Annotated in this window: 60 protein-coding genes and 2 tRNA genes (2 of these 62 cut by a window edge); 29 read left to right on the top strand and 33 right to left on the bottom strand. The window is 68.4% G+C overall.

What is annotated here, in order from left to right; genetic code table 11:
• Positions 1-2, bottom strand: a tRNA-Leu gene (locus SK224_RS09135) (it extends 84 nt beyond the left edge of the window).
• 190 nt (positions 3-192) lie between these two features.
• On the opposite strand from SK224_RS09135, the gene SK224_RS09130 reads away from it, so the two are divergent.
• Complete coding sequence (locus SK224_RS09130) at positions 193-807, top strand: ANTAR domain-containing response regulator (protein ID WP_137416998.1); 615 nt, start codon at positions 193-195, stop codon at positions 805-807.
• 23 nt (positions 808-830) lie between these two features.
• Here SK224_RS09130 and SK224_RS09125 read toward each other — a convergent pair whose 3' ends face one another.
• Positions 831-1262 carry a hotdog fold thioesterase gene (locus tag SK224_RS09125; RefSeq protein ID WP_320434397.1) on the bottom strand — a complete coding sequence of 144 codons (432 nt, stop codon included), beginning with the start codon at positions 1260-1262 and terminating at the stop codon, positions 831-833.
• A gap of 53 nt (positions 1263-1315) precedes the next feature.
• On the opposite strand from SK224_RS09125, the gene polA reads away from it, so the two are divergent.
• From polA to SK224_RS09105, 4 genes are read left to right on the top strand one after another with little or no spacing between them, the layout of a single operon-like run.
• Positions 1316-3961, top strand: a complete 2646-nt coding sequence (gene polA / locus SK224_RS09120) for a DNA polymerase I (RefSeq protein ID WP_320434396.1) — start codon at positions 1316-1318, stop codon at positions 3959-3961.
• 32 nt (positions 3962-3993) lie between these two features.
• Positions 3994-5670: a DUF885 domain-containing protein gene (locus SK224_RS09115; RefSeq protein WP_320434395.1), complete on the top strand. Its 1677-nt coding sequence runs from the start codon at positions 3994-3996 to the stop codon at positions 5668-5670.
• Positions 5671-5725: 55 nt separating this feature from the next.
• The gene (locus SK224_RS09110) at positions 5726-6763 is read left to right on the top strand and encodes an LLM class flavin-dependent oxidoreductase (protein ID WP_320434394.1); all 1038 of its coding nucleotides are present in this window, start codon (positions 5726-5728) and stop codon (positions 6761-6763) included.
• Positions 6764-6807: 44 nt separating this feature from the next.
• A complete protein-coding gene (locus tag SK224_RS09105; protein ID WP_320434393.1) occupies positions 6808-7569 on the top strand; it encodes an SGNH/GDSL hydrolase family protein in 762 nt (253 codons plus the stop codon).
• Here SK224_RS09105 and SK224_RS09100 read toward each other — a convergent pair.
• From SK224_RS09100 to SK224_RS09090, 3 genes are all read right to left on the bottom strand, one after another.
• Complete coding sequence (locus SK224_RS09100) at positions 7547-7744, bottom strand: dihydrofolate reductase family protein (protein ID WP_320434741.1); 198 nt, start codon at positions 7742-7744, stop codon at positions 7547-7549. The genes SK224_RS09105 and SK224_RS09100 overlap by 23 nt on opposite strands.
• Positions 7745-8104: a hypothetical protein gene (locus tag SK224_RS09095; RefSeq protein WP_320434392.1), complete on the bottom strand. Its 360-nt coding sequence runs from the start codon at positions 8102-8104 to the stop codon at positions 7745-7747.
• A gap of 69 nt (positions 8105-8173) precedes the next feature.
• Positions 8174-8488, bottom strand: a complete 315-nt coding sequence (locus SK224_RS09090) for a hypothetical protein (RefSeq protein ID WP_320434391.1) — start codon at positions 8486-8488, stop codon at positions 8174-8176.
• Between the two features lie 44 nt (positions 8489-8532).
• Between SK224_RS09090 and SK224_RS09085 the strand changes: the two genes are divergently transcribed.
• A complete protein-coding gene (locus tag SK224_RS09085; protein ID WP_320434390.1) occupies positions 8533-9045 on the top strand; it encodes a GNAT family N-acetyltransferase in 513 nt (170 codons plus the stop codon).
• 29 nt (positions 9046-9074) lie between these two features.
• Here the strand turns inward: SK224_RS09085 and SK224_RS09080 are convergent, their stop codons facing one another.
• The gene (locus tag SK224_RS09080) at positions 9075-9659 is read right to left on the bottom strand and encodes a hypothetical protein (RefSeq protein ID WP_320434389.1); all 585 of its coding nucleotides are present in this window, start codon (positions 9657-9659) and stop codon (positions 9075-9077) included.
• Between the two features lie 422 nt (positions 9660-10081).
• Between SK224_RS09080 and SK224_RS09075 the strand changes: the two genes are divergently transcribed.
• Together SK224_RS09075 and SK224_RS09070 are read left to right on the top strand one after the other, a co-directional pair.
• Complete coding sequence (locus SK224_RS09075; protein ID WP_320434388.1) at positions 10082-10996, top strand: AEC family transporter; 915 nt, start codon at positions 10082-10084, stop codon at positions 10994-10996.
• A gap of 88 nt (positions 10997-11084) precedes the next feature.
• Positions 11085-11642, top strand: a complete 558-nt coding sequence (locus SK224_RS09070; RefSeq protein ID WP_320434387.1) for an HdeD family acid-resistance protein — start codon at positions 11085-11087, stop codon at positions 11640-11642.
• Between the two features lie 49 nt (positions 11643-11691).
• Here the strand turns inward: SK224_RS09070 and SK224_RS09065 are convergent, their stop codons facing one another.
• On the bottom strand, positions 11692-12465 hold the full coding sequence (locus tag SK224_RS09065) for an SDR family oxidoreductase (RefSeq protein ID WP_320434386.1): 774 nt from the start codon (positions 12463-12465) through the stop codon (positions 11692-11694).
• 114 nt (positions 12466-12579) lie between these two features.
• On the opposite strand from SK224_RS09065, the gene SK224_RS09060 reads away from it, so the two are divergent.
• Both SK224_RS09060 and SK224_RS09055 read left to right on the top strand, forming a co-directional pair.
• The gene (locus tag SK224_RS09060) at positions 12580-13359 is read left to right on the top strand and encodes a glycerophosphodiester phosphodiesterase family protein (protein ID WP_320434385.1); all 780 of its coding nucleotides are present in this window, start codon (positions 12580-12582) and stop codon (positions 13357-13359) included.
• Between the two features lie 100 nt (positions 13360-13459).
• A complete protein-coding gene (locus SK224_RS09055) occupies positions 13460-13837 on the top strand; it encodes an RNA polymerase-binding protein RbpA (RefSeq protein WP_137417009.1) in 378 nt (125 codons plus the stop codon).
• Between the two features lie 53 nt (positions 13838-13890).
• Here SK224_RS09055 and lnt read toward each other — a convergent pair whose 3' ends face one another.
• From lnt to SK224_RS09010, 9 genes are all read right to left on the bottom strand, one after another.
• Complete coding sequence (lnt, locus tag SK224_RS09050) at positions 13891-15423, bottom strand: apolipoprotein N-acyltransferase (RefSeq protein ID WP_320434384.1); 1533 nt, start codon at positions 15421-15423, stop codon at positions 13891-13893.
• Between the two features lie 38 nt (positions 15424-15461).
• On the bottom strand, positions 15462-17933 hold the full coding sequence (locus SK224_RS09045; protein ID WP_320434383.1) for a DEAD/DEAH box helicase: 2472 nt from the start codon (positions 17931-17933) through the stop codon (positions 15462-15464).
• The gene (tatC, locus tag SK224_RS09040; RefSeq protein ID WP_320434382.1) at positions 17930-18682 is read right to left on the bottom strand and encodes a twin-arginine translocase subunit TatC; all 753 of its coding nucleotides are present in this window, start codon (positions 18680-18682) and stop codon (positions 17930-17932) included. The genes SK224_RS09045 and tatC overlap by 4 nt, the downstream gene beginning before the upstream one ends.
• A 63-nt stretch (positions 18683-18745) precedes the next feature.
• A complete protein-coding gene (gene tatA / locus SK224_RS09035; RefSeq protein ID WP_320434381.1) occupies positions 18746-19000 on the bottom strand; it encodes a twin-arginine translocase TatA/TatE family subunit in 255 nt (84 codons plus the stop codon).
• Positions 19001-19063: 63 nt separating this feature from the next.
• Positions 19064-20035, bottom strand: a complete 972-nt coding sequence (locus SK224_RS09030) for a helix-turn-helix transcriptional regulator (RefSeq protein ID WP_320434380.1) — start codon at positions 20033-20035, stop codon at positions 19064-19066.
• Positions 20032-21033 (bottom strand): helix-turn-helix transcriptional regulator, encoded by a 1002-nt coding sequence (locus SK224_RS09025; protein WP_413816773.1) that lies wholly within the window; start codon positions 21031-21033, stop codon positions 20032-20034. The genes SK224_RS09030 and SK224_RS09025 overlap by 4 nt, the downstream gene beginning before the upstream one ends.
• A 43-nt stretch (positions 21034-21076) precedes the next feature.
• Positions 21077-21988: a hypothetical protein gene (locus SK224_RS09020; RefSeq protein ID WP_320434379.1), complete on the bottom strand. Its 912-nt coding sequence runs from the start codon at positions 21986-21988 to the stop codon at positions 21077-21079.
• Between the two features lie 4 nt (positions 21989-21992).
• The gene (locus SK224_RS09015) at positions 21993-23009 is read right to left on the bottom strand and encodes a tRNA (adenine-N1)-methyltransferase (protein ID WP_320434378.1); all 1017 of its coding nucleotides are present in this window, start codon (positions 23007-23009) and stop codon (positions 21993-21995) included.
• Positions 23006-23692, bottom strand: coding sequence for an HAD family phosphatase (locus SK224_RS09010; protein WP_320434377.1), 687 nt, complete (start codon positions 23690-23692; stop codon positions 23006-23008). Before SK224_RS09010 ends, SK224_RS09015 begins: the two co-directional genes overlap by 4 nt.
• A 110-nt stretch (positions 23693-23802) precedes the next feature.
• On the opposite strand from SK224_RS09010, the gene SK224_RS09005 reads away from it, so the two are divergent.
• On the top strand, positions 23803-24666 hold the full coding sequence (locus SK224_RS09005; RefSeq protein ID WP_320434376.1) for a PAC2 family protein: 864 nt from the start codon (positions 23803-23805) through the stop codon (positions 24664-24666).
• Positions 24667-24679: 13 nt separating this feature from the next.
• Here SK224_RS09005 and SK224_RS09000 read toward each other — a convergent pair whose 3' ends face one another.
• Together SK224_RS09000 and SK224_RS08995 are read right to left on the bottom strand one after the other, a co-directional pair.
• Complete coding sequence (locus tag SK224_RS09000; RefSeq protein ID WP_320434375.1) at positions 24680-25516, bottom strand: undecaprenyl-diphosphate phosphatase; 837 nt, start codon at positions 25514-25516, stop codon at positions 24680-24682.
• Between the two features lie 30 nt (positions 25517-25546).
• Entirely contained in the window at positions 25547-26860 is a 1314-nt protein-coding gene (locus SK224_RS08995) for a M20/M25/M40 family metallo-hydrolase (RefSeq protein WP_320434374.1), read from the bottom strand.
• A gap of 126 nt (positions 26861-26986) precedes the next feature.
• Here SK224_RS08995 and SK224_RS08990 point away from each other — a divergent pair.
• Positions 26987-27071, top strand: a tRNA-Leu gene (locus SK224_RS08990).
• A gap of 80 nt (positions 27072-27151) precedes the next feature.
• On the opposite strand, the gene SK224_RS08985 is transcribed toward SK224_RS08990, so the two are convergent.
• Positions 27152-29017, bottom strand: coding sequence for a DEAD/DEAH box helicase (locus SK224_RS08985; protein ID WP_320434373.1), 1866 nt, complete (start codon positions 29015-29017; stop codon positions 27152-27154).
• Positions 29018-29124: 107 nt separating this feature from the next.
• Between SK224_RS08985 and SK224_RS08980 the strand changes: the two genes are divergently transcribed.
• A complete protein-coding gene (locus SK224_RS08980) occupies positions 29125-29973 on the top strand; it encodes an SGNH/GDSL hydrolase family protein (protein WP_320434372.1) in 849 nt (282 codons plus the stop codon).
• Here the strand turns inward: SK224_RS08980 and SK224_RS08975 are convergent.
• The gene (locus tag SK224_RS08975; protein WP_320434371.1) at positions 29952-30767 is read right to left on the bottom strand and encodes an RNA methyltransferase; all 816 of its coding nucleotides are present in this window, start codon (positions 30765-30767) and stop codon (positions 29952-29954) included. The two genes, SK224_RS08980 and SK224_RS08975, sit on opposite strands and share 22 nt — an antisense overlap.
• 100 nt (positions 30768-30867) lie before the next feature.
• On the opposite strand from SK224_RS08975, the gene SK224_RS08970 reads away from it, so the two are divergent.
• Genes SK224_RS08970 through SK224_RS08955 form a run of 4 tightly spaced genes read left to right on the top strand, consistent with a single transcriptional unit; the run spans position 30868 to position 34652 of the window.
• Positions 30868-31710, top strand: a complete 843-nt coding sequence (locus SK224_RS08970) for an NAD-dependent protein deacetylase (protein ID WP_320434370.1) — start codon at positions 30868-30870, stop codon at positions 31708-31710.
• A 26-nt stretch (positions 31711-31736) separates the two neighbouring features.
• Positions 31737-32330 carry a histidine phosphatase family protein gene (locus SK224_RS08965; protein WP_320434369.1) on the top strand — a complete coding sequence of 198 codons (594 nt, stop codon included), beginning with the start codon at positions 31737-31739 and terminating at the stop codon, positions 32328-32330.
• 42 nt (positions 32331-32372) lie between these two features.
• Entirely contained in the window at positions 32373-34121 is a 1749-nt protein-coding gene (locus SK224_RS08960; protein WP_320434368.1) for an alkaline phosphatase family protein, read from the top strand.
• A 57-nt stretch (positions 34122-34178) separates the two neighbouring features.
• Positions 34179-34652 carry an Lrp/AsnC family transcriptional regulator gene (locus SK224_RS08955; protein WP_274288197.1) on the top strand — a complete coding sequence of 158 codons (474 nt, stop codon included), beginning with the start codon at positions 34179-34181 and terminating at the stop codon, positions 34650-34652.
• Here the strand turns inward: SK224_RS08955 and SK224_RS08950 are convergent.
• Complete coding sequence (locus SK224_RS08950) at positions 34624-35619, bottom strand: DMT family transporter (protein WP_320434367.1); 996 nt, start codon at positions 35617-35619, stop codon at positions 34624-34626. The genes SK224_RS08955 and SK224_RS08950 overlap by 29 nt on opposite strands.
• A 73-nt stretch (positions 35620-35692) precedes the next feature.
• Here SK224_RS08950 and SK224_RS08945 point away from each other — a divergent pair, with 73 nt between their 5' ends.
• A complete protein-coding gene (locus SK224_RS08945; RefSeq protein WP_320434366.1) occupies positions 35693-36253 on the top strand; it encodes a CGNR zinc finger domain-containing protein in 561 nt (186 codons plus the stop codon).
• On the opposite strand, the gene SK224_RS08940 is transcribed toward SK224_RS08945, so the two are convergent.
• Positions 36213-37112 (bottom strand): alpha/beta hydrolase, encoded by a 900-nt coding sequence (locus SK224_RS08940; RefSeq protein WP_320434365.1) that lies wholly within the window; start codon positions 37110-37112, stop codon positions 36213-36215. The two genes, SK224_RS08945 and SK224_RS08940, sit on opposite strands and share 41 nt — an antisense overlap.
• 68 nt (positions 37113-37180) lie before the next feature.
• On the opposite strand from SK224_RS08940, the gene SK224_RS08935 reads away from it, so the two are divergent.
• Entirely contained in the window at positions 37181-37942 is a 762-nt protein-coding gene (locus SK224_RS08935) for an exonuclease domain-containing protein (RefSeq protein ID WP_320434364.1), read from the top strand.
• A gap of 54 nt (positions 37943-37996) precedes the next feature.
• Here the strand turns inward: SK224_RS08935 and SK224_RS08930 are convergent, their stop codons facing one another.
• From SK224_RS08930 to glgA, 3 genes are all read right to left on the bottom strand, one after another.
• Positions 37997-38248, bottom strand: coding sequence for a type B 50S ribosomal protein L31 (locus tag SK224_RS08930; protein WP_137417031.1), 252 nt, complete (start codon positions 38246-38248; stop codon positions 37997-37999).
• A gap of 100 nt (positions 38249-38348) precedes the next feature.
• The gene (locus SK224_RS08925) at positions 38349-39134 is read right to left on the bottom strand and encodes an ABC transporter ATP-binding protein (protein ID WP_320434363.1); all 786 of its coding nucleotides are present in this window, start codon (positions 39132-39134) and stop codon (positions 38349-38351) included.
• A 41-nt stretch (positions 39135-39175) separates the two neighbouring features.
• Positions 39176-40366 carry a glycogen synthase gene (gene glgA, locus SK224_RS08920; RefSeq protein ID WP_320434362.1) on the bottom strand — a complete coding sequence of 397 codons (1191 nt, stop codon included), beginning with the start codon at positions 40364-40366 and terminating at the stop codon, positions 39176-39178.
• 46 nt (positions 40367-40412) lie between these two features.
• On the opposite strand from glgA, the gene glgC reads away from it, so the two are divergent.
• The 3 genes from glgC to SK224_RS08905 are packed head-to-tail and all read left to right on the top strand — an operon-like array spanning position 40413 to position 43056.
• Positions 40413-41654: a glucose-1-phosphate adenylyltransferase gene (glgC, locus tag SK224_RS08915; protein ID WP_320434361.1), complete on the top strand. Its 1242-nt coding sequence runs from the start codon at positions 40413-40415 to the stop codon at positions 41652-41654.
• Positions 41655-41705: 51 nt separating this feature from the next.
• Positions 41706-42350 carry a phosphoserine phosphatase SerB gene (gene serB, locus SK224_RS08910; RefSeq protein WP_320434360.1) on the top strand — a complete coding sequence of 215 codons (645 nt, stop codon included), beginning with the start codon at positions 41706-41708 and terminating at the stop codon, positions 42348-42350.
• Positions 42351-42381: 31 nt separating this feature from the next.
• On the top strand, positions 42382-43056 hold the full coding sequence (locus tag SK224_RS08905; protein ID WP_320434359.1) for an alpha/beta hydrolase: 675 nt from the start codon (positions 42382-42384) through the stop codon (positions 43054-43056).
• Between the two features lie 3 nt (positions 43057-43059).
• Here the strand turns inward: SK224_RS08905 and fabG are convergent, their stop codons facing one another.
• Complete coding sequence (gene fabG / locus SK224_RS08900; RefSeq protein ID WP_320434358.1) at positions 43060-43770, bottom strand: 3-oxoacyl-ACP reductase FabG; 711 nt, start codon at positions 43768-43770, stop codon at positions 43060-43062.
• Positions 43771-43876: 106 nt separating this feature from the next.
• On the opposite strand from fabG, the gene SK224_RS08895 reads away from it, so the two are divergent.
• The 3 genes from SK224_RS08895 to SK224_RS08880 all read left to right on the top strand — a co-directional run bounded on the left by SK224_RS08895 (position 43877) and on the right by SK224_RS08880 (position 45920).
• A complete protein-coding gene (locus SK224_RS08895; protein ID WP_320434357.1) occupies positions 43877-44491 on the top strand; it encodes a DUF4190 domain-containing protein in 615 nt (204 codons plus the stop codon).
• A gap of 15 nt (positions 44492-44506) precedes the next feature.
• Positions 44507-44887: a DUF3099 domain-containing protein gene (locus SK224_RS08890; protein WP_320434356.1), complete on the top strand. Its 381-nt coding sequence runs from the start codon at positions 44507-44509 to the stop codon at positions 44885-44887.
• A 199-nt stretch (positions 44888-45086) separates the two neighbouring features.
• A complete protein-coding gene (locus SK224_RS08880) occupies positions 45087-45920 on the top strand; it encodes an SURF1 family protein (RefSeq protein WP_320434354.1) in 834 nt (277 codons plus the stop codon).
• A gap of 4 nt (positions 45921-45924) precedes the next feature.
• Here SK224_RS08880 and SK224_RS08875 read toward each other — a convergent pair whose 3' ends face one another.
• Positions 45925-47523, bottom strand: coding sequence for an ABC-F family ATP-binding cassette domain-containing protein (locus SK224_RS08875; protein WP_320434353.1), 1599 nt, complete (start codon positions 47521-47523; stop codon positions 45925-45927).
• A gap of 174 nt (positions 47524-47697) precedes the next feature.
• Here SK224_RS08875 and SK224_RS08870 point away from each other — a divergent pair, with 174 nt between their 5' ends.
• Genes SK224_RS08870 through SK224_RS08855 form a run of 4 tightly spaced genes read left to right on the top strand, consistent with a single transcriptional unit; the run spans position 47698 to position 51677 of the window.
• The gene (locus SK224_RS08870; protein ID WP_320434352.1) at positions 47698-48732 is read left to right on the top strand and encodes an iron-siderophore ABC transporter substrate-binding protein; all 1035 of its coding nucleotides are present in this window, start codon (positions 47698-47700) and stop codon (positions 48730-48732) included.
• 31 nt (positions 48733-48763) lie between these two features.
• Positions 48764-49813: an iron ABC transporter permease gene (locus SK224_RS08865; protein ID WP_320434351.1), complete on the top strand. Its 1050-nt coding sequence runs from the start codon at positions 48764-48766 to the stop codon at positions 49811-49813.
• Positions 49810-50859 carry a FecCD family ABC transporter permease gene (locus SK224_RS08860; RefSeq protein WP_320434350.1) on the top strand — a complete coding sequence of 350 codons (1050 nt, stop codon included), beginning with the start codon at positions 49810-49812 and terminating at the stop codon, positions 50857-50859. Before SK224_RS08865 ends, SK224_RS08860 begins: the two co-directional genes overlap by 4 nt.
• Complete coding sequence (locus SK224_RS08855; RefSeq protein ID WP_320434349.1) at positions 50856-51677, top strand: ABC transporter ATP-binding protein; 822 nt, start codon at positions 50856-50858, stop codon at positions 51675-51677. Before SK224_RS08860 ends, SK224_RS08855 begins: the two co-directional genes overlap by 4 nt.
• 10 nt (positions 51678-51687) lie before the next feature.
• Here the strand turns inward: SK224_RS08855 and SK224_RS08850 are convergent, their stop codons facing one another.
• The 6 genes in view from SK224_RS08850 to sufD are tightly spaced (at most 41 nt apart) and all read right to left on the bottom strand, a layout consistent with a single transcriptional unit that may run on beyond the window.
• Positions 51688-52617, bottom strand: a complete 930-nt coding sequence (locus SK224_RS08850) for a siderophore-interacting protein (RefSeq protein ID WP_320434348.1) — start codon at positions 52615-52617, stop codon at positions 51688-51690.
• 41 nt (positions 52618-52658) lie between these two features.
• Entirely contained in the window at positions 52659-53813 is a 1155-nt protein-coding gene (locus SK224_RS08845; protein ID WP_320434347.1) for a MalY/PatB family protein, read from the bottom strand.
• A gap of 22 nt (positions 53814-53835) precedes the next feature.
• The gene (locus SK224_RS08840; RefSeq protein WP_137417044.1) at positions 53836-54165 is read right to left on the bottom strand and encodes a metal-sulfur cluster assembly factor; all 330 of its coding nucleotides are present in this window, start codon (positions 54163-54165) and stop codon (positions 53836-53838) included.
• Between the two features lie 9 nt (positions 54166-54174).
• Positions 54175-54945 (bottom strand): Fe-S cluster assembly ATPase SufC, encoded by a 771-nt coding sequence (sufC, locus tag SK224_RS08835; protein ID WP_309731488.1) that lies wholly within the window; start codon positions 54943-54945, stop codon positions 54175-54177.
• A 13-nt stretch (positions 54946-54958) separates the two neighbouring features.
• Complete coding sequence (locus tag SK224_RS08830) at positions 54959-55288, bottom strand: non-heme iron oxygenase ferredoxin subunit (protein WP_137417046.1); 330 nt, start codon at positions 55286-55288, stop codon at positions 54959-54961.
• On the bottom strand, positions 55285-56159 hold the 3' portion of the coding sequence (gene sufD, locus SK224_RS08825) for a Fe-S cluster assembly protein SufD (RefSeq protein WP_320434346.1). The gene runs 304 nt beyond the window's last position; 875 of the gene's 1179 nt are visible here — the last part of the coding sequence; its start codon lies beyond the right edge, outside the window; its stop codon occupies positions 55285-55287. Before sufD ends, SK224_RS08830 begins: the two co-directional genes overlap by 4 nt.

The following is a 56159-nucleotide window of genomic DNA, read 5'->3' as shown; positions in this document are numbered from 1 at the left end:
GCATCGGCCACGCATGTGGCCGGGTTCGACTTTATCGCACCGGTCGACCGCTTCCCGCCGCGGGAGGTCCTGCCCGGTTGAGCGATTTCCTCGGGTGCGGAAGATCGTCTCGACACCCCGGAGCGGCCGCATCCTGTGCGCGGGCAGTGTCGCATCCGGATGCGGAGTGGCCGCGTGCCGTAGGATTCAAAGGTGACTGAGCAGGAAACCGCCGCGACCAACCCGACCGCACCCCGCCGCGTGGTGGTGGCAGAGGACGAGTCGTTGATCCGCCTCGACATCGTCGAGATCCTCCGCGACAACGGCTTCGACGTCGTCGGTGAGGCCGGAGACGGCGAGACCGCCGTGCAGCTCGCCACCGATCTGCGTCCCGACCTCGTGATCATGGACGTCAAAATGCCCCAGCTCGACGGCATCAGCGCCGCGGAGAAGCTGAACAAGAACCACATCGCGCCCGTCGTCCTCCTCACGGCCTTCAGCCAGAAGGAGCTCGTGGAGCGCGCGAGCGAGGCCGGAGCGCTCGCCTACGTGGTGAAGCCGTTCACGCCCAACGACCTGCTGCCCGCGATCGAGATCGCGTTGGCCCGCTACGAGCAGATCATCACGCTCGAGGCCGAGGTCGCCGACATGGTCGAGCGCTTCGAGACCCGCAAGCTCGTCGACCGGGCCAAGGGCCTGCTGAACGAGAAGATGGGCCTGAGCGAGCCCGAGGCGTTCCGCTGGATCCAGAAGGCGTCGATGGACCGTCGTCTGACGATGCAGGACGTCGCGAAGGCGATCATTGAGCAGCTCGCCCCCAAGAAGTGAGGCGCGCCGTCTGATCCGATGGATCAGACGATGCCGACGGCGTCCTTCACGAGGTTGGTGATGCGCACGGTCGAACAGCGGCGCCCCGCGTCGTCCGAGAGGACGATCTCGTGCACCATCAGCGTGCGTCCGACGTGCAGGGGAGTGCAGACTCCCGTGACGAATCCGGATGTGGCCGAGCGGGTGTGCGTCGCATTGATGTCGACCCCGACCGCGAGTCGCCCCGGGCCCGCGAGATAGTTCGCGTGCATCGACCCCAGCGATTCGCCGAGCACGACGTACGCCCCGCCGTGGAAGAGACCCACGGGCTGGGTGTTGCCTTCGACGGGCATGCGGGCGATCGCGCGATCCGCGGTGAACTCGAGCCACTCGAGACCCATCTTGTCGGCCAGGGCACCCGTGCCGCGGCGCGTCACCCATTCCAGCGGATCGATCGTGTACTCGGGCGCGGTCATGCTGCTCCTGGGCTCCGGGGTGTCGTGTCCGCCGGCCTTACTAGGCTGTCAGGGTGACGGACTCCGAAAAGCCTACTCTGCTGGTCGTCGACGGCCATTCGCTCGCCTTCCGGGCCTTCTACGCCCTTCCCGTCGACAACTTCACGACGAAGGACGGGCAGCACACGAACGGGGTCTACGGCTTCCTCTCTATGTTCGTGAACCTGTTGAAGGCCGAGAAGCCGACGCACCTCGCGGTCGCCTTCGACACCTCGCGGATCTCGTTCCGCACGCGGGAGTACCCGGAGTACAAGGCGACGCGCAGCGAGACCCCGCCGGAGTTCTCCGGGCAGATCCCGCTGCTGCAGGAGTGCCTGCGAGCGATGAACGTCACGGTGTTGACGAAAGAAGACATCGAGGCCGATGACATCCTCGCGACCCTTGCGACCGAAGGCGTCGCTGCGGGCTACGACGTGCTCGTCTGCTCCGGCGACCGTGACACCATCCAGCTCGTGACCGAGGAGGTGACGCTGCTCTACCCGAGCGTGCAGGGCGTCTCCCAGCTCAAGCGCTACACGCCCGAGACGGTACGCGAGCGCTATGGGGTGGCCCCCGCGCAGTACCCCGAGATCGCGGCGCTGGTGGGGGAGACGAGCGACAATCTGCCGGGCGTGCCCAAGGTCGGCGAGAAGACGGCCGTGAAGTGGCTCACGCAGTGGGGGTCGCTCGACGAGCTGCTGGCAAACGCCGACAAGATCACCGGCGTCGTGGGCAACAACCTGCGGGGGCACATCGACGATGTCCGTCGCAACCGTGCCCTCAACCGGCTGCTCACAGACGTCGAGCTGCCCGTGACGCCGGAGGACCTCGCCGTGCGTCCGATCGACGCGCAGGGTGTGCGTGACATCTTCGCGCGGCTCGAGTTCCGCACGCTGCTGCCGCGCGTATTCGAGGCCACCGGAGCGGATGCGGCCAGTGCCGTCGCCGATGAGGCGCCGGTCGTCGCCGCCCCCGCTCCCATGGAGGCGACCGACCCCGCCATGCTGACCGCCTGGCTCGACGAGGCCGGAGACGCGGAGGTCGGAGTGACCGTCGTGCTCGGTGCCTCGGTGCCCGTGCGCATCGGGCTCGCCCGAGACTCCGGGGTGATCGAGGCGGGCTGGAGCGACGCCGTCGCCGAGGCTCTGGCTCCCTGGCTCGCCTCCGACCGCCCGAAGACGTTCACCGACGCCAAGGGCCAGGTGAAAGCTCTGCGGCGCGCCGGACTCACAGTCGCCGGCGTCGCGTTCGACACGCTCCTGGCCGGCTGGCTGATCCGTCCGAGTCTTCCCGACAAGTCGCTCGGCGACCTCGTCGATCGCTACCTGGGCGAGAAGCTTCCCGAGGCCGATCCGTCGCAGCTCGTACCCGAGACCGAGGGGGCGACCCCCGGTCAGCTCGCCTGGTACACGATCCGCGTGGCCGAGCCGTTGCGCGCCGCCCTGGGCGAAGGCCCGATGTCGGTGCTCACCGACATCGAGCTGCCGACGCTGCTCGCCCTGGCCGACATGGAGCTCGCGGGCGTGGCGGTGTCGCACGACGTTCTGTCGGGCTTCTCGGCCGAACTCGCCGAACGTGCAGACGGTCTGGCGCAGCGCGCCTACGCGGCGATCGACCGCGAGGTGAACCTCGGCTCTCCGAAGCAGCTGCAGGAGGTCCTGTTCGAGCAGCTCCAGCTGCCCAAGACCCGCAAGACGAAGACGGGCTACTCGACGGATGCGGCCGTCCTCGCCGACCTGCAGGAGTCGCACCCGCATCCGTTCCTCGACCTGCTGCTGCAGCACCGCGAGGCGACGAAGCTGCGGCAGATCATCGAGACGCTGGATGCGGCGATCGCGTCCGACGGCCGCATCCACACGACCTATCTGCAGACGGGTTCGCAGACGGGTCGTCTCTCGAGCACCGACCCGAATCTGCAGAACATCCCGATCCGCACCGAGGAGAGCCGCCGCATCCGCTCCGCCTTCCAGGTGGGTGAAGGCTACGAGACCCTCCTCACCGCCGACTACTCGCAGATCGAGATGCGCATCATGGCGCACCTGTCGGAAGACCCGGGCCTGATCGAGGCGTTCAACACCGGCGAAGATCTGCACCGGTTCGTCGGCGCGCGCGTGTTCGGTGTGACTCCTGAGGAGGTCACATCGCAGATGCGCACGAAGGTCAAGGCGATGTCGTACGGGCTCGTCTACGGACTGTCTGCTTTCGGGCTGTCGAAGCAGCTGCGCATCGAGCAGTCCGAGGCGAAGCAGCTGATGGGCGAGTACTTCGCGCGTTTCGGCGCGGTGCGCGACTACCTGCGCGCATCCGTCGAGAAGGCCCGCGAAGACGGCTACACCGAGACGATCTTCCAGCGGCGTCGTCCGTTCCCCGACCTCGCCAGCCCCAACCGAGTGCTGCGCGAGAACGCGGAGCGTGCAGCACTCAACGCCCCCATCCAGGGGAGCGCGGCCGACATCATGAAGATCGCGCTGTTCCGCATCCACGCGGAGTTCCAGGAGCGCCGGTTGGCCTCGCGGGTGCTGCTGCAGATCCACGACGAACTCGTCGTCGAGGTCGCAGCGGGGGAGTGGGAGCAGGCTGAGCAGATCGTGCGTGCGCGCATGGGGGATGCGGCGCAGCTCACCGTCCCGCTCGATGTGCAGATCGGACGCGGCGGGGATTGGAACGCGGCCGGGCACTGAACAGTGACGGCCGTCGGCGTAGGCTCGAATCCATGAGTGAAACGTCCCGCCCCTCCACTCCCATCGACGCCATCGCCGACGCGTGGGTCGACACCGTGGCCGAGTTGTCGCCCACGACCGCCACCTACATCGGTCGGTTCGAGTACAACGACCGGTTCGGGGACTACTCACCCGAAGGGGCGGAGCGCTTCGCCGACGCGGCTCGCCGCACGCTCGGCGAGCTGGAGGCGACCGCGCCCGTCGACGACATCGACGGCGTGACGAAGGCCGATCTGTCGCGCGAGCTGCGCCTCGACCTCGAACTGCACGACGCGCAGGCGAGCCTGCGGGACCTCAACGTCATCGCGTCGCCCGCCCAGGACGTCCGCTCGGTCTTCGATCTCATGCCCACCGACACGGTCGAGGACTGGGAGGTCGTCGCGCGTCGTCTCCAGGCTCTCCCCAAGGCGATCGACGGTTACATCGCCACCCTCCGGGCGGGCATCGCGGCGGGCACGGTCCCCGCGCGTCGTCAGGTGCTGGAGGTCGTGACCCAGATCGAGCGGTACACCGCGGAGACCGGATTCTTCGCGACGTATGCCGGCGATGCCGCCCCCGCAGAGGGGCAGCTGCCCGCTTCCCTCGCTCGTGAGCTGGCCGATCAATCGGGCGCCGCTCGCGTCGCGTACGACGATCTCGCACGTTTCCTGTCAGCAGAGCTCGCCCCTGTCGCCGGCGAGCAGGATGCGGTGGGGCGCGAGCTGTACGCCCTGCATTCGCGTCGTTTCCTGGGCGCCGAGATCGACCTCGACGAGACGTACGAGTGGGGCATCGAGGAGCTGTCCCGAATGGTCGCCGAGCAGGAGGCCATCGCGAACGAGATTCTCCCCGGTGCGAGCGTCGCGGAAGCCGTCGCCCATCTCGAGGCGGACCCGTCGCGCAAGCTGCACGGCACCCAGGCGCTGCAGGAGTGGATGCAGGCGACGAGCGACCGCGCCGTCGCCGAGCTCGGCCGTACCCACTTCGACATCGCGGAGCCGATCCGCCGGCTGGAGTGCATGATCGCCCCGACGCAGGAGGGCGGCATCTACTACACCGGCCCGACCGACGACTTCTCCCGACCCGGCCGCATGTGGTGGTCAGTGCCCGAGGGCGTGACCGAGTTCGACACGTGGCGCGAGCTCACCACCGTCTACCACGAGGGCGTTCCTGGACACCATCTGCAGATCGCGCAGGCCGTCTACAACCGCGCTCAGCTCAACTCGTGGCGGCGTCTGCTGGCGGGAACCTCCGGACACGCCGAGGGCTGGGCCCTGTACGCCGAGCGTCTCATGGAGCAGCTGGGGTACCTCGACGATCCGGCTGATCGGCTCGGCATGCTCGACGGTCAGCGGATGCGGGCGGCCCGCGTGGTCCTCGACATCGGGGTGCACCTGGGCAAGCAGCGCCCCGACGGCGCCGGCGTCTGGGACCACGATTTCGCGCTCGCCTTCATGCGACAGAACGTCAACATGCCCGACGCGTTCATTCAGTTCGAGGTCAATCGCTACCTCGGATGGCCGGGCCAGGCGCCCTCGTACAAGGTCGGACAGAGGATCTGGGAGCAGATCCGAGACGATGCGCGTCAGGCGCAGGGCGAAGCCTTCTCGATCAAGCAGTTCCACAAGCGGGCGCTCGACATCGGTGGTGTCGGTCTCGACACGCTGCGCGACGCGTTGCGCGCTCACTGAGGGAATGGCGGCAGCCGTCCGTGAGTTGTATCCGTCTGAATGAAAGGTGGTCGCGATGACCGTGGAGTTCGGACTGGACACTTTCGGTGACGTCACCGCGGACGCGGAGGGCGTGCCGCTGACGGACGCTCAGACGATCCGCAACGTGGTCGAGCAGGCGGTGCGTGCCGACGAGGTCGGACTGGCGTTCTTCGGCGTGGGGGAGCACCACCGCAAGGAGTTCGCGGTTTCGAGCCCGGAGATCGTTCTGGCTGCGGCTGCGGCCCGCACACGCGACATCCGCCTCGGCACCGCCGTGACGGTTCTCTCCTCAGACGACCCCGTGCGCGTGTACGAGCGCTTCGCCACGCTGGATGCGGTCTCGAACGGGCGCGCGGAGGTGATCCTCGGGCGCGGGTCGTTCATCGAGTCCTTCCCGCTCTTCGGTTTCGACCTCGCCGACTACGAGGTGCTGTTCGACGAGCGCCTCGATCTGTTCAGCAGGCTGCGCGATGAGAGACCGGTGACATGGCAGGGCAGTACCCGCGCCGCGCTGAAGGACGCCGATGTCTTCCCCAAGACGGAGAACGGCTTCCGCGCGTGGGTCGGCGTGGGCGGCTCGCCGGAGTCCGTGGTGCGTGCCGCGCACCACGGATACGCGCTGATGCTCGCGATCATCGGGGGAGCGGCGGCACGATTCCGCCCCTACGTCGACCTCTTCCACCGCACGCGTGACGCGATGGGTGCGGAGCGTCTGCCCGTCGGCGTGCACTCGCCGGGTCATGTCGCCGACACGGACGAGCAGGCGTGGGACGAGATGTATCCCGCGATGGAGGCGAACCGCAACGCGATCGGACGTGAGCGTGGCTGGCCGCCGTACAGCCGGGCGCAGTTCCAGAACGACGTCGGCCCCGATGGCGCCGTGTACGCCGGCTCGCCGGAGACCGTGGCGCGCAAGCTCGCGACCACCGTACGTACACTCGGCATCGACCGGTTCGATCTGAAGTTCTCGAACGGCACGCTCGCACACGAGAAGATGCTGCACTCGATCGAGCTCTACGGCTCGAAGGTCGCCCCTCGGGTGCGTGAGCTGCTGGCCGAGGCCGGCGAGTAGGCTCGACAGGTCCGGCGTAGGAGGCCGGCGGAACAGGGGGACGCGTGCCCGACATCCGGTACGTCGCGATCGGCGATTCGTTCACCGAGGGGGTGGGGGACGAGCTCGAGGACGGTCGTGTGCGCGGGTGGGCGGACCTCACGGCGCAGGGCTGGGCGAACTCGCTCGGTCAGGAGATCTCCTACGCGAACCTCGCGATCCGCGGCAAGCTGATCTGGCCGATCGTCGCGGAGCAGCTGGAACCGGCGCTCGCGCTCCGGCCCACGCACCTCTCCTTCAACGGTGGCGGCAACGACATGCTGCGACCGCGCACCGCCATCTCGCACCTGGCGGATGCCTTCGATCAGGTGCTGCGCCGGTGCGATGAGGAGGGTGTGACCCTCATCGTGCTGAGCGGTGCGAATCCCGCTCCGCATCTGCCGATGGGGCGCCTGATCCAGCGTCGTGGTGACGAGCTCTCGGCCGCGGTCGTCTCGCGCATCGAGAACCGCCCGGACGTCGTTCAGGCCCTGAACTGGCCCGACACGGAGCTGTCTTCGCGGGGATATTGGTCGGACGACCGCCTGCACATGAGCGCGCGGGGTCATCATCGCGTGGCAGCGCGCGTGCTGGCGTCTCTCGGCGAGACGCCGGATCCTTCGTGGTGGTCGCTTCCCAGCGAGTCCGCCGCACGCGCCAGCTCTGGCCTCGCGTACTATCGCACGCACGTGGGGCCGTGGGTTCAACGCCGTCTCACCGGCCGTTCGTCCGGCGACGGGCGCGTGCCGAAGTTCGGTGACTGGGTCACGGTGACACCGACAGCGTGACCTGCGCGAAAGGTCCGTCCATGGCGGCTTCCTCGACGCGCAATCGCGCGGAGTCCAGCCTTCGTGGCAGCAGGGGGCGTCCCGATCCTAGGTTCGCCGGAGCGTACGTCACGATGATGCGGTCCAGGCGTCCGGCGTCAGCGAACTGACCGGCGAGGTCGCCGCCGCCGACGATTCAGACGTCCCCTCCCGCGGCCGCCGCGTCGATCTCGGCGAGGTGCGATGAGACGGCTCCGTGGAGGTGACGGATGTCGGCCCCCGCCACAGGTGCAACCTCGCGTGAGCTGAAGACGAAGGCGGGGCGGTCCGCGTAGGCGTCATGCCAACGCTCGGGATGTTCGTCGAGGCGCTCGTGCCGATACACCCAGTCGAACGTCGTGGATCCCATCACGAGCGTGCCCACGCCGTCGAGGAAGCTTGCGAAGGCGCCCGCCTGTTCTGCGCCGGGCACGTTGAGCAGCCAGTCCCGGCTGTCCGCGTCGTCGGCGAGGTAGCCGTCGAGCGTGGATGCGGTGCAGTAGACGTAGCGGACCATGGCGTCACCGTATGCGCAGCATCCGACATCCGATCGGCGCTCTCGAGAGGCCGGCGGCCCGAGGCGTCGTCAGGGGAGGGGGGCGGCGGTCGAGGAAAGCCGGCCGCGACCGAACGGGAAGAGGGGCGCGCGGTAGACCAGCGGCGCCTGCGCGTCGGGTTGGAGATCGATGACGGCCGAGCCGAACCGCCAGACGCGGTTGAAGAGGAAGACGCCGATGCGTTCGGGCTGTGTCGCCGACACCTGCCAGGTGCCGCGGCCCCACTGCGCGGGCTGCCCGCGGCCGCCGATCACGACGGTCGGTCGCACGGCGTACAGGGCGAAGCGCGGCTTGCGCAGATCGAACTCGACCCGTCGGGTGGCGGGCGTGGGATAGGAGGGCATGTGCTCGAGAGTAGTCGGCGGCGTCACCGTCATACGATGAGGGGATGTCCGTGCAGATCCGCCTCGCCGTCGCGGCCGACCTCCCGCATCTCGAGCGGATCGAGAATGAGGCCGACGCGCTGCTGGTGGACCTTCTCCAGCCTGACCGGTGGCACCCCGCGCCGACGAGTACCGAGCGGCTCGCCGACGGGGGCATCATCCTCGTCGCCGAAGGGGAGGAGGACACCGTCGTCGGTTTCGTTCACGTCATCGAGTTCGACGGCGGAGCGCATCTCGAACAGGTATCCGTCCTCCCGGCGTTCGGCGGTCGCGGCATCGGCCGTACGCTCGTCGAAGCAGCGAAGCATGCAGCACGCGAGTCCGGACACGACCGACTGACGCTGCGGACGTTCGCCGACGTCCCGTGGAACGCGCCGTTCTACGCATCCGCGGGATTCGCGATCGAGGAGCCGTCGGACGACTTCCACCGCACGATCATCGAGACGGAGGCGAGCCTCGGGCTCCACCGTCTCGGGCGGCGCGTGCAGATGGGTGTGGACCTCCGCGGACTCCGCTGAGGCAGCGGCTCTGCTCACGCAGCGACGATCTACCGCCCGCGGGCACCTTCGCGCAGCCTCTGCAGCGCCCCTGGTAGTGCGTACACAGAATTGAGAAATGGAAGTTCGATATCGAGTTCGGGTTGAACTGCGTGAGTCTGCAAACCCCAGACCGCAGTTCCTCGGCGCCGGATCCACGATGCGACGCGCTTGACCCACTTATCGTAGTCAGCCGAGATTGCGCGCGGTGAGGTCGCCTGCGTTCCGATTGATCCGACGCGAAGCTGCGTTGTGGAGACGGAACCGGGGGACCACAACAGGACGGGAGAGGCGTCGAAGTCGACTATCGTGTCGGAGCCCGCCCGCTGGGCGGCGTCCATGTTGAGTCGATTGAAGACCCCAGATGCCGTGGACGCCTTGAGTGCCGGGTCATTCGCGCCGATGAAGACCGGGGCGCCGAGCGCGCTCTCGACGATGAGGACTCGGCGAACGGAGGCCGCGTCCTGTCGGGAGAGAGGTTGGGCGTTGTCAGTGAGCGGCCACGGACGAAGGAGAGCGCCGCCACCGACGTGCAAGTAGTCGAGCAGTTCGTGAGTGTCCTCCGCGTCGGCGTAGAAATATGAAGCACCCGTCATGATCGAAGAGTACTGGCCCGGATTTCATCAGGCGTGATGGGATGCTGGTCGAACCACGTCGCGTGGTTCATGGCTGTCTCTGCGCTGAGGTTCCGCGCTCGGCGAGGTAGTCGGTGATGGGCACCGGCGTTCTGACGACGCTGCTTGGCGACGTGGTGGGAGTAGCCGAGAGAGTCCGCGACGAATCGCGAAGCCAGGTCATCAGCTTGCATGGCCTGCGCGCCGACCCACCGATCGCTGCGGCCACTGAGGCGCAGTGACAAGGGGGCCGGACACACTGGCGTATTCGCACCAGGCAGAAGATGCCGTCAATATAATGACATAATGTGCATTATCGGTAATCGTACGGAGCGGGAGACGGGGACGCAGTCGGCACGCGGGCACACACCGCACCGCGCACAGGCGCACCATAGGCTGAAGGCGTGCTGGAGACGCTGACCGGGTTCGCCGTCGTCGGAACCGCCATCATCGTCGGCTACATCATCGGGCGCATCGATCTCCTCGGCCCGCACGCGCGGCATGTGCTCAGTCGGCTCACGTTCTACGTGCTCTCACCGTTCCTCCTGTTCACCGTGCTCAGCCAGGCGGACATCACGACGCTGTTCTCCGCGCTGCTTCCCGTGTCGACGATCGCCGCCGTGGTGATCATAGGGCTGCAGTGGCTGCTCGCGCGCTTCGTGTGGCGCCGGAGCGTCGGCGATGCGACGATCTCCGCCCTCTCGGCCGGTCAGGTCAACTCCAACAACATCGGAATCCCTCTGTCGTTGTACCTGCTCGGCAGCGCCGCCTACCCGGCGCCCGTCATTCTGATGCAGCTGCTCCTGTTGACACCCGTCGCGCTCGCGATCCTGGATGCCGCCACCACCGGCACACGTTCGTTCTGGCGCGTGCTGGGCCGGACCGCACGCAATCCCATCGTGATCGGATCGGCGCTCGGAACACTCGTGTCGGTCTCGGGCATCGCGCTTCCGACGATCGTCCTGGAGCCCGCGCTGCTGATTGCGAACGCGTGCGTTCCCATCCTCCTGATCAGCTACGGCATCTCGCTCCACGGCCAGCGCGTCCTGGCGGATGCCGGCCGCCGCGGTGAGGTGCTGATCGCGAGCGCGCTCAAGCTGTTGGCGATGCCCGCAGCAGCGTGGGCGTTGGCGACGCTCTTCGGACTCTCGGCGCACGAGGTGCTCATCGTCACGGTGCTGGCCGCTCTGCCGACGGCGCAGAACGTCTTCAACTACGCCCAGCGCTATGCCGTGGGCGAGTCCGTCGCGCGCGACACGATCTTCCTCACGACCGTCGGCAGCGTGCCCGTGCTGCTGGGGATCGTGCTCCTGCTGTGACGCATCGAGTCGGACACCACTCCCCTGCGCCGCCCCATCGCGCTACGGTGGATCCATACACTCAGCTTCTTCTCAGAAAGAGCAGGACATGTCCGAGACCGTTACCCCCAGCGCCGACAAGACCTTCGTCAACGGCATCCGCACCGCTTTCGGCATCGGCGGCGCGATCGCCCTGATCGTCGGCATCCTCATCCTCGTGTGGCCGCTGAAGACGGCCGCCGTGGGAACCGCCATCATCGCCGTCTACGCGATCGCCTCCGGGCTGGTCTATGCGGGGCTCGGGATCTTCTCGAAGACCCTCGGCGGATGGTCCCGCGTGGGTCACATCGTTCTCGGTCTGCTGTTCGTTGCAGCGGGAATCATCGCGCTCGCGAACCTCGGCGATACCACCGTGTTCCTGGCGATCTTCGTCGGAGTCTTCATCGGCATCACCTGGATCGTGGAGGGCGTCGTCGCCCTCACGACGCTGGGCAACAGCACGTCGCGGGGCTGGACAATCTTCTTCGCGGTGATGAGCCTCATCGCGGGCGTCATCCTCGTGTTCTCGCCGCTCTACGTGGCGCTGCTTTGGCTGTTCGTCGGAGCCTCGCTCGTCATCCTGGGCATCATCCAGATCGTGCGCGCCTTCTCCTTCGGCCGCGCCTGACAACGCGAGAACGCCCCCGGATCCTCGGATCCGGGGGCGTTCTGCGCACTCACTCGGCGACGAACGAGCTGGTCTCCCCCACGAGGCGCGTGTTGTCGGCGGGCACCGGCTCGACCGCCGCGAGAGCGACCTCAGCCGCGAACTCCGACACGTTGTAGAGCTTGCCGGCATCCTCACGGCGCAAAGCGATGGCGCCGGGGTTCGCGCGCTCCAGGAGCGTCGCGGTGATGGTGCCTTCGATCATGTCTCCGGAGACGACGACGAACTCGACGCCGCGCTTGGACAGGGCGGGGATCCGCTCGCGAAGCGCATCTTCACCGGCGCGCTTGGAGAGAGCCACTGGCTCGTACTCGGGCATGGTGGGCGTCGTGTGGATGAAGTGCGCCTGGTGGCTCGTGACGAAGACGACGCGCGCACCCGAACCCAGCAGAGGCAGTGCCGTCTCGAGCACGCGCACCTGGGCGTCCCGGTTCAGTTGCAGCGCGTAGTCGGCGGCCATGCCGCCTTCCATCCCGCCCGACGCGTTGAGCACAAGGATGTCGAGCGATCCGAACGTCTGCTCCACTTCCGAGAACATCGCCTGCACCGATGCCTCGTCCGTGAGATCGGCTCCGACGACAAGCACCTGCACGCCGAGTTCGCGCAGCTGCGCGGCGAGCTTCTCGGCACGCGGTGCCTTGTTGCGGAAGTTGATGACGACGTTCGCGCCGGCTTGCGCGAAGTAGCGCACGGTGTCGGCTCCGATGCCGCGCGACGACCCGGTCACGAGGGCGGTCTTGCCGGCGAGCGAACCGGCGGCGAGGGGGGTGAGCGAATCGGTCACGGGCACTCCTGAATCTGGCGCGAAAAGGCATCGCCGCGCGCCGAATCGGCGCATCGGGGCGACACCCGACCCTACCAATCCCCGCTCGGCGTCGCGCGCGATAACGTGGGCGCCGTGACGCATCCGTACCTGAGTGGCACACCTCACCCTCGGGTCCTCGCCCATCGAGGACTCGTGCCCGCGGGAAGCCCCGAGATGGTCGAGAACTCCTTCGCAGCGATCGCGGCCGCTCATGCTGCGGGCGCCGTCTACGTCGAGTCGGACTGTCATCTGACACGGGACGGCACGGTCGTCCTCTTCCACGATGACGACCTCTCGCGGGTAGCGGGTGATCCCCGTCTGGTTCGAGATGTGACGCTGCGCGAGCTCGAGGATCTCATGGCCGACCGTGGCGGGCTCGCGAGTTTCGAACAGGCGCTGCAGAGCTTCCCCGACGTGCGCTTCAACATCGACGTGAAGGCGGATGCGGCTGCCGAGCCCGCCGGACGCCTCGCCGCGAGCGCGGCCGAGCGGGTCCTGCTGACGAGCTTCTCGGAGCGCCGACGCCGAACGGCCCTCGCCGCGGCGGCACGCGCCCGCTCCACACTGTTGCCGGCCACGTCCGCCGGCGCGACGCTGGTCGCGCGTGTCGCCGCGGCAGCCGTCACCGGCTCTCATCGGCTCGCGCGTCGCACGCTGGCGGGCATCGACGCCCTCCAGGTTCCGGAGTATCAGAACCGCATCCGTGTCGTCACGCCGCGCTTCCTGGATGCGGTGCACGATGCGGGCGTGGAAGTGCACGTGTGGACGGTCAACGACGAGTCGGACATGAGACGCCTGCTCGGGATGGGGGTCGACGGCATCGTGACCGACCGCGCCGAACTCGCGCTGCGGATTCTCGGCCCTGGTCGCTGAAGATAGACTGTGAGTTGTGCTCCGTCATAGCCGCCTCGGATGATCCTCCCAACTCGACGCGTTATACCGGGTAAGCACCACGCGACGAGAGGACCACACAATGGCAGACCGCAGTCTTCGCGGCATCCGACTCGGCGCCCAGAGCCTACAGAGCGAAGAGGGCGTCGTTTTTCATGAGCGCGCGCAGCAGACCTACGTCTGCAGCGTGTGTTCGAAAGAGACCACACTGACTTTCGCGGCAGACGCTGAGCCGCCGCAGACCTGGGAATGCCGCGCATGCGGCGGAGAAGCGCTGCTGCGCGTGGGCGAGCAGACCGTCTCCGTCGACCACAGCGACGACAAGGCCGCCCGTACCCACTGGGACATGCTGCTCGAGCGCCGCACGATCCCGGAGCTCGAAGAGCTGCTGGAAGAGCGTCTCGCCTTCGTTCGCGCCCGTCGCGGCGCCGGTGACGACGTCACCAAGAAGACGGCCTGAGCGCATTCTTTTCGAACGGCGCCGCATCCTTTGGGATGCGGCGCCGTTCTTCGTTACGCGCGGTTCCGCCGCGGTGCGCGCAGCCGCGCCGCGAGCCCCGCTACCAGGAGCGCGACCAGACTTCCCCAAGCGAACACTGCGTGCAGAGCGGGGCCGAGCACCATCGCGGCGGTCGTTCCGGTTCGCAGCGGGACCTCGGTGACCATCGCGCCGGCGGTGTCGGCGGCGATGCCGTCGATGACCTCGCCGGTGGGAGCGATCACCTGGCTCGTTCCCACGGTAGAGATGTTCACGACGGCGCGTCCCGTCTCTATCGCCCGGGCGCGCGCGAACGCCAGCTGCTGGAGATTCTCGTCGGTCCCACGGAAGTCCGCGTTGTTCGTCTGGTAGACGTACACCTGCGCGCCGCCGTCGGAGGCCGCCCAGACCACGTCGTCATAGATCACGTCGAAGCAGATGGCGAGGCCGATCGGGGTGTCCCCGAGTTCGACGACGGGTTCGGCCGTGCCGGGGGTGTATTCCCGCTGGATGAGGTTGATGAGATCCGGCGCCAATGCGGCGAAGAAGGGCCGATCGGGAACGTACTCTCCGAACGGCACCGGGTGGATCTTGTCGTAGGAGGCGACGACGCCCTTGCCCGACTCCCACAACATCGACGTGTTGAAGTAGCGATCACCGCGAGCCGTGGCGGCGTTCACGAGCAGGGGTGCGTCGATGCGATTCGACAGCGTGTCCAGCGTCGCGGCCGTCGTGCGGTTGGCCGTCGGATCGGAATCGATGCCGCCTTCGGGCCAGACCAGCAGATCCATACGATCATCGGCGATCGCCTCGGTGGCCTTCAACTGGGCGTCGAGGAGCGCGCCTCTGGTGCGCTGGTCGAAGTATCCCGCCGGGCCGTTGCCCTGCACCGACCCGATGCGCAACGTGCCGTTGGCGGTGGTGTCGAACGCGGGCGTGGCGAAGGCGATGACCGCGACGAGCACGATCGGGACCGCCGTGCGGACGTCCGTGAATCTGCGCATCCGCACATACTCGATGGCCGCGGCGCACAGGAGGACGACGACGAAGCCGACACCCGACATCCCGATCCACGACAGGAGGGAGGCGAAGGGGCCGTTGACCTGCGTCACGCCCACCCTTCCCCACGGGAAGCCGCCGTACGGGAAGGTGCCGACCCATTGTTCGCGCAGCACCCAGAGGCCCGCGACAACGAGCGGGAGCACGATGAGTCGGGGCCAGATCCCCCGTAGCGCCTGCGGAACCCACCGGTACGCCCAGGTGATCAGGATGGCCGCCGCGCCGGTCAGGACGGCTTCGAGCACGGACAGCGCGAGCCACGGTACCGGTCCGAGATAGCGAGCGGTGAAGGAGACGTTGACGAGGAAGAACCCCGCGCCGTACGCCGTTCCGGCGAGGAACGCGCCAGCCGCGCTGCGGCCGATGAGCGAGACGAGTGCGAGCGGGATCGCGACGAACACCATCGGCCACCAGCTCAGCGCGGGGAAGGCCGTGGTCAGGGTGAGTCCGCCCAGCACGGATGCCAGGACGGCGGCCCAGAGTGGAAGGAGGGCACGCGGTCTCGGCACGAAGTCCAGCCTATGCGGCTCCGGCTATGGGCCCGCCGTCAGACGCCGGCGTACGCGACGATGCCGCGGCGGACGGAATCCAGCGCGGTGCGCGCGGTCGTTGCCAGTGGCGCATCGGCCACGAGCGAAAGCTGATCGAGCAGGTCGATCGTCTGCTTCGCCCACCGCACGAAGTCGCCGGCGGCCATGTCGGCCTCGGTGAGCACGCGATCCAGGATCGACCCGCGCGCCCACGAGTACATCGCCTGCGACAGTCCTGCCGCCGGCGGTGTGGATCCGGGAAGATGATGATCGCGCTCGAGGTCGTCGAGCCGCTGCCACAGATCCTCCGTCGCGGTGAGGGCGGTGCGGAAGGCGCCGCGGGGCAGGCCCCGCTCCCCCACTCCCGCCTCGTCGCGCCGGGGCTCGTAGACGAGCGCGCACACGAGCGCCGCCAGCGACGGAGCGTCGAGGCGATCCCAGATCCCGGTGCGCAGAGATTCGGCGACGAGAAGGTCGCGCTCTCCGTAGATGCGCCGCATCCGTCGACCAGATGCGGTGAGGACGGTGCGCCCGGCGTCGTCGTGAGAGACGTAGTCGAGCTCGCTCAGGACGTCCACAACGCGATCGAAGACCCGAGCGACCGTGCCGGTGCGCGAGGAGATCTGGCTCCGCATCCGATCGACGCGCTTGTTGAGCTTGAGGTAGCGCTCGGCCCACCGCGCGTGCGACTCGCGCTCCGGGCAGGAGTGGCACGGATGATGCTGGAGCCGGCGACGGAGCGACTGGATGCGGCGGGTGCGCTCGTCGCGCGTCGCGCGGGAGGCGTTCGCGTCCTTGCGGCCGAGCTTCTCCAGCTCCGAGACCTCCTGCCGTAGTTGCGCATACTCCGCGTAGTCGCCGCGATCGCACGTCATCGCTTCGCGGTAGCCGGCCAGCGACTCCTCTGCCGCCCGTACTTCCCGGGCGAGGCCGACGACGGAGCGGTCCGCCTGGAACTGCGCGAACGAGGACTCGAGGATCTCCCTGGCGCGAGTGCGGCCGAACTGGTCGATCAGATTGACCGCCATGTTGTAGGTGGGTCGGAAGCTCGAGTTCAGCGGGTAGGTGCGGCGGGACGCGAGCGCCGCGACCGCCTGGGGGTCCATCGACTCGCTCCACTGCACGACCGCGTGCCCCTCGACGTCGATGCCACGACGCCCGGCGCGGCCGGTCAGCTGTGTGTACTCCCCCGAGGTGATGGCGACGCGCGCCTCGCCGTTGAACTTCTCGAGCTTCTCCAGCACAACCGTGCGGGCGGGCATGTTGATCCCCAGTGCCAACGTCTCGGTGGCGAAGACCACTTTCACGAGCTTCCGGCGAAAGAGCTCCTCGACGATCTCCTTGAACGCGGGCAGAAGGCCGGCGTGGTGGGCGGCGACTCCCCGCTCGAGGCTCTCGCGCCATTCCCAGAAGCCGAGAACTGCGAGATCCTCATCCGGCAGGTTGCGGGTTCGCTCCTCGACGATTTCTCTGATCGCACGTCGTTCGTCGGCGTCGGTGAGGCGAAGTCCGGAACGTCGCACCTGCTGCACGGCTCCATCGCACCCCGCGCGAGAGAAGATGAAGAAGATCGCGGGGAGCAGATTTGCCCGCCCCAGCAGATCGACGACCTCGGGCCGGTCGATGCGCTCGAGTCGCCGGGCGTTTCCGGAGCGCAGTTGCTTGGTTCCGTGCCGATGCGGACGGCGGTGCGCGTCCGCATCCCGTCGTGCCTGCTGCCCGTAGCGCTTGCGATCGTGTCCCGGTCCCCCGCCGGAGCGGATGCGGAGCAGCTCCTGGTTGACCTGGGCGGCGGCGACGCCGGCACGATCGTCGAACAGCGGGAGCAGATCTCCGCGCACGAGCACATGCTGTTCGAGAGGCACCGGACGGGTCTCCGAGACGATGATGTCTGTCTCGCCGCGCACCGTGTCCAGCCAGTCGCCGAACTCCTCGGCGTTCGACACGGTCGCCGAGAGCGAGACCAATCGGACGCTCTCGGGGAGGTGGATGATGACCTCCTCCCAGACCGCGCCGCGGAAGCGATCCGCCAGGTAGTGGACTTCGTCCATCACCACGAAGCGGAGATCGCGCAGTGCGGACGAGCCCGCGTAGAGCATGTTGCGCAGCACCTCGGTGGTCATCACGACGATGCGCGCGTTGCCGTTGATGTTGGTGTCGCCCGTCAGGAGGCCGACGTTCTCCGGCCCGTAGACCTCGGTGAGCTCGCGGAACTTCTGGTTCGACAGGGCTTTCATCGGCGTCGTGTAGAAGGCCTTGTCGCGTGAGGTGAGCATGGCGAGATGAATCGCGAACTCACCGACGATCGTCTTCCCGGCGCCCGTGGGCGCGGCCACCAGTACGCTCCGGCCCTCCTCAAGGGATGCACATCCCTCGAGCTGGAACGGATCCAGCTCGAACCGTTGCGACGCGGCGAACGCTGCCGTCAAGGGATGCGACGCACGAGCCTGGGCCGCAGAGAACTTCTCGGCGGCGGAGAGCTCCGTCACAGCGTGGTGTCCAAGAGAGCGGCCTCGCGCTTCCGACGGCGTCGGTCGAAGATCATGGACAGACCAGCCGCGGCGAAGAACAGCACGATCAAGATGGCGCCGAGCAGGAGCATGCTGACGACGTCAGCGGCGGGGGTTGCCACCGCCGCGAACACCGTCGCCAGGAGAACCGCGACGCGCCAGCCCTTCAGGATGGCCATGCCCGACATGATGCCCGCGAGGTTGAGCGCGACGAGGAAGACGGGTAGGACGAAAGAGATGCCGATCACGATCATCAGCTTGAAGATGAAGTCGTAGTACTCGGATGCGGAGTAGAAGTTCACGGCGCCCTCGGGCGTGAAGCTCCACATGACTTCGATGACGTGCGGCATGACGAGAACGGCGACGTAGCAGCCTGCGAAGAAGAGCGGGATGGCCGCCGCGATGAAACCGATCGTGTACCGGATCTCCTTGCGGGTGAGTCCGGGCATGACGAACGCCCAGATCTGCCACAGCCAGACCGGCGCGGACAGGAAGATGCCGATCGTCACGGCGATCCGCATCCGCATCTCGAAGGCGGACGTCACCGTGGGGAAGTTCAACGCGGCGAAATTGTCGCCGCGCTGTTCGGCAACGATGCGAATCGGACCCGTCAGCCAATCCAGGATCGGGTCCGTCACGAAGAAGGCCACGATCATCGCCGCGACCAGCGCAATCGCCGCGATCATCAGGCGTCGCCGCAGCTCGATGAGGTGCTGCCCCAACGACATGCGCTTCTCGCGGCGTGGTTCGTCAGCTCCCGTGATGGGCGAGGCCGGGGCCGTCACGACGGGTCAGGCGCGAGTATCGGGCGAAGTCCCCGTGTCGGGAGCCTTCGGCGCGGACTCTGCCGGCGTCGGAGCCGGCGCGACGGTCGTCGTGGTGGACGGCGCCGCGGCGTCGTCTTCCTTCATGGCCTTCATCTCGCCGCGGAACACCCGGGCGGACTGTCCCACGCTCTTTGCCAGAGCCGGCAGCTTGGCAGCGCCGAAAAGGAGCAGAATCACCGCGAGGATGACCAGCAGGTGCGGCCAACCGAAAGCGCCCATGGAGATCTCCAAAAGTTCGAGGTATCCCCAGTGTAACCCGCGCATCCGCGACCGGGTCGGGGCTCAGGCGGAGTGTTCGTACTGCGCCAGGCCTGCGTGGGCCCAGGATCCGGCGGCGCGTCGGGCCGCCTCCGGCGCCAGGATCTCGACATCGCCCGCGCGACGGGCCGCGAGCCGGCGCAGCACGCCCTCGTCCGCCAAGCGCACGGTGGCGGTCGCCATACCGCCGGAGATCTCGATCTCGGCGTGCGTCAGGAACTCCCCCAGCAGCGGTGCGACGGCCTCGGGAAACCGCAGGCGTGCGACGATCTCGCCCTGCAGCGTGTCGAACAGCGCCGGCAACGGATCGGCACCGTGGGTCACCGGGATGTCCGTCACCTCGACGTCCGCAACGCGGTCGAGGTGGAACGTGCGCGTCGCCTGGCGCAGATGGCACCAGCCCTGCAGGTACCACTGTCCGTCGGCGATGTGGACCTTCACCGGGTCGACCGTGCGGGTCGTCGCGGCGGCATCCGGGGTCTTGTAGGAGAACGAGACGGCACGCCCGCGACGGAGTGCCTCGTCGACGCGCTCGCGTACCTGGTCGACGGGGGCGGGGGCGACGATGACGTCGGCCGGAGCAGTTGCCGCCCCGCGCGCGAGCTTCGCGAGAAGGCCTTCGAGAAGGGCGGGCTCGCTCACCCCGGGCAGCGAGCCCGTGAGCTGGAGTCCGGCGAGCAGCGCCGCCGCCTCACGGGCCGTCAGACGAGGTGTGCGCTCGAGGCCGACGGTGTGCGTCAGTGCGATGCGGTCCTGCGTGTCGAGCAGATCCCAATCGATGTCGAAGAGGTCGCCGGGCAGCGACCAGAAACCACCCTCTCCAGGACGGCCGATGACCGTCAGCTTCTCGACCATTCCCCGCATCTGAGCGGGGCTCACCTCGAAGTCGCGTGCGGCGTCGTCCAGCGAGACGTCGCCGCGTTCGAGCAGATACGGCACGAGTTGCATGATCAAAGCGGCGCGTTCGGTGGCCACCAGCGGACGCGAGGCGTTCACGAGCGTCCTCCGTGCAGCGCGATGACCGCGCGCAGGCGCTCGATCACGAGATCGCGCAGGTGGGGCGGGTCCACCACGCGTGCTTCCGGGCCGTAAGAGGCGAGCTCGTCGGCGAGGATGTGCGCGTCGACGTACGGCACCAGAATGCCTTGAGCGGCCGAGCGGCCACGGCGGGAGAGGCGAAGCGCGGCCTCCGTCCCAGGGTGCACCTCGATGAGGGCCTCCTGTCGCGCCGCGAGTTCCTGGAGCTCGCGGAGGGCGCGTTCCCCCGCGCCCGCACGCAACGAGGGGTCGAAGCCCTCCTTGGTGATCTGAACCGCGTCGGTGATACGAGACAGGAGGAATGTGCGCTCGGCGCCCAGCGTCACATCCGTGCCGTACACGTGCCAACGAGCCTCGTACTCGACGAGAGCGAGCGGGCGCACCCGGCGCCGGCGCGCTGTCGACTCCCCCGGTCGCACATAGGTGAACGAGACGACGCGTGCCTGCTCGATGGCACGCTGCAGGGGTGCGAACGCCGTGTCGCGAACGCTGATGCGTGGTGCGTAGCCGACGATCTCGGCGTCGACTTCGTTGCCCAGTGCACGGATCTTCCGCAGGCCGCTCCGCGCCGGCAGCGACATGCTGTTCTCGCTCCAGACCGAGCCCGCGAGATTCAGCAGGGCGATCTCAGCCGGCGTGAACGTGATGTCTTCGGGAAGCGCGTACTCCGCGGTCGGCACACGATAGCGGGCCTCGCGAAGGTCATCGGGGTCGGCGTGGTCGCCGATCGTCTCGATGGGAACGCCGAGCGCGCGCAGGTTCTCCTTGTCGCGCTCGAACATCTTCTCCAGAGCGGTCTTCGATGCTCCCGACTCCGCCTGTTCCCGGTAGCCCGACACCGACCGGAGGATGGTGTCCTTGGTGAGCCCTTGCTCCGTGGCCATGAGGGCGACGGCGAGATTCACCAGGCGCTCCTCGGGCGCGACGGAACTCGAATCGTTCATGGGCACCCCCATATCCTAGGCGCGCCGCTGTCTCCCAGCGCGGTGCGGGCGCGGGTCAGCCCAGCGCGCCGAGGATGTCGATCACGTAGATCGAGGCGCTGCTCGAGGCGTCGGCGGCGGGCTCGACGACCAGCACCTGCGACCCGACCGGGAGGCCCGCGATCGTCTGCGAGACGACGGAGTCACCGCCGAGCGCGACCGCATCGGGCTTGTCGTCCCACGTGGTCTTCGTGACGCGCTTGCTCTTCCAGTCGACCTGCAGCACGTTGACGACCACGGTGGCCCCGTCGGCAGGCACGTCATGGTCGCCCTTCTTCAGGACCTCCACCGTGCGCTCGCTCGGAGCGGAACCGTCAGGGACCACGAGTCCGGGGTGGCCGTCGTCGGTGAGCACGACGGAAGGCATGCCGTGCGCGTCGTTGTACTGCGGCGCGCCGTCGGCCGCCGACAGCATGACGGACCGGAGATCCAGAACCGCCACGAGCGGGGTGTCCTCGGCGATCCGCAGCTGCTCGAGGAAACCGGGTTCGATCTGGTCGCCGGCGAGACCCACGACGATTCGCGAACCACCGGTCGCACACTCCAACGCGCTCTTGATCCCCGGCATCGCCTGCGTGAGACCCGTCAGCGGCAGATACAGCGGCTGGCCGTAGCCCTCGGCGGCCAGGACCTCGCCGCTCGTCGCATCGGCGAGGGTGAAGCCCACGTCCACAACCTGATTCTCGGAGACGATGGCGCTGCCGTCGCCCGTGACGAGATCGTCGTACTGCACGCCGTCGATCTTGATCGGCGAGGACACCTTCACCGTGGGCGCGACGCTGCTGTCGTCCCCGGTCACGGTGACGAGCGAGCCGATCGCGCCGAGCGAGCCGGGGCGGTCACAGCCCGAAGCTGTCGATGACGAGCATCCGACGAGGGCCAGGGTCATCAGGCCGACTGCAGCGGCCGCGGCGGGAAGTCTGCGCACCGGATCAGTCTACGTGCTCGTCGGTGTCGTCTCCCGCCGCCGCTTGGCGTGCGCCGGCGGCCGCGCGCTGCGCCTCGCGCACACGCTTGCGGAGGTTCTTGTCGGTGATCTGCCGCTCCCCCACCGCACCCGGCGTCCACAACTCCACATCCTTGTCGCTGTAGCTCGACTTGGATGCGCGCCGCTTCTGCTCGGGAAGCACGGCGCCCGGAGCGAGTCGTCGCGCGGTCAGCAGGAAGCCGGTGTGCGCGACCATGCGGTGATCCGGGCGCACCGCGAGCCCCTCGACGTGCCAACCGCGCACGAGCGTCTCGCTCGCCTCAGGGTCGGTGAAGAGTTCGGTGTGACGGATGTACTCGGCGACCCGGCTGAGCTGCGTGGCGGTGGCGACGTAGCAGATCACCACACCACCGGGCGCGAGGGCGTCGGCGACGACATCGATGCACTCCCACGGCGCCAGCATGTCGAGCACGACGCGGTCGACGGATGCCGGCTCGACCGCCTCCGGCAGGCGCTCGACGAGATCCCCGACCTCGAGGGTCCAGTTCTCGGGCACGGACCCGAGGAAGGTCTCGACATTGGCACGCGCGACCTCGGCGAAGTCCTCCCGCCGCTCGAACGACGTGAGCCGCCCCGTCGCGCCCACTCCGCGCAGGAGCCAGAGAGCGAGCGCACCCGAGCCGACACCCGCTTCGACGACGACCGCCCCGGGGAAGACATCGGCCTGTGCGACGATCTGCGCGGCATCCTTCGGGTAGACGATCGCCGCGCCGCGCGGCATGGACATGACGAAGTCGCGCAGCAGCGGGCGCAGGGCCAGGTACTCGTGACCGCCGCTGTTGGCGACGACGGAGCCGTCCGGCAGCCCCTCGAGATCCCGATGACGCAGCACGCCGTGATGCGTGTGCAGCTCACCGCCGTCCTTCAGCGTGATCGTGTGGAGCCGACCCTTCGGTCCCGTCAGCTGGATGCGGTCGCCGAAGCGGAAAGGGCCGCGGGGTGCGGAGGCAGGAGTGGTCATCGTGCGACGTCCTCGGGTTCGTGATGTGCGGTGAACAGACGAGCGATGTCGTCGGCGTCGATGTCGGCGAGTGAGGGCCACAGGGCGGCGGCACCGACGCCCTCGAGCGAGACCATATGGGGAACACCCAGGGCGACGGTTCCGGCTGCGATCGCGGAGCGCAGTCCGTTGGGCGAGTCCTCGATCGCCACGGTCCGAGCCGGATGCACGCCGAGCGACGCACAAGCCTGGAGGTACGGATCCGGGAATGGCTTCGGCCGCGTGGCCTCGTCACCGGCGATCACGAAGTCGAAGGCGTCGAAGTCGATGAGTTCGACGACCGCATCCGCCATGCGGCGCAGCGACATCGTCACCAGAGCCGTGCGCACTCCCGCGGCGCGGAGACTGGCGAGCAACTCCCGGGCGCCGGGCCGGAACGGGACGCCGTCCTCGCGCAGGGAACGCATGACGCGGGTGGTGAGAGTGTCGACGATCTCATGTTCGGGAAGACGCACACCGGCGTCCTGCAGGAGCCTCGCCGCGTCATCGAGCCCGAGGCCGACCATGCCCAGTGCCTGCTCGTGGGTCCACACGCCGCCGTGCGCGGCGACGAGAGGGCCTTCGGCCGCCATCCAGTAGGGCTCGGTGTCGACGAGTGTGCCGTCCATGTCCCACAGGACGGCGTCGGGTAGCTGGGGGGTCACCGTCCCATGCTACGAGGCGCCCCGACGCCTCCCGCGCCACGGGGCGCCGCTGCACCTATCCTGGAACGATCCCCGCGGCACCCAGCTGCTGCGGAAGAGAGGGAGTGACGGTGGAGGGACTCGGTCGGCGCGTTCTGGTCGCCGCCTTCGACGGCTGGAACGATGCGGGTGAAGCGGCGTCCGCGGCGCTCGCTCTCCTGCGCGCCGAAGGCGACTACGAGCCCGTGTACTCGGTCGATCCCGAACTGTACTTCGACTACCAGTACACCCGCCCTACGGTGAGCCTGGATGCGGAGGGCAATCGCGCGCTCTCGTGGCCGGAGACGACACTGCTGCGCCCGTCGCAGCAGACTCGGGGAACGCAGCTGTGGCTCCTGACGGGCGTTGAACCGGCACGGGCCTGGAAGGCTTTCGCCTCCGAGCTCGTCGACTTCGCCCTCGCCGAGGACATCACGGGCTTCGTCGCGCTCGGCTCGATGATGGCGGATGTGCCGCACACCCGCCCGATCTCGATCTTTGCCGGCAGCGACAGCGACGCGCTGCGCACGGGTCTCGGCCTCGAGAGAAGCTCCTACGAAGGGCCCGTCGGCATCCTGAGCGTCCTCGCCCATGTCGCGGAACAGGCCGGCATCCCTGCGGCGTCGCTCTGGGCCAGCGTCCCGCATTACGTTGCGGGCCACACGCCGTCCCCGAAGGCCACGCTGGCGCTGTTGGATCGCCTGGAGGACATCACCGGGGCGAAGGTGCCCCGCGGTGAACTGTCGACCCAGGCCGCCGCCTGGGAGGCGTCCATCGACGCGGCCGCGGCCGACGACGAGGAGATGACCGAGTACATCCGCGGACTCGAGCGCACGCGTGACACGTGGGACTCGCCGGACGCGTCCGGCGACGCCATCGCCCGTGAGTTCGAGCAGTATCTGCGTCGCCGCGGCGACGGACCGGGCAAGCCCGGCCGCGACGAGCCGCGACGCTGACGCGGGGACGCGATCAGGCGGCGATGACGCCCGTGGCGAGCATGATCATCACGAACGCACCCAACGCGACGCGGTAGATCACGAACGGCAGGAAGCTGCGCTTCGAGATCCACGCCATGAAGTACTTGATGACCACGAGCGCGACGAAGAACGCGACGACCGTCGCGGCCCCCGTCTCCCACAGATTGAAGACCGGGTCGACCTCGGGCTCACGGACCACCTTGAACAGCTGATAGAAGCCGCTGCCGAACACCGCCGGAATCGCGAGCAGGAACGCGTACCGCGCCGCTGCCGCGCGCTCGTAGCCGAGGAAGAGACCCGCGGTGATGGTGCCACCGGAGCGCGACACCCCCGGCACGAGGGCGAGCGACTGCGCCAGACCGAAGACGATGCCGTGGCCGACGGTGAGGTCCTTGAGCTTGCGGCGGTGTGCGCCCACGGCATCGGCGATGCCGAGGAGCACACCGAAGAAGATGAGCATGCCCGCCACCAGCCAGAGCGAGCGGAACACTCCCTCGATCTGATCCTGGAAGAAGAGCCCCAGCGCGACGATCGGCACCGACCCGATGATGATCAGCCAGCCCATCCGCGCGTCGGGGTCGTTACGCGGTACGCGTCCGGTGAAGGAGCCGAACCAGTGCGAGATGATGCGGACGATGTCCTTCCAGAAGAAGATCACGACCGCCGCCTCGGTTCCGATCTGCGTGATCGCCGTGAACGCCGCGCCCGGATCCTGAGCGGAGGGCAGGAAGGCTCCGAGGATCGCGAGATGTGCGCTCGAGGAGACCGGAAGGAACTCGGTGAGGCCTTGGACGAGGCCCAGAAGGAGCGCTTCGAGGAAATTCTGCATCGACGGCCTTTCGCCTTATCGGATGACGGGTCAGCAGGTGCGGAGGAAGTCGGTCAGCACGCGCTGCCCGAACACGAGCGAATCGATCGGGACGCGCTCATCGACACCGTGGAACATACCGGTGAAATCCATGCCCGGCGGAAGGCGCAACGGCGCGAACCCGTAGCCGGTGATCCCCAGACGAGAGAGAGCCTTGTTGTCGGTGCCCGCGCCGAGCAGGTACGGGATGACGGGTGCCTCGGGATCGTGACGCGCGAGGGCTCCGACCATCCGGTCGACGAGATCCCCCTCGAACGTCGTCTCCAGGCCCACGTCGCGCACGACGGTCTCGATCTCGATCCCCTCGCCGACGATGCGTCGGATGTCCGCCAGCGCCGCATCCTCGGTTCCCGGCAGCACACGGACATCGATCAGCGCCTCGGCGCGGTCGGGGATCACGTTGTGCTTATAGCCCGCGCTGAGTGCTGTCGCGTTCGCCGTCGTGCGCAGACTCGCGCGAAGGAATGCGGATGCGGGCCCGGCCGCGTCCGCCAGCGCATCGGGGTCGGAGGTGTCGGTGCCCGTGAGATGGGACATCTCGGCGAGGAATCGCTCGGTCGTGTCGGTGAGGCGCAGCGGCCACTCGGTGCGCCCGAGGGTCGCGACGGCCTCCGCGAGGCGGACCACCGCGTTGTCGGGGTGGAACCTGCTGCCGTGGCCGGCTGCACCGCGCGCCACCAATCGCAACCAGATAAGCGCCTTCTCCCCCACCTGCAGGAGGTAGGCCCGTCGGGAGCCGACGTCGATGGAGAAACCGCCGACCTCGCTGACCGCCTCCGTCGCGCCGGCGAAGATGTCGGGCCGGTGCTCGACGACCAGCGATGAGCCCTCCACACCGCCGTTCTCCTCATCGGCGAAGAACGCCAACACGAGATCGCGTTCGGGCTGTCGACCTGCTCGCACAAGCTCCGCGACCGAGGTGAGGATCATGGCGTCCATGTTCTTCATGTCCACCGCGCCGCGCCCCCACAGCATCCCGTCCCGGACGACGCCCGCGAACGGGTCGACGCTCCAATCGTCCGCCACGGCGGGCACCACATCGAGGTGACCGTGGACGACCAGGGCCGGCCGGGTGCGGTCTCTCCCGGGCACGCGGGCGAACACGTTCGTCCGACGCGCGACCGGCTCGTAATACTGCGTCTCGAGACCGAGCTGCTCCAGGTAGGCGCCCACGTACTCGGCGGCCTCGCGCTCGCCGACGGCACGACCACCACCGTAGTTCGTCGTGTCGATCCGGATGAGGTCTCGCGCGATCCGCGCGACCTCGGGCAGATCGGGCGCGCCCCCGGCAGTCGCGTCCGTCATGGGGTTCAGGCTACCCGTTCCGTGTGTCCGTCCCGTGACGCGCGACACACGCGGGGCGTCCCGGATTAACGACCGGACACGGGACGTGGTAACGTTGCTCCTCGTTGCGAAAGCGACGAAAACACTGCGCGGGTGGCGGAATAGGTAGACGCGCTAGCTTGAGGTGCTAGTGCCCGTATAGGGCGTGGGGGTTCAAGTCCCCCCTCGCGCACAGTGACAGAAGAGGGTCCCGGAAGGGGCCCTCTTCTTCGTTGTCCGCGGGGTGTCCCGCGCGCGGCTGCAGAGAGCTTCTCAGCTGTGGACGCGCTTGCGCAGCAGCTCGATCCGAGCCTGCAACTGGGCGACGGTCGCGTGCGAGACGGCTGGACCGCCGCACAGTCGACGCAGTTCGGTGTGCACGGCGCCGTGCGCCTCGCCGCTCTGTCGTGCGTAGAGCCCGACGAGACTGTTCAGCAGCTGCCGCTGCTCCTTGAGGGTGCGGTGCAGGGGCGCGGGGATGTCACTCGGCGGCTCCTGCTCCCCCGCCGCCTCGCGCGCTTCCCGCGCGGAGCGATGGCGTCCTTGACGAGCCTGGCGTTGCATCAGGAGTTCGTGCACGTGCTCCGGTTCGAGCAGCCCGGGGATACCCAGGAACTCCTCCTCCTCCGGGGTGCCGGGCACGGCGAGTTGTCCGAACTCCTTGCCGTCGAACAGCACACGGTCGAAATGGGCGTTGGCGCCGAGCGCCTGGTACGCGAACTCCTCGGTCAGCGCGTCGGATGCGGAGTCCTCGCGCTCCGCCTGGTTCATCATGTCCTCTTCGGCATCCCACATGTCCTCCGCGTCGCTCTCGCGGTCGAGCGCGTGGTCGCGCTGGCGCTCCATCTCGTTGGCGAGCGTCAGAAGCTGCGGGACGTTGGGAAGGAACACGCTCGCGGTCTCACCGCGACGCCGAGCACGCACGAAACGCCCGATCGCCTGCGCGAAGAAGAGCGGCGTGGAGGCGGACGTCGCATAGACGCCGACAGCGAGGCGAGGCACGTCGACTCCCTCGGACACCATCCGCACCGCCACCATCCAGCGAGAATCGGAAGCGGAGAACGTCTCGATGCGCGACGATGCCTCGGCCTCGTCGGAGAGGACGACGGTGACGGGCTCTCCGGAGATCTGCTGCAGGATGTCGGCGTACGCGCGTGCCGCCGTCTGGTCGGTCGCGATCACGAGGCCGCCCGCGTCGGGCACCTGTTCCCGCACCTCGGAGAGACGCCGATCGGCCGAGCGCAGCACGGCGGAGATCCACTCCCCCTCGGGGGCGAGCGCCGTGCGCCACGCCTGAGACGTGATGTCCTTCGTGTTGTCCTGGCCGAGCTGGGCCTCCATCTCGTCGCCCGTCTTGGTGCGCCATCGCATGTGCCCGGCGTAGACCATGAAGAGCACGGGCCGCACGACACCGTCTTCGAGCGCACGGCGGTAGCCGTATGCGTAGTCGGTCCGGGAGATGCGGTTGCCCTTGGCATCGGGGTGGTACTCGACGAACGGAATGGGGGCGGTATCGGAGCGGAAGGGTGTGCCGGACAACAGCAGCCGGCGAGTGGCGCGGCCGTACGCTTCGCGCAGTGCATCGCCCCAGCTGAGGGCGTCGCCGCCGTGATGCACCTCGTCGAGGATCACGAGGCTGCGCTTCTCGATGGTCAGGTACTGGTGGACGGATGCCTTGACCGCCACCTGTGCATACGTCACGGCGACGCCGTGGTACTGCCGGGCCGGAACGGTGTGGCGGTTGCTGAAGTGGGGATCGAGGCGGATGCCCACCCGTGACGCCGCGTCGGCCCACTGCGTCTTGAGGTGCTCCGTCGGAGCGACCACGATGATGCGGTCGACGACGCCACGGCGCAGAAGCTCGCTTGCGAGACGCAGCGCGAAAGTCGTCTTGCCGGCGCCGGGCGTGGCCGCGGCCAGGAAGTCGCGCGGTCCCTTGCCGACGCCGTCCGGACCGTCCAGCGAGAAGTACTGGTCGAGAGCCTCAGCCTGCCAGGCGCGCAGACGCTGAGCGGTTCCCCACGGAGCTCGTTGCGGATACGTCGGCGACAGATGCTCGGCGGCGAAACTGCCGATGTGTTCGGCCCCGTGTTCGTCGGTTCGATCGGCGCCGATGGTCGTCTCCCGCTCGTCGTCCATCGCACCTCCGTTCTCGAACGCGAGAATCCACGATAGGCGAGATCGCGGACACCCGGCCCCGACCTTCGTTCAGGACCCGGGGCTACGCTGAGAGGTCAGGAGGAACGATGACGACCGAATCGGCTCTGCCCCATCGCACGCCCTACGTTGCCAACGATCAGAGACATCCGTGGCGGCGTTTCGTCGCCATCGGTGACTCCTTCACCGAAGGACTCGGCGATCCCTCACCCGAGTCCCCGGGCGGCAACCGCGGCTGGGCGGACCGCGTCGCCGAGGTGCTGGGCGCCGGCGTCGACGACTTCGCGTATGCGAACCTTGCGGTGCGCGGCCGCCTGATCGGCCAGATCGTCGCGGAGCAGATCGAGCCCGCCCTCGCCCTCTCCCCCGACCTCATCAGCTTCTGCGCGGGAGGCAACGACGTCATCCGCCCCGGCACCGACCCGGACGACATCTCGCAGCAGTTCGAGGACGCCGTCATCCGGCTCTCATCGACCGGCGCGACCGTCGTCGTGTTCACGGGCATCGACACGAACTTCTCCCCGGTGTTCCGTGGCTTCCGCGGGAAGGTCGCGATCTACAACGAGAACCTGCGCGCGATCGCCGACCGGTACGACTGCATCGTCGCCGACCAGTGGGGTCTGAAGGAGATCCAGGACACACGCTTCTTCGCGGACGACCGCCTTCATCTGAACACCCTCGGGCATCACGAGGTCGCGCGGATGGTGCTGCGGGCTCTCAACGTCCCCAACGACCTGACCCCGATGCAGCCCGCGCCGATCGCGGTGCGGAACTGGCGTGCAGCCCGAGCCGACGACCTGGTCTGGGCGCGGACCTACCTCGTCCCCTGGGTGCTGCGTCGTCTGCGGCACCAGTCGTCGGGAGACCACGTGACGGCGAAGCGTCCGGAAGCGTCGCGCGTGGCGCGCATCGACGATCAGGACCCCGCGGGCGGGTGAGCGAGCGCCCAGAGCGCCACGGCGCCCGCTGACGCGACATTGAGCGAGTCGACGCCGCCCGACATCGGGATCGTCACCACGGTGTCGGCCGCGCGGAGCGCGCCACGGCTCAGGCCGTCGCCCTCTGCGCCCAGCAGCAAGGCCACCCGCTCGGGCCTCGACGCCGCGAACGTCTCGAGCGCGACGGCGTCGTCCGCGAGAGCGAGAGCCGCCAGGTGGAACCCCGCGTCGTCGAACAGGTCGCGCGCCGCCGGCCACGCCGGAAGGCGGGTCCACGGCACTTGGAAGACCGTGCCCATGCTGACACGCACGCTGCGCCGATAGAGCGGATCCGCGCATCGCTCGGTCACGAGCACCGCATCCGCGCCCATGCCCGCAGCCGCGCGGAGTGCCGCGCCGACGTTCGTGTGATCGACGATGTCCTCGAGGACGAGTACCGTGCGGGCGTTCCGCAGGAGGTCGGCCACATCCGGCAACTGCGGCCGGTGCATCGCCGCGAGCGCGCCGCGATGCACGCTGTATCCCGTGACCGACTCGGCGACCTCAGACGGGACCACGTACACCGGCGCGTCCGAGTGCGCCAGGAGCGCCGACGCCTCTTCGACCCACTTCTGCTGCACGAGCACGGATCGGGGTCGGTGACCGGCCGCGATCGCCCGAGCGATCACCTTCGCAGACTCCGCGATGTACAAACCCTGTTCCGGCTCCGACACCCGCCGCAGTGCGACGTCGGTGAGGTTGCGGTAGTCGTGCAGGCGCGGGTCGTCGGGGTCGGTGATCTCTTCCAGGTGCATACGTCCTCCCCAGCCAGCTAACCAGCCTCGGACGCCGGCGACGAAACATGCCCGCAAACCGGCAGGCGTAGGCTCGGCAGCAGGAGGTACTGTGCCACTCGTGACGGAACCCGATCCGACCGCTCTCACGCAGCTGGAGCGCGCGATCGACGCGCTGGCCGGCCGACGGGTCGCCGTCCTCACCGGCGCCGGGGTGTCCACCGACTCCGGCATCCCGGACTACCGCGGACAGGGCGCACCGGTGCGCAAGCCCATGAGTGTCGAGCAGTTCCTCGCTGAGGAGAGCGCCAGACGTCGCTACTGGGTGGGCAGCCACCTCGGCTGGCGGCGCTTCGCCGCGGCCCAGCCCAACGAGGGCCACCGCGCCCTCGCCCAACTCGAGGCGGCGGACATCACGAGCGGCGTCATCACGCAGAACGTCGATGGACTGCACGTGCGGGCCGGGTCTCGCCGCGTGGTCGAGCTGCACGGCACGATGCGCCGCGTGGGCTGCCTCCAGTGCGGGCAGGTGTTCGACCGGCGAGATCTCGCCGAACGGGTGGAGGCGGACAACCCGTGGCTCAGCGAGACGGAAGAGCTGCCGCTCGGTCCCGACGGCGACGTCGCGGGGGCCGAGGTGGACGGTTTCCGCATCCCCGAATGCAGTGTGTGCGGAGGCGTGCTCAAGCCGGACGTCGTCTTCTTCGGCGAGTTCATCCCCGCCGAGCGGTTCCGCGAGGCCGAACAGCTGGTGCGCAGCGCCGACGCTCTTCTGGTGGCAGGATCCTCGCTCGTCGTGAACTCCGGAATCAGATTGGTCGAGCGCGCCCGGCGACGTAGGCTTCCGGTGGTCATCGTCAACCGCGGACAGACCCGGGCCGATGCCCGGGCGACGGTCAAGGTCGACGCCGGGACGAGTGAGGTGCTCACCGCTCTGGCCGAGGCTCTTCCCCGCCGACGCTGACTCCGCTTCGACACCCTGACAGGCCTGTGACCCACCTCATCCTCATCCGCCACGGCGAGACCGACTGGAACCGCGCGCGCCTCATCCAGGGCGCGACTGACATCCCCCTCAACGACACCGGACGCGCCCAGGCGCGCGAGGCCGGCCTCCTCCTGCGCGACCGGCTCGACGCGGATATGCCCGTCGTGCTCGTCTCGAGCGACCTGCAGCGCGCAGCCGAGACAGCGGACATCGTCGGGGCGATCCTGGAGCGGCCCGTGACCGGCCGTTATCCCGAGCTGCGTGAGCGCTCGTACGGCGAAGCCGAAGGCGTGTCCATCGATGAGCTCACCGAACGCTGGGGACGCGGGCCCGACGCCCGGGTGCCGGGCGCCGAGACCCGCGAGCAGCTGCGAGAGCGGGCGCTGCGTGCCGTGGCGCGGGTCATCAGCGATGCCTCGGTGGAGTCCGTGCCCCCCGTCGTCGTGGCCGTCGCGCACGGCGCCCTCATCCGCGAGGTGCTGGCCTTCGCGACGGACGAACAGCTTCCCGCCGACGGCGACCGGCTCGGCAATGGATCGGCGCAGGAATTCTCGTGGGAGAACGGCGTGCTGCGCCTGCTCTCCTACTCGTCCGTCTGAGCCGAGGCATCGACTCGACGATGCCGTAGCCTGGCTCACACCATGAGCCGTCGACCGAGGAACGTTCCGAACCCGGAATCCGGAGCCGCCTCCCGGCGCGACTTCCTCCGAGTTGGTGGGCTGGCCCTCGGCGGACTGGCCCTGGGAGGAGCCGCCGGAGCGGGGGCGGCGACGGTGCAGGCCTCGACGCGTCCGTCACGCGCCGCGAACGAGCCCGGCTTCGCCCACGTCGTGGTTCTCATGGGCGAGAACCGGTCGTTCGACAACCTTCTCGGCCATCTCTACACCCCCGACACGCTCCCCGCCGGTGCCCGTTTCGACGGTCTCGCGTTCGGCGAATACTCGAACCCCGCTCCCGATGGGCGCACCGTGCCTGCGCACGTCTATACAGGTAGCACCGATGACATCATGTGCTCGCCCGACCCCGATCCGGGCGAGACGTATCCCCACGTGAACACCCAGATCTTCGGCACGGTCGACCCTGCATCCAACGAGACCTCCTGGCACCGTCCGCTTCGCGCTCCGTGGAATGCCCCGTCCGCGGGCAGCACCCCGACGATGCGGGGCTTCGTGCGCGACTACGTCGCGAACTATCGACGAACGAGCAAGGGCAGAGAACCGTCTCCCGCCGACACCGACGTCATCATGGGCGGATTCTCGCCCGCGATGCTGCCGGTACTCTCCACGCTCGCTCAGGGGTTCGCGGTCTACGACCACTGGCACTGCGCCGTGCCCAGCCAGACGTACTGCAACCGTTCCTTCTTCCATGCCTCGACCTCGCACGGCTTCGTCACGAATCGTGGCGGCGGCGGCTACAGCAAGTGGCTGGATGCGGCTCCGGCCCCGACGATCTTCAACCGCCTGGAGGAGGCGGGTCGCAGCTGGCGCATTTACTTCGACGAACAGCAGCTGGTCTCCCTCACGGGTGTCATGCATGCGCCCGTGCTGGAGAAGTACTGGCGCAGCGACCACTTCGCATACATGGACCGGTTCTTCGCGGATGCCAAAGCCGGCGCCCTGCCCGATTACGCGTTCATCGAGCCGCGGATGGTCTACAACCACAACGACTTCCATCCGCCCTTCGGCGTCGTGCGCGGAAGCGAGGTCGACGGATCCCCCGTGTTCGACTCGGCGGTGTCGGACGTGCGCGCCGGAGAAGCACTGGTGGCGAGCGTCTACGACGCGATCCGCACCTCCGACAGCAGTGAGGGCTCCAACGCGCTGAACACCCTCCTGCTCATCACGTTCGACGAGCACGGCGGCACCTACGACCACGTCGTCCCGCCCAGGGCCACTCCTCCGGACCCCGAGGCGGCAGAGGGCGAGATGGGCTTCCGGTTCGATCGGCTCGGACCGCGAGTGCCCGCGATCGCCGTGTCGGCGTACACGAGAGCAGGAACGGTGATCAACGAGGAGATCCACCACGCGGCCGTCATCGCGACCCTCTGCCGGTTACACGGCCTCGAACCACTGACCGATCGCGACCGCGGCGCCCGGACCCTGTTCAGTGCGACCAACCTGACCGAGCCCCGTCACCCGTCCACCTGGCCCACGGTGAACCCTGCCTATGTGCCGCCTCTGCTCGAGGAGGACGAATTGGAGGAGATCCGCACCTCCGACAAGCCGCTGACGTCGCCCGCGAAGGGCCTGCTCGGACTTCTTCTGGAGCGCTACGGCCCGAGCGGCGCCCCGGAGCCGGAGACCTACGCCGACGCGTACAACATCCTCAAGGCGCACGGACTGGGTCTGTTCACGACGCAGGGTGCGTCGCCGAGCCCCACTGCGTCGTGACCTCCGCCGCGCAACATGCGCAAACGTCGCTCTCTACTGCTGCTAGCGTTGCGCATCATGCCCGCCTTGGACCGTATCGACATCGAGCTGCTCCGCGCCCTCGCTGACGACCATCGCGCAACGGTCGTCGCTCTCGCCGAGCGCCTTCAGCTGTCCCGGAACACCATCCAGGCTCGGCTCGCGCGCCTGGATCGCACGGGAGCGTTCCTCAGCTACCAGCGCGCCCTCTCGACGAGGGCGCTCGGCTTCCCCATCGAGGCATACGTCAGCGTCACCGTGCGACAGCACGAACTCCCGCGGATCCGGGAACAACTGGCGGAGGTTCCAGAGGTCTTGCAGGCGCACGGCCTCGCGGGTTCGGTCGATCTGCTCGTCCGTGTCGCCTGTCGCGACGCACAGCACCTGTTCGACACGGATGCCCGCATCCTCGCTATCAGCGGGGTGGAGCGCACGGAGACCTCCCTCGTCATGGACGAGGTGATCCCCTATCGTGTGACGCCTCTCATGGCGTTGGCGCAACCACAGCGCTAGATCCGACCGCGTGCACGGACGCCGAAGAGGCGTCCATCCGCACCAGCACCACGCCCACGATCAGGACCACCCCGCCCAGGATCTGCACCGGGCCGGGGGCTTCGCCCAGGAGCAGCCAGGCGAACAGCAGCGCGAAGAGCACCTCGGACAGCCCGACGAAGGATGCGAGCCGAGAGCCGAGCATCGGCACGGCGATCACCCCGAGGGCGTAGCCGAGCGTCGTGGCCACGGCGCCGACCCAGCCGATGGCGGCCCACGCCGGGAGCTCGAATCCCGCCAGCGCGACGGACACATCCGGGGCAGAGAACGGCAACAGGCCGGTGGCGCAGAGGACGGTCATGAGAGCGGCGCCCACGATCAATCCGCCCGCCGCGAGGGCCAGGGGCGGCAGCTCTTCGCCGGTCCGTTCGGACAGCAGGAAGTATGCACCGACGCAGACCGCCGCGCCGAGCGCGAAGATCGTGCCGAGAAGGTCGAAGCGCGCTCCCGCGATGTCCACCACCAGTACGAGACCGAGCATCGCAACCGCCGAGCCCGTGAGCACAAGTCGGGACGGCGCACGACGCGTGCGCACCCATGCGAGCAGGACGAGCAGCACGGGGGCGAGGTACTGCACGAGGAGCGCGACGGCCACCGGCATCCGCTGCATTGCGGCGAAGTAGAAGATCTGGCAACCCGCAACGCCTGTCAGACCGAACCCGACGATGATCGGCCACTGCCGCCGCAGAAGTCCCGGCCGGCGCCGCACGGCCCGCACGAGAGCCGGCGACAGGATGAGCGCCGCCAGCGACATCCTGACCAGGAGAGCCGCGCCCAGCGTCCAACCGGCTTCGATGAGCGGTTTCACGACAGGGCCGCTGGACGAGAAGGCGAGCGCCGAAGCGAGTCCGACGGTCAGTCCCGCGACACGCCGGCCGGGCGCCGGAAGGGGCTGGGCCACGGCGAGTGAGGAGGTCTGGGCGACCATCGGCGTCTCCGGATGTCAGGAGTAAAGTGGAGGAACGCTGGTGACGTTATCCCCCTTGCAGTCAGGAGTCAACTTGATCTTCACCCCTGACACCCGCTCGTCCCTGGTCATGACCGCGGACATGGTGAACACCCTGCCGGGCACGGCTTCGCCAGACGTGGACGGCCTGGTCGATCTGGACGATCTCGCCGCGTATCTGCAGGTGCACCCCTACTCGGGAACGATCCGTCTCAACCCCGTGGAACTCGAGGCGATCCGCCGTATCCGGCCGCGCTTGCGAGAGCTCTGGGCCCTCGATCGTGACTCCGCGGTGCCCCTCGTGAACGCCATGCTGCACGAGAGCAATGCGGTACCGCGCCTCGTGCGCCATGACGCATACGACTGGCACATCCATGCCACGCCCGACGACGGTCCCCTTGCCGACCGCATCCTCATCGAGGCGGCGATGGCGTTCGTCGACGTCATCCGCGCCGATGCGTACGAGCGGATCCGCGTCTGCTCGGCCGACGATTGCGGGGCCGTCTACGTCGACTTCTCACGCAACGGGTCCAAGCGCTACTGCGACACGGGCAACTGCGGCAACCGGATGAACGTCAACGCGTACCGTCAGCGGAAGGCGCGAGAAAGCGACTGATCGCGACCGCCGCCGGCTCGGGGGTCTCGTAGTGGATCAGATGGCCGACACCGGGGATCTCGACGAGCTCCGCGTCGCGGAACAGCCGGCGCAGAGCGCGCTCCGCCTCGATGGGCGTGATGTCGTCGAGTTGCGCCGCAACGAGCAGCGTGGGCTGCGAGATGCGCGGCGCGAACTCCCGCACATCGTGAGAGACGGACGCCACGAACGCCTGCAGAAGGACGTCGCGGTCGGCGAAGCGCGAGAAGTAGCGGTCGTGCTGGTCGTGCACGAACCGTCGCAGCAGCGGCTGACGCGTCTTGACCATGGCGATGCTCATTCCCCGCACGATCGCGCGGTTGCGCAGCAGCGCGTCACCGATGGGCGCCGGCAGACGCGCCGCCGCACGGTAGTAGAACACCGCGAGGCGCGTGAGGAACCCGCGAGGCCCCTCCAGCGCCGGCGCTCCGATCGGGTTCACGAGCACGAGTCGATCCGTCGGGAGCCCCTCCGCCACGGCCGCCGAGGCCACGATGGACCCGAACGAGTGGCCGAGGATCGGTGACCCTGCCGCGACCTCGTGCGCGAAACCACGCAACCACTCCGCGTAGAGCTCCAGGTCGTGGACGCGGTGCGGAACGGGTGCGGTCTCGCCGAAGCCGGGGAGATCGGGGGCGATCACCCGGAAGCCCGGCAGGTTGGCGACGACCGGCTCGAGCCCGTGGTGGTCACCGCGGAAGCCATGCACGAGCAGCAGCGTCGTGTGGGCCTCTTCGTCGCCGTACTCCCAGTAGACGGTCTCGCCGCCCAGGACCTCGGCGGTGCGCCGCTGCACGGGGATGGGCGCGAGCTTGTCGGCATAGGGATGCGGCGCTGTCACCGTTCGAGTGTACGTCCCGCCCGGCGTGGTCCTCGGGGCGTGGGGGTGGTCTCCCGTAGCGTGATCGCATGTCCGACCACCCCGTCGCCGCCGGCGCCCCCGAGGCGCTCTTCGACCTCGAGGAGTTGACACCACGTTCTCCCGAGTGGGTCAGGCGCATCGGTGTCTTCGACCTCGAGACGACCGGCGTCGATGTGACCCGCGACCGTATCGTGACCGCGCACGTCGGCGTCCTGGACGAGACCGGATCCGTGATCCGGGCACGCTCGTGGCTCGCGGATCCGGGTGTCGAGATCCCCCAGGGTGCGCAGGCCGTGCATGGCATCTCCACCGCGCACGCCCGAGCCCACGGGCGTCCCGCTCCAGAGGTCGTCGCCGAGGTGTGCGCCGCACTCTCGGAGCTCTTCGCAGCGGGCACGCCGATCGTCGCCTACAACGCCCCGTACGATTTCTCCCTGCTGCGATACGAGGCCGCCCGCCATTCCGTGCCGCCGATCGAAGACCCGTCTCCCGTCATCGACCCGCTGGTGCTCGACAAGGCGTTCGACACGTATCGTCGAGGCAAGCGCACGCTGAGCGTCGTCGCCGAGCACTATCGGGTCGTTCTCGACGGCGCGCACGAAGCCGCAGCGGATGCGGTCGCCGCGGGAAGGGTCGCGCTCGCCCTCTGCGAGAGGTATGGCGATCTGCTGCCGGCGGCCGTCGCAGAGCTCCACACGAACCAGATCGCGTGGGCGAGGTCTCAGGCGGAGAGTCTCACCGAGTACTTCGTTCGCATCGGCCGCATCGATCCACTCGATCCCGTCGACGGACGCTGGCCGATCCGGTGAGACACGCACGAAGGGCCCCGCGAGAACGCGGGGCCCTTCGTGCGTGATGGCGTCTTACTTGGCGCCGAAGTTCTTGAAGCGCTGGTTGAACTTCTCGACGCGACCGGCCGAGTCCATGATGCGCTGCTTACCCGTGTAGAACGGGTGCGAGGCGGACGAGATCTCGACGTCGACGACGGGGTACTCGACGCCGTCGAGCTCGATCGTCTTGTCGCTCGAGACCGTCGAGCGGGTGAGGAAGGTCTCGCCCGAGCCGAGGTCGCGGAACACGACGTCGCGGTAGTCGGGGTGGATGTCAGTCTTCATGGATGTTCCTTGCGGGAGTGCTTCGGAGGAAAGTCTGCGGTGCCGGAAGCACCAAAAGACGAGTCTAACAGGAGGAGCGGCGCTTCGCCGCATCCGGCGCTCAGCGTGCCGCGCGCGCGGCATAGCGGCCGTCGGCCTCGGTGACCACGATCGGCATGCCGAAGGTGTCGGAGAGGTTCTCGGCGGTGAGCGTCTCGGCGATCGGCCCCGACGCGACCACGGCCCCCGCACGCAACAGCAGCACGTGCGTGAATCCGACCGGGATCTCTTCGACGTGGTGCGTGACCATGACCATCGCCGGCGTCGTGGGCGCCTGCGCGTAGCCGCTCAGCAGCTCGAGAAGCTCCTCGCGGGCGCCGAGGTCGAGGCTCGCGGTCGGCTCGTCGAGGAGCAGCAGCTCGGGGTCTGTCATGACGGCGCGGGCGATCTGGACGCGCTTCTGTTCGCCGTCGGACAGCGTGCCGAAGGTGCGATCGGCGAGATGATCGAGCTTCCACTCCGCCAGCACACGCAGCGCACGGCGCTCGTCGATGCGGTCGTACTGCTCGTTCCAGCGTCCGAGCACGGAGAAGGCTGCGGTCAGCACGACGTTCAGGACCGTCTCTTCGGTGGGGATGCGTTTGGCCATCGCGCTGGAGGCGAATCCGATACGGGGACGCAGTTCGAACACGTCGGTGCGTCCGAGACGCTCACCCAGGATGGTCACCGCGCCGGAGGTCGGGTGGTCGAGGGTCGCGGCGAGTTGCAGGATGGTGGTCTTGCCCGCGCCGTTCGCGCCGAGGACCACCCAGCGCTGGTCGCCATCCACCTGCCAGTCCAGATGGGAGACGATGTCCTTGGCATTGCGGCGGACGACGACGTCGGAGAAATCCAGCACCTGCGGCATACCGCCCAGCCTACCGGGCCGGCGGTTGCGGCCGAGCCGGTTCAACGCGTCTCGAGCACCTCGCGATAGAGCTGCTCGGTCTCGGCGGCGATGCGCGTCCAGCTGAAGTCCTCGACCGCGCGGCGGCGACCTGCGGCACCGTAGCGCGCGGCCTGCTCGGGATCGGAGACGACCTCGGTGAGCACACGGGCGAGATCCTCGACGAAGCGGTCGGGGTCCAGCGGCGTCCCCGTCCCGTCCTGGATCTGCTCGATCGGGACGAGGCGTCCCGTCTCTCCGTCGACGACGACCTCGGGGATGCCGCCCGTGGCGGTCCCGACGACGGCCGCGCCGCACGCCATGGCCTCCAGGTTCACGATGCCGAGCGGCTCGTAGATGGACGGACAGACGAACGTGGTCGCGGCCGTCAGGATGGCGGACAGCTCGGGGCGGGGCAGGTGCCGGTCGATCCAGACCACCCCGTCGCGCGTCTCCTGCAGCTCGCGCACCAGGGTTTCGACTTCCGCCATGATCTCGGGCGTGTCCGGAGCGCCGGCGCAGAGCACCAACTGAACGTCCGCGGGCAGCATCCTCGCCGCACGGAGCAGGTACGGCAGGCCCTTCTGCCGGGTGATGCGGCCGACGAAGACCACGGAGGGCCTCGACGGGTCGATGCCGAGCGTGCGCAAGAGGTCCTCGTCACGGGTCGGCTGCCAGGCCTCGGCGTCGATGCCGTTGTAGATGACGCGCACGCGCGCCGGGTCCACTTGTGGGTACGCGCGCAGGATGTCGGCGCGCATCCCCTCGCTGACCGCAACGACCGCCGCTGCGGATTCATAGGCCGTGCGTTCGACCCAGCTCGACACGGCGTAACCGCCACCGAGCTGTTCGGCCTTCCAGGGCCGCAACGGTTCGAGCGAGTGCGCCGTGACGACGTGCGGGATGCCGTGGAGGAGGGAGGCGAGGTGGCTCGCGAAGTTCGCGTACCAGGTGTGGCTGTGCACGATGTCGGCCCCGGCCACGTCGCCGACGATCTCCAGATCGGTGCCGAGCGTCTTGACCGCAGGGTTCGCATGCGCGAGTTCCGCGGGCGTGGCATACGACGTCGTGTCCGGCTCGTCGCGAGGTTCTCCGAAGGCGCGCACCTGCACCTCGATGCGCTCCCGCAGGGCGCGCACGAGCTCGGCGACATGGACTCCGGCCCCGCCGTAGATCTCAGGCGGGTATTCCTTGGAAACGATGTCGACGCGCATGTCATGGACGCTAGTACAGGGGGTGCGTGCGGCATAGTCTGGTGCCATGCCGGCACCCAAGGTCTTCGGAATCATCCTCGCGGGTGGCGAAGGTAAGCGACTCATGCCGTTGACGGCCGACCGGGCTAAGCCGGCGGTGCCGTTCGGCGGACAGTACCGACTCATCGACTTCGCCATCTCGAACCTCATCAACTCCGGGCTGCGCCAGATCGTCGTGCTGACGCAGTACAAGTCGCACAGCCTCGATCGCCACGTCTCCCAGACCTGGCGCATGTCGGCACTGCTCGACTCCTACGTCACGTCGGTGCCGGCCCAGCAGCGCCTCGGCAAGCGATGGTTCTCCGGCTCCGCCGATGCGATCCTGCAGAGCCTGAACCTCATCAACGACGAGCAGCCCGACATCGTCGTCGTGGTCGGCGCGGACCACGTGTACCGGATGGACTTCCAGCAGATGTTGGACGCGCACATCTCGTCCGGAGCGCGCGCGACGGTGGCCGGCATCCGCCAGCCGATCGGCCTGGCCAACCAGTTCGGCGTCATCGACGTCGAGCCGGACGATCCGACCCGCATCCGCGAGTTCCTCGAGAAGCCGCAGAGTCCGGCGGGGCTCGTCGACAGCCCGCACGAGGTGCTGGCCTCGATGGGCAACTACATCTTCAACACCGACGCGCTGATCGAGGCCGTCGAAGCGGACGGCGAGCTTCCCACCTCGAATCACGACATGGGCGGCGATATCGTCCCGTACTTCGTCGACCGCGGCGAGGCCGGCGTCTACGACTTCATCCGCAACGAGGTGCCCGGCTCCACCGACCGCGACCGTGCCTACTGGCGGGACGTCGGCACGATCGACTCGTTCTACGACGCGCACCTCGATCTGATCTCCACGCTTCCGATCTTCAACCTGTACAACACGCAGTGGCCGATCCACTCCCAGCTGGTGAACTCACCGCCCGCGAAGTTCGTGCGGGACGCGGTCGGGCGTATCGGCAACGCCATCGACTCCGTCGTCTCGCTCGGATCCGTGCTGTCGGGGACGCACCTGGAGCGCAGCGTCGTGGGCCCCTGGACCTTGGCCGGCGGCGGATCGACCATCACCGACTCGGTCCTATTCGACCGTGTCCGCGTGGGGGCGGGTGCACGCATCCATCGTGCGATCCTCGACAAGAACGTCGTCCTGGCCGACGGCGCGACGGTGGGCGTCGATCGCGAACGCGACCTGGCGCGGGGATTCACGGTCACCGACTCCGGGATCACCGTCGTCGGCAAGAACGTCCGCGTCGAGCCGTAACAGCGGCGGAGTCGGTCCGGCACGCGCACCCGCGCGCGCTAGCGTGGACGGATGCGTGAGAACCGTCCTCGTCGTCTCCTCGTCGTCCTCGACGCCGACTCCACTCTCATCCGCAACGAGGTCATCGAACTGATCGCGGACGAGGCCGGACGAGGTGCCGAGGTCGCGGCGGCGACGGAAGCCGCCATGCGGGGCGACGTCGACTTCGCCACGAGTCTGCGCTCCCGTGTCGCGCAACTGCGCGGTGTGCCCACCGCATCCTTCACACGGGTGCGTTCGCGCATCCAACCGACACCGGGCGTGCGCGAGCTGATCGATGCCGTGCATGCCCGCGACGGCATCGTCGGCGTGGTCTCCGGAGGATTCCACGAGATCCTCGACGAGATCGCGCCGGCTCTCGGAGTCGACCTCTGGCGCGCGAACCGCCTCGAAGTCGAGTCCGGCGCGCTGACGGGCGTCGTATCGGGAGAGATCGTCGATGGTGGGGCCAAGGCGTCGCAGTTGCGCGAATGGGCCGCTCGGTACGGGGTGGATCCGCGACGCACCATCGCCATCGGCGACGGTGCCAACGACCTGCCGATGATGCGTTCGGCGGGTCTCGGCCTCGCGTTCAACGCCAAACCGGCGGTGCGCGCCGCCGCGGACCTCGTCATCGGCCCCGTAGATCTGCGCGAAGTCATCCCGCTCCTGCCCTGACACGGTCCGATGCCGGGCGTAGAGTCCGGGGATGCAGCTCATCCTCATCCCGGGCCTGTGGCTGGATGCCGCGTCGTGGGACGACGTCGTGCCCACGATCGACGACGCCGGCTTCGACGCCGTTCCGCTCACCCTTCCGTCCTCGCCGGAGGCGCACCTGGCGGATTGGGTCGCCGCCGTCGTGACCCGGATCGACGCCGCCGGCGAGCCCGTCGTGCTCGTGGGGCACAGCGGCGGCGGCAATGTCGCCTGGGGCGCCGCGGACGCACGCCCGGAGGCGGTCGCGCGCGTCGTCTTCGTCGACACGGTGCCTGTGCCCGACGGCGCCGGCATCTCCGCGTTCCCGGTGGTCGACGGCGTCGTCCCCTTCCCCGGCTGGGAGACGTTCGACGCGCCGGACGTCGCTGATCTCGATCACGCCACGCGCGAGCGTGTCGCCGCCGCGGCGGTTCCCGTCCCGGCATCCGTTCCGACCGACCCGCTGCACCTGCACGATAGGCGCCGGCACGGCATTGCGGTGACAGTCCTCTCCGGCGGCGCCGACGCCGACGAACTCGACGCGCAGCTGGCGCAGTGGCCGAGCTATCGCGACGAGTGGCACTCCATCGTCGACCGCGAGGTCGTGCCGATCGGCTCGGGCCACTGGCCGCAGTTCTCCCAGCCACAACGGCTGGGAGCGTTCATCGTGCGAGCGGTGGAACGCTGACGGTCAGTGCCCCATGCCCAGACCGCCGTCGACCGGGATGACGGCGCCGGAGATGTAGGCGGCGTCGTCGGAGGCGAGCCACGCCACGACCGCGGCGACTTCGGCGGCGGTGCCGTAGCGACCGGCGGGGATGGCCTTCTTGTACTCGGCCTGCGTTTCGGCAGGCAGCTCAGCCGTCATGTCGGTCTCGATGAATCCCGGGGCGACCACGTTCGTCGTGACCCCCCGCGCGCCGAGTTCACGGGTCAAGGATCGGGCGAAGCCGACGAGTGCGCTCTTGGAGCTGGCGTAGTTGATCTGGCCCGCAGACCCGTACAACCCCACGACGCTGGAGATGAGGATGACCCGACCCCATCGCGCGCGGACGAGGCCCTTGGCCGCGCGCTTGACCACGCGGAATGTGCCGCCGAGGTTCGTGTCGATGACATCGTCGAAGTCGTCCTCGCTCATGCGCAGAAGCAACGTGTCACGGGTGATTCCCGCGTTCGCGACGAGGATGGTCACCGGACCGAGCTTCTCTTCGACCTCGGTGTATGCGGCGTCGAGCGCGGCGGAATCCGTCACGTCGGCGCGCACCGTGAGCGTGCCCTCCGGCCCCTCACCCGAACGAGCCGTCACCGCGACGCGGTATCCGTCGGACACGAAGCGTTCGGCGATCGCACGGCCGATGCCGCGGTTGCCTCCGGTGATGAGCACGACACGGTCGCTCGACATGGTTCTCCTCGTCAGATCGGGCAGAGTCTCCAGCCTATCGACCAGGCTCGTTTGACACCGCCCGGCGGTCACTGGAAGGCTTCCCTCACAGACGGAAAGGCATCAGATGAGCGATCAGAACAACGACCTCCCCGCACCCGAATCGGCGGGAGAGGCCACCACCCCCGACGCTCAGACCGTGCCCGCGGAACCCGCGGCAGCGGCCCCGGCCTCACCCGACTACCAGGCGCCGGCGTACGCACCGCCGTCCTACCCGGCCCCGTCGTCGCCGGCTCCCTCGCCCTCCGCCGGCTACCCGGGTTACAGCGCACCGGCGGCAACCCCTCCGGCCTACCCGGCGTACAACGTCCCGCCCGCCACGCCCGCTTATCCCCCGGCGTACCAGGGGGCACCGGCATACGGCGCCCCGCCTGTGTACACGCCGTATCCGACCGGCCCGAAGACGAACAGCCTCGCCGTGGTGTCCTTGGTGTCCTCGATCATCGGGGTCGTCCTCATCCCGTTCATCGGTTCCATCGTCGGCATCATCACCGGTCACATCTCGCTCAAGCAGATCCGCGAGCGCGAAGAGGGCGGTCGCGGGCTGGGGCTGGCAGGCACGATCACCGGTTACGCCGGCCTGGTGCTCTACGCGATCATCGCGGTGCTCATCGTCCTCTGGATCGTCTGGATCGTGAACCTCTCGAACGGCGCCTACTACGACTACAGCTACTCCTCCTGACCGACCCCACGAGCGGTGCCTCCGGCGTACTCTGGAAGCACCGTGAAGCAGCCCTCCCCACCACAGTCGGCGACCTCGCTCCCCCACGCGCCGCGTGAGGAGTCGAGTGCTCGCATGCTCAAGTACGTCATCATGATGGGCGTACGGGTGGCCTGCTTCGTCGCGATGATCCTCGTCACCCCTTATGGCTGGTACACGTGGCTGTTCGCGGCGGGGGCGGTCTTCCTTCCCTATATCGCGGTCGTCGTGGCGAACGTGGGTCAGGAGTCCCGCGCCGCGCCCGCCGAGACCGTGACGCTCCCCGCTCTCGAAGGGCGCGAAGACAAGCCGTCCCCGACCCCGCCCACCCAGGTGATCACCATCTCCGAGACACCCCCGAACCCGCACGACGCATGAGTGAAGAGGCGATCTGTTCGCGAGCGGGATGTCGCGACGGCGCCCTCTGGCGGGTGCTGTGGCGCAATCCGCGTATCCATGACGCGGACCGGCAGAAGATCTGGTTGGCCTGCGACGCGCATGTCGCGTATCTCCGTGACTTCCTCGCAACCCGTTCGTTCCCGGTCTCCGTCGAGCCTTTCGTTGCACAGGATGCATCATGAGCATCCGTCGTGACACAGCGCTGCGGTGGGCCGCCTACGTCGGTATCGCCGTCGCGTTCGCCGTCGCCTGCGTCTTCCTCTCGAACTGGCAGTTCGCCCGCAACGATGAGAGAGCGGCGCAGCTGGCTCTCGTCGAGCGGAACTACGACGCGGCCGCGGTGCCGCTCGATGAACTCCTCCCCGACGACCAGCTGGACCCGGAGTCGGAATGGCATCCCGTCGTCGTCACCGGCGAGTACGTCTCGGAGCAGCAGGTGGTGGTGCGCAATCGCCCGCACGGCGGCACGAGCGCCTTCGAGGTCCTGACACCCCTGCGCACGTCAGACGGTCGCGTGCTCATCGTCGACCGCGGATGGATCCCCCCGGCGGAGCGCGGCGACGGACCTGCTCTCATCCCCGCGCCACCCTCGGGCACGGTGAGCGTGGTCGTGCGGCTTCGCGCGCCGGAGGCCCTGCCGAACTCCGGACGCACCGCACCGGCCGGGCAGGTGCCGACGATCAATCTCCCGCTCGTCGCGGAGACCACCGGCTCGGCAACCCTGACCTCCGCCTACGGGATGCTCGTGAGCGAGGATCCTCCGGTCCCGGACATGCCGTTCGCGCTGGCAGCGCCGTCGGAGGACCCTGGACCGCATCTGTCGTACGCGATCCAGTGGATCCTGTTCGCCGTGATGGGGTTCGTCTTCATCGGCTACATCATCCGCACCGAACGTCGCAAGCGCGCCGAGGACGACGATCAGCCGTTGGCTCCCCGTGTCGCGGGGCCCCGTAAGCGCGTGGATCGGGACGCCGAGCAGGAGGACGCGATCCTCGACCGCGCCGACGCGTGAGAACTCAGGCCAGGGTGATCAGCTCGACATAGTCGCGACCCCAGATGTCCTCGACCCCGTCCGGCAGGATGAGGACGCGCTCCGGGTTGAGCGCCTCGACGGCTCCCGCGTCGTGCGACACGAGCACCACGGCACCCTCGTAGTGCGCGAGCGCACCGAGGATCTCCTCGCGCGAGGCGGGGTCGAGGTTGTTCGTCGGCTCGTCGAGCAACAGCATGTTGGCGCTCGACACGACGAGGGTCGCCAGCGACAGTCGCGTCTTCTCGCCCCCCGAGAGCACCCCGGCGGGCTTGAGCACGTCGTCCCCGGTGAACAGGAACGAACCCAGCACCTTGCGAGCCTCCGTCGCCGTGATGTCCGGCGCCGCCGACATCATGTTCTCCAGGACCGACCGCGACACGTCGAGGTTCTCATGCTCCTGGGCGTAGTAGCCGATCTTCAGTCCGTGCCCGGGTTCGATGGTTCCCGTGTCGGGGGCGTCGACGCCCGCCAGCATTCGCAGCAGCGTCGTCTTCCCGGCGCCGTTGAGACCCAGGACGACGACCTTCGAGCCGCGATCGATCGCCAGGTCCACGTCGGCGAAGATCTCCAGTGAACCGTACGATTTCGACAGGCCGCGCGCCATCAGCGGCGTCTTGCCGCAGGGAGCGGGCTTCGGGAACCGGAGCTTCGCAACGCGATCCTCCTGGCGCACGTCATCGAGACCGGAGAGCATCTTCTCCGCCCGCGCGACCATCTGGTGCGCGGCCGCGGCCTTCGACGCCTTGGCGCCGAAGCGCGCCGCCTGCAGCTGCAGGGCGGTCGCCTTCTTCTCGACGTTGACGCGCTCCTTCTTGCGGCGTTCCTCGTCGGCCACGCGCTGACGCTGGTAGTTCTTCCAGTTCATGTTGTAGATGTCGATCACCTGACGGTTGGCGTCGAGGTAGAAGACGCGGTTGACCGTCTCGCCGACGAGCTCGACATCGTGGCTGATGACGATGAGCCCGCCCTTGTAGTTCTTGAGGAAGTCGCGGAGCCAGACCACGCTGTCGGCGTCGAGGTGGTTGGTCGGCTCATCGAGGATCATCGTGTCCGCATCCGAGAACAGGATGCGGGCGAGCTCGATGCGCCGGCGCTGGCCACCGGAGAGTGTCTTCAGCGGCTGATCGAGGATGCGATCGGGCAACGAAAGATTGTGGGCGATCGATGCCGCCTCCGCCTCGGCCGCGTAGCCGCCGAGCGACTCGAAGCGCTCTGTGAGGCTGCCGTAACGTCGCATCGCCTTCGCCGCGACGTCCGGGTCGTCGTCCGCCATCGCGAGCGAGGCTTCCTGCATGCCGAGCGCGAGCGTCCCCAGGCCGCGTGCGTCGAGGATGCGTGTGCGTGCCAGCATCTCCGGGTCGCCGGAGCGGGGGTCCTGTGGCAGGTAACCGAGCTCTCCTCCGCGCTGGACCTCTCCCGCCGACGGCAGCAGATCACCGGCGAGCACCTTCGTGAGCGTCGTCTTGCCCGCGCCGTTGCGACCGACCAGACCGATCTTGTCGCCTCGGGAGACGCGGAAGGCGACCTCGGACATGAGAACGCGCGCGCCGACGCGGATCTCGAGGTCATGCACGGCGAGCACGGCGTACGTCCGTTCTGTTCGGGTGGGAGGTGGGCCGGAGAAGGCCACCGTTCAGTCTACCGGCGCCCACCGCGACCGTCGCCCCGGCTGATCGGACGAGCGGATTCGGGTCGAGAACGAACCAGGAGTTAGGGTAGCCTCGCCTAGCACCCCTCCAGAAAGGCCCTGCTCGTCATGCAGCTCAAGCGTTGGACCGCTGTCGCGGTCGCCGCCGTCTCTCTCGCCGCCCTCACCGCCTGCAGCTCGCCAGCCGCGACCCCCGCTGCCACCGACGGCGACGAGGCTCCCAGCGGCGCCTTCCCGCTCTCGATCGAGAACGCCTTCGGGACCACGACCATCGACACCAAACCGCAGCGCGTCGTCACCGTCGACTGGGGCAACCAGGACGTCGCACTGGCACTGGGGATCGTTCCGGTGGCGATGCCGAAGGTGACCTACGGCGACGAGGACGGCGACGGACTACTCCCCTGGGTGAAGGACAAGCTCGACGAACTGGGAGCGGAGACCCCCGTGCTCATGGACGAGACGGATGGGTACGACTACGAGGCCATCGCGGATGCCGCGCCCGACGTCATCCTGGCCGCATACTCCGGAATGACCCAGGAACAGTACGAGACCCTGAGCAAGATCGCGCCGGTCGTCACCTACCAGGACATGGCGTGGGGGACCTCGTGGCAGGACATGACCATCCTCGATGGGACGGCCCTGGGCATGGCGGATGAGGCGCAAGAGCTCGTCTCCTCGCTCGAGAAGCACGTCGCCGACACGGCCGCGGAGTACCCCGCCATCGCCGGGAAGACGACGCTTCTTTCGTACTTCGACCCCACCGACCTGAGCAACCTCGGCTTCTACAGCCGGTCGGATCCGCGTGTGGGCTACCTCGAGGAGATGGGATTCGCGCCCTCCGCCTACGTCAAGGAGCAGTCCGCCGCATCCGAACAGTTCTGGATCGTCACCAGCACCGAACAGATCGAGAGCTTCGAAGACGTCCAGGTGATCGTCACGTACGGCACGGACGAGACCCTCTCCCAGTGGCACGCCGACCCGCTCCTGTCGCGCATCCCCGCCGTCGCAAACGGCGCGGTCGCGGTGATCACCTCCGACTCGACGCTCTCTTCCGCCATCACGCCGTCGCCTCTGTCGATCGGCACCAGCTACGGCGATGATTACATCAAGCTCGTCGGAGAGGCCGCCGCCAAGGCATCATGATCCGACCGATCGTCAGAGGGTGCGGGCGGCGATGAGCGTCGCCCTCGCCCCCGACACTGCCGCCCCCACGCCGTCACCGCGACGGCGCTGGGGGCGGCGACGGGCGTTGTGGCTCGTGATCCTCCTCGCCGCGTTGCTGGCGATCTCGTTCCTGTCGGTGACCTTGGGCGCACGCGCGGTCGGGTGGCACGACATCTGGGCCGGGCTCGGCGGGGCGGTCGACACGGCGGGAGCCGCCGCGGTGAACAAGCGCATTCCTCGCACCGTCCTGGCGATCATGGTCGGCGCGGCGCTCGGCGTCGCGGGAGCGGTTCTCCAGGGCGCGACCCGCAATCCGCTCGCCGACCCGCAGATCCTGGGGATCAACGGCGGGGCCGCCCTGGCCGTGGTCTGCGGCATCGCATTCCTGGGTCTCGCGACGCCGACCGCGTACATCTGGACGGCGTTGGCGGGAGCCGCCGTCGCCGCCGTGTTCGTGTACGGGATCGGCGCACTGGGCCGCGGAGGCGCGACACCGCTCAAGCTCGCTCTCGCGGGTGCGGTGACGGCCGTCGCCTTCTCGTCGTTGACGAGCGCGATCCTGCTGCCCCGGGTCGATGTGATGAGCCAGTTCCGCTTCTGGCAGGTGGGCGGCGTCGGGGGTGCGACCAGCGCCACCATCCTGCAGGTCGCGCCGTTCCTCCTCGTCGGTCTCATCGTGTGCCTGGCGTGCAGTCCCGCGCTGAACACTCTGGCACTGGGCGACGAGCTCGCCGCGGGACTCGGTGAGCGCGTGCGAACGGCACGTCTGGCGTCCACGCTCGGCGCGGTCCTCCTCTGCGGCGCCGCCACGGCCGTCGCGGGGCCCATCGGCTTCGTGGGTCTGGTCGTTCCCCACATCTGCCGTCTGCTCATCGGCGTGGACCACCGCTGGCTCCTCCCCTTCAGCGCGGTCGCAGGAGCAGTGCTGCTCACGGGCGCGGACGTCATCGGACGCGTCATCGCCCGCCCGGAGGAGATCGAGGTGGGCATCATCACCGCGCTCGTCGGCGCGCCGTTCTTCATCGCCATCGTCCGTCGACAGAAGGTGAGGGCGCTGTGACCGTCGCCGGGGCCGTGAATGCGCTCTCCCTCGTTCGCGCGGGCCGTCGCCGACGTCGTCGACGGTGGATCGTCGTCACGTCCGCGCTCGCCGCGATCGCGATCATCGTGTTCGCGCTCTCCCTCATGCTGGGACAGACGTTCTACTCCCCCGCGGAGGTCTGGGGCGTGCTGACCGGGCAGCGCGTGCCGGGTGCATCCTTCACCGTGGGCGAGCTGAGACTGCCCCGCGCCACGACGGCGCTGCTGACCGGCCTCTGCTTCGGGATGGGCGGCGTCGTCTTCCAGACGATGCTGCGCAACCCCCTCGCGAGTCCGGACGTCATCGGCATCAGCTCCGGCGCGAGCGCCGCCGCTGTCACAGGGATCGTCGTCCTCGGGCTCGGGGAGACATCCGTCTCGTTCCTGGCCACCGGCGCCGCGTTGGCCGCCGCCCTGCTCATCTATCTGCTCGCCTACAAGCACGGCGGCTCCGGAGCCCGTCTGATCCTGATCGGCATCGGCGTGGCGGCCATCTGCAACAGCGTGGTCTCGTACGTCATCTCCCGCGCCGCGGAGTGGGATCTCCCGACGGCGATGCGCTGGATCACGGGAAATCTCAATGACGCGAGTTGGGCGAAGGTCGTGCCCCTCGCCGTGGTCATGGTTCTTGTCGTGCCCGCGCTGCTCTTCCTGTCCCGCGATCTGGAGCTGCTGCGGGTCGGCGACGAGGCCGCATCCGCTCTCGGAGTGCGCGTGGAACGCAGCCGCCTCCTGCTCATCGTGGCCGCCGTGTGCCTGCTGGCGTTCGCGACCGCAGCTGCCGGCCCCATCTCATTCGTGGCGTTCCTCGCCGGCCCCATCGCCGTAAGGGTCCTCGGGCCTGTCGGCTCCCCCGTCGTACCGGCAGGACTCGTGGGAGCCGTCCTCGTGCTGGTATCCGACTTCGTCGCGCAGTACGCGCTCGGCACGCGCCTTCCCGTCGGCGTCGTGACCGGCGTGCTCGGCGCGCCCTATCTCGTTTATCTGCTCATCCGCAGCAGTCGGGCCGGAGGAACCTCGATATGACCGCCCAACACACCCTCGTCGCTGACGCGCTCACACTCGCTTACGGAGACAGAGTGATCGTCGACGCACTGGATCTTTCCATCCCCGCGGGCAGGATCACGACGATCGTGGGCGCCAACGCGTGCGGGAAGTCCACGCTGCTGAAGTCGATGGCACGCCTGCTGCCGCCCGCGGCGGGGAGCGTGCTGCTCGACGGCAAGAGCATCCATCGACTGCCCACGCGTCAGGTCGCGCGCGTGCTGGGGCTGCTCCCCCAGTCCCCCATCGCCCCCGACGGCATCGCGGTGTCCGACCTCGTCAGTCGGGGGCGCCATCCCCACCAAGGTCCGCTGGCCCGGTGGAGCGCCGCCGATGACGCAGCGATCGCGGGGGCGCTCGATGCGACCGGCACGGCGCATCTCGCCGACCGCTCCGTGGACGAACTCAGCGGGGGTCAGCGCCAGCGCGTCTGGATCGCGATGGCCCTGGCGCAACAGACCGATCTGCTGCTGCTCGACGAGCCGACCACGTTCCTCGACATCAGCCATCAGATCGACGTGCTTGATCTGCTGACCGATCTGAACCGCGATCGTGGCACGACCATCGTCATGGTGCTGCACGATCTCAACCTGGCGGCCCGATACGCCGACCACCTCGTCGCCATGGTCGATGGCCGCATCCTCGCCGCAGGAGAGCCGGAGAGCGTCCTGACGACGGATGTGGTGCGCACCGTCTTCGGCCTGGAGAGCAGGATCATGCCGGATCCTCTGACGGGTCGCCCCATGGTCATCCCGCTCGGTCGTCACCACACGATCACGGACGCGGACGCACCGGCCTGAGCTCCGGCCCCTACTCGATGCGTTCTGAGATGCCTCGTCGCCAGTAGCCCATGAAAGCCACGCGCTTGCGGTCGACGCCGTTGCCCTGCACGAGCAGTCGTCGCAGCGTCTTCACCGTCTGCGACTCGCCGGCGATCCATGCATAGAACTCCCCCTCGGAGTCCTCCGGGCTGTCCCAGAGGAGTTCGCGGTCGACATCCACGTCCTCGAGCTCCTGCGGACGGGGCGCGGCCGCACGCGCAAGCGCGTCACCGGCGGCATGGGCCCACGAGGTGACGGCCGCGATGAGCACCTCGCCGTGCGCGCGTTCGTCGCGGCCGAGCCACGTCACACGTGCATGCGTCGAGATCGGGAGGGCATCCTGCTGCGACGGAACCTCGATGAACGCATCGACGTCGGTGTCGCCCTGCAACGACTCGAGGATGCCGGCGATGGCCGGCGCGGCGGTCTCGTCACCGGCGAGCAGGAGCCGTCGCGCGCTGCCCGGATGCCAGTCGATGCCCAGGTGGGAGTCCGGGCTGCGCTGGTCCGGACCGACGATCACGAGTTCATCGCCGGCGACGGCCGCCTCGGCCCACGCGCCCGCGGGACCGGGATCATGGTGCAAGACGAAGTCGATATCCACTTCCCTGCTCGCGGGATCGACGCGACGCACCGTGTACGTCCGGAAGGGGGTGCGCTCCGCCTGCGGCAGCTCACGCCAGCGGGTGTACCAGTCTCCCCTGGAGATCGCTTCCTCATCGCACTGGCCCACATCGCAGACGCGACCGTTCGGGCCGGGGAACAGAACCTTCAACCGTTGGTCGCGCCCCGCGGTGCCGAAGTACTCGAACTCCGGGCAGCAGAACGTGAGGCGCACGAAGTGCGGTGACAGCCGCACGACGCGCGAGACGCGCGCGATGTAGGGGCGGTAAGACGGTCGAGTGGCGAGGGCGGTCACCCGATAAGGGTATCCTTACCTGTGCAGATGCCCAAGCGGGATCAGTGAAGAACAGCGATCCGTTCGATCGCCTCGGTGAGCACCTCCGGCGCGCAGCCGAGCGTCAGACGGATGTGCCCCGCGCCACCGGCGCCGAATGCGGGACCGGAATGGACGGCCACGCGCGCCTCGCGAAGGATCCGCCGCGCCGGCGCGTCTCCCCAGCCGTAGGGAGAGAGATCCACCCAAGCGAGGTAGCCGGCCTGCGGGGAACGGAAGCCCGCATCCCGCAGATGCGCTTTCAGCAATGCACGCAGGAGAGCAACGTTCGCATCGATCGCGAGCGCTTGCGCATCCAACCAGTGGTCGGACTCGACAGACAGGGCGGCCACCGTCGCCACGGCGCCGAAGAGCCCGGTGCGCCACGACACCTCATCCGGAAGCGAGCGAAGGATGGCGTGCGTGCGATCGTCCGCCGCCACCATGATCGCGCACTTCAGACCCGCCAGATTGAACGCCTTGCTCGCGGAGACGACCGCGTACCCGCATTGCGCGGCCGCATCCGAGACGGAAAGGAACGGTGTGACGACGTTGCCTAGGCGCGGCAGGGGTGCGTGGATCTCGTCGCTGACGACGATGGCTCCGTAGCGCACCGCGATCTCCGCCAACGCGGACAGCACGGCCGCCGGGTGAATCGTCCCGGTCGGGTTGTGCGGATTGCACAGGAGAAGGGCGCGCGCGCCCTCGCGGAACGCGTCTTCGATCCCCTCGAGATCCAGCTCCCAGCCCTCTCCAGCCTCTCGCAGCGGCACGGACTGCACGACCCCGCCCGCTTCCGGCACGGCCTCGAAGAACGGCGGGTACACCGGAGGTGTGACCACGACACGATCGCCGGGCACGATGACCCTGCGCAGGATCTCGACGACGCCCATGATGACATCTCCCGTGATCCGCATCCGCTCGGGATCCGGGTGCCATCCCAGGCGCCGTGCGGCGAACGCGCTGTACGCCGCGGTGACGCCCGGATCAGCCGGCGTATAGCCGGTGTCCCCTCGCGAGACGGCTTCGTGCAGCGCGGCGCTGATCGCGGGTGCCAACGGGTAGTCCGTCTCTGCGACGAACAGCGGGATCACGTCGTCCGGGTACGACCGCCACTTCGCGCTCCGGCGCTGACGCAACTCGTCGAGAGGCAGGGCGCGAAGCGGTTCGATCGTCACGGAACGACCCTATCGACCGCCGTCAGATGGCGAAGCCGAGCGCTCGCATCATGTCGCGGCCGTCGTCGGTGATCCGCTCCGGTCCCCACGGCGGCATCCAGACCCAGTTGATCCGGAACCGCTCGACGACCGAATCCAACGCCTGTGCCGTCTGCTCCTCGAGCACGTCCGTCAGCGGGCACCCCGCGGAGGTCAGCGTCATATGGATGACGAGAGCGTCGTTCTCGTCATCCCAGGCGAGGTCGTAGATGAGACCCAGATCGACGACGTTGACACCCAGTTCGGGGTCCATGACGTCCTTCAGAGCCTCGGTGACCTCGTCGTACTTCTCCGGGGTGATCGTCGCGGTCATAGTCGAATCCTACGCGCCGGCCTGTACGCCCGGCTCGAGGAACCGATCGTAGCCCTCGTTCTCGAGGCGCTCGGCGAGCTCGGGACCGCCCTCTTCGGCGACACGGCCGTTGACGAGCACGTGCACGAAGTCCGGACGGATGTAGTTGAGGATGCGGGTGTAGTGCGTGATGAGCAGTACGCCGAGGTCGGTCTCGGCCTTGGCGCGGTTCACGCCCTCGGAGACGATCTTCAGAGCGTCGACGTCGAGGCCCGAGTCGGTCTCGTCCAGGATCGCGACCTTCGGTTTGAGCAACTCGAGCTGGAGGATCTCGTGACGCTTCTTCTCGCCGCCCGAGAACCCCTCGTTGACGTTGCGCTGGGCGAACTTCGCGTCCATCCGCAGGTTGCTCATGGCCGCCTTGACGTCCTTGGTCCACGTGCGGATGGCCGGAGCCTCGCCGTCGATCGCCGTCTTGGCCGTGCGCAGGAAGTTGGTCACGGTGATCCCGGGGACCTCGACGGGATACTGCATCGCGAGGAACAGCCCCGCGCGTGCACGCTCGTCGACGGTCATCTCGAGGACGTCCTCGCCGTCGAGGGTGATCGAGCCGCCGGTCACGGTGTACTTCGGGTGTCCCGCGATCGTGTAGGCGAGCGTCGACTTGCCCGACCCGTTGGGGCCCATGATGGCGTGGGTCTCACCGGTGCGGATCGTCAGAGTGACGCCGTTCAGGATGGGGGTGGTCCCCTCATCGGTCTCGACCGTCACGTGGAGGTCGCGGATCTCGAGCACAGACATGTCAGTTCCTTCGTCAGTCGACGTTCTTGGTCACGGCGGGATCGATCAGGACATCGTCTCCCTCGATCGTGACTTCGTATACGGGCACCGGCTCGTAGGCCGGCAGGTTCAGGGGCTTACCGGTACGCAGCGAGAACGCGGATCCGTGCGCCCAGCACTCCAGGGTGTCCCCCTCGACGAATCCGTCCGAGAGCGAGATGTCACCGTGCGTGCACGTGTCGCCGATCGCGTGCACCTCGCCGTTGCCGTCGAGGACCACGGCCATGGGCACGCCATCGATCTCGACGCGGCGGGCTTCGTCCTGCTGCAGCTCGCTCAGAGCGCACACGCGCGTCGCGCTCACCGCTGCTCCCCCGCGAGTTCGGCCTCGATCGCACCGACGAGACGTTCCTCGAGCTCCGCGATGCCGATCTTCTGCACGATCTCCATGAGGAAGCCGAGCACGACCAGGCGTCGTGCCTGCTCCGCGTCGATGCCGCGAGCCTGCAGGTAGAACAGCTGTTCGTCGTCGAAACGACCGGTCGCGCTCGCATGTCCGGCGCCGCGGATGTCACCCGTCTCGATCTCGAGGTTCGGGATGGAGTCCGCGCGGGCACCATCGGTGAGCACCAGGTTGCGGTTGGCCTCGTAGGAGTCGGTGCCGACCGCATCCGGGCCGATCAGCACATCGCCGATCCAGACGGAGTGGGCGGTATCGCCCTGCAACGCACCCTTGTAGAGCACGTCACCGACGGTCTGCGCACCCTTGTGATGCAGGTACACCTGGCTCTCGAGGTGCTGACCGGCATCCGCGAACGAGAGGCCGTACAGCTCGCCGCGCGCGCCGGTGCCCGCGAGCTCCACGTTCGGGTTCACGCGCACGACGCCACCGCCGAACGAGACCACGACATGGCGCAGACTCGCGTCACGATCGACACGCGCCTGATGCGCGGCCAGGTGCACCGCCTCGTCGTCCCATTCCTGGAGCGTGACGAGGGTGAGGGCCGCACCGTCGCGGACGATGATCTCCACGTTCTCGGCAAGCTGTGCGACACCCGCATGCCGCAGAAGCACCGTTGCCCGCGCGTTCGGCTGCGCCTCGACGACGAGATGCGCGTGTGCGCGACCGCCGGCACCGCGCAGATCCAAGACGACAGGCTCACTCAGCTCCGCGCCCGCGGGGATGCTGAGATACAGCGCCTCGGCGGAACGCTCCCAGGCGATCGCCGCGCTGA

The sequence above is a fragment of the Microbacterium sp. BG28 genome, assembly GCF_034044005.1.
Lineage (GTDB): Bacteria > Actinomycetota > Actinomycetes > Actinomycetales > Microbacteriaceae > Microbacterium.
This window is presented reverse-complemented; position numbering and strand designations above follow the sequence as displayed.

Coding starts and splice junctions, on each gene's coding strand:
- SK224_RS09095 (WP_320434392.1), bottom strand. CDS start 8,104: ATGGTCCGCTACGTCTACTGCACCGCATCCACGCTCGACGGCTACCTC.
- SK224_RS08840 (WP_137417044.1), bottom strand. CDS start 54,165: ATGACCGCGACGATCACCCCGGAGAAGTACGACGAGGTCACCGAGGCT.
- SK224_RS08955 (WP_274288197.1), top strand. CDS start 34,179: ATGCCCGCCTTGGACCGTATCGACATCGAGCTGCTCCGCGCCCTCGCT.
- SK224_RS09125 (WP_320434397.1), bottom strand. CDS start 1,262: ATGACCGCGCCCGAGTACACGATCGATCCGCTGGAATGGGTGACGCGC.
- serB (WP_320434360.1), top strand. CDS start 41,706: ATGCGTGAGAACCGTCCTCGTCGTCTCCTCGTCGTCCTCGACGCCGAC.
- SK224_RS09110 (WP_320434394.1), top strand. CDS start 5,726: ATGACCGTGGAGTTCGGACTGGACACTTTCGGTGACGTCACCGCGGAC.
- glgC (WP_320434361.1), top strand. CDS start 40,413: ATGCCGGCACCCAAGGTCTTCGGAATCATCCTCGCGGGTGGCGAAGGT.
- tatA (WP_320434381.1), bottom strand. CDS start 19,000: ATGGGCGCTTTCGGTTGGCCGCACCTGCTGGTCATCCTCGCGGTGATT.
- SK224_RS08880 (WP_320434354.1), top strand. CDS start 45,087: ATGAGCATCCGTCGTGACACAGCGCTGCGGTGGGCCGCCTACGTCGGT.
- SK224_RS08995 (WP_320434374.1), bottom strand. CDS start 26,860: ATGACGGACGCGACTGCCGGGGGCGCGCCCGATCTGCCCGAGGTCGCG.
- SK224_RS08865 (WP_320434351.1), top strand. CDS start 48,764: ATGAGCGTCGCCCTCGCCCCCGACACTGCCGCCCCCACGCCGTCACCG.
- SK224_RS08925 (WP_320434363.1), bottom strand. CDS start 39,134: ATGCCGCAGGTGCTGGATTTCTCCGACGTCGTCGTCCGCCGCAATGCC.
- SK224_RS09115 (WP_320434395.1), top strand. CDS start 3,994: ATGAGTGAAACGTCCCGCCCCTCCACTCCCATCGACGCCATCGCCGAC.
- SK224_RS09025 (WP_413816773.1), bottom strand. CDS start 21,033: ATGGGGGTGCCCATGAACGATTCGAGTTCCGTCGCGCCCGAGGAGCGC.
- SK224_RS08930 (WP_137417031.1), bottom strand. CDS start 38,248: ATGAAGACTGACATCCACCCCGACTACCGCGACGTCGTGTTCCGCGAC.
- SK224_RS09080 (WP_320434389.1), bottom strand. CDS start 9,659: ATGACGGGTGCTTCATATTTCTACGCCGACGCGGAGGACACTCACGAA.
- fabG (WP_320434358.1), bottom strand. CDS start 43,770: ATGTCGAGCGACCGTGTCGTGCTCATCACCGGAGGCAACCGCGGCATC.
- SK224_RS08855 (WP_320434349.1), top strand. CDS start 50,856: ATGACCGCCCAACACACCCTCGTCGCTGACGCGCTCACACTCGCTTAC.
- tatC (WP_320434382.1), bottom strand. CDS start 18,682: ATGTCGTTGGGGCAGCACCTCATCGAGCTGCGGCGACGCCTGATGATC.
- SK224_RS08975 (WP_320434371.1), bottom strand. CDS start 30,767: ATGCACCTGGAAGAGATCACCGACCCCGACGACCCGCGCCTGCACGAC.
- SK224_RS09015 (WP_320434378.1), bottom strand. CDS start 23,009: ATGACCACTCCTGCCTCCGCACCCCGCGGCCCTTTCCGCTTCGGCGAC.
- SK224_RS08960 (WP_320434368.1), top strand. CDS start 32,373: ATGAGCCGTCGACCGAGGAACGTTCCGAACCCGGAATCCGGAGCCGCC.
- SK224_RS09070 (WP_320434387.1), top strand. CDS start 11,085: ATGTCCGAGACCGTTACCCCCAGCGCCGACAAGACCTTCGTCAACGGC.
- SK224_RS09085 (WP_320434390.1), top strand. CDS start 8,533: ATGTCCGTGCAGATCCGCCTCGCCGTCGCGGCCGACCTCCCGCATCTC.
- SK224_RS09090 (WP_320434391.1), bottom strand. CDS start 8,488: ATGCCCTCCTATCCCACGCCCGCCACCCGACGGGTCGAGTTCGATCTG.
- SK224_RS08905 (WP_320434359.1), top strand. CDS start 42,382: ATGCAGCTCATCCTCATCCCGGGCCTGTGGCTGGATGCCGCGTCGTGG.
- SK224_RS08985 (WP_320434373.1), bottom strand. CDS start 29,017: ATGGACGACGAGCGGGAGACGACCATCGGCGCCGATCGAACCGACGAA.
- SK224_RS09055 (WP_137417009.1), top strand. CDS start 13,460: ATGGCAGACCGCAGTCTTCGCGGCATCCGACTCGGCGCCCAGAGCCTA.
- SK224_RS08935 (WP_320434364.1), top strand. CDS start 37,181: ATGTCCGACCACCCCGTCGCCGCCGGCGCCCCCGAGGCGCTCTTCGAC.
- SK224_RS09000 (WP_320434375.1), bottom strand. CDS start 25,516: ATGCAGAATTTCCTCGAAGCGCTCCTTCTGGGCCTCGTCCAAGGCCTC.
- SK224_RS08870 (WP_320434352.1), top strand. CDS start 47,698: ATGCAGCTCAAGCGTTGGACCGCTGTCGCGGTCGCCGCCGTCTCTCTC.
- SK224_RS08950 (WP_320434367.1), bottom strand. CDS start 35,619: ATGGTCGCCCAGACCTCCTCACTCGCCGTGGCCCAGCCCCTTCCGGCG.
- sufC (WP_309731488.1), bottom strand. CDS start 54,945: ATGTCTGTGCTCGAGATCCGCGACCTCCACGTGACGGTCGAGACCGAT.
- glgA (WP_320434362.1), bottom strand. CDS start 40,366: ATGCGCGTCGACATCGTTTCCAAGGAATACCCGCCTGAGATCTACGGC.
- SK224_RS08895 (WP_320434357.1), top strand. CDS start 43,877: ATGAGCGATCAGAACAACGACCTCCCCGCACCCGAATCGGCGGGAGAG.
- SK224_RS08980 (WP_320434372.1), top strand. CDS start 29,125: ATGACGACCGAATCGGCTCTGCCCCATCGCACGCCCTACGTTGCCAAC.